The 52572-nt window shown below is 59.6% G+C and carries 65 protein-coding genes and 7 pseudogenes (1 of these 72 only partly in view); 39 read left to right on the top strand and 33 right to left on the bottom strand.

The window, feature by feature from the left end; genetic code table 11:
• The 5 genes and pseudogenes from V8P77_RS31485 to V8P77_RS31465 all read right to left on the bottom strand — a co-directional run.
• Positions 1 to 11, bottom strand: partial view of an SPW repeat protein gene (locus V8P77_RS31485; protein ID WP_025397991.1) — the beginning only. It extends 355 nt beyond the left edge of the window; the window shows 11 of its 366 coding nt (coding positions 1-11); the start codon lies at positions 9 to 11; its stop codon lies beyond the left edge, outside the window.
• 28 nt (positions 12 to 39) lie between these two features.
• Complete coding sequence (locus V8P77_RS31480) at positions 40 to 294, bottom strand: DNA-directed RNA polymerase subunit omega (protein ID WP_335916228.1); 255 nt, start codon at positions 292 to 294, stop codon at positions 40 to 42.
• Positions 295 to 393: 99 nt separating this feature from the next.
• A pseudogene (locus V8P77_RS31475) lies at positions 394 to 894 on the bottom strand (ETC complex I subunit); the annotation flags it as partial.
• Between the two features lie 67 nt (positions 895 to 961).
• Entirely contained in the window at positions 962 to 1471 is a 510-nt protein-coding gene (locus V8P77_RS31470) for an Hsp20/alpha crystallin family protein (protein ID WP_131714471.1), read from the bottom strand.
• Between the two features lie 82 nt (positions 1472 to 1553).
• Positions 1554 to 2027, bottom strand: coding sequence for an Hsp20 family protein (locus tag V8P77_RS31465; RefSeq protein WP_335916162.1), 474 nt, complete (start codon positions 2025 to 2027; stop codon positions 1554 to 1556).
• 1386 nt (positions 2028 to 3413) lie between these two features.
• Here V8P77_RS31465 and V8P77_RS31460 point away from each other — a divergent pair.
• The gene (locus V8P77_RS31460; protein WP_335916161.1) at positions 3414 to 3794 is read left to right on the top strand and encodes a hypothetical protein; all 381 of its coding nucleotides are present in this window, start codon (positions 3414 to 3416) and stop codon (positions 3792 to 3794) included.
• Positions 3795 to 4290: 496 nt separating this feature from the next.
• Positions 4291 to 4941, top strand: a complete 651-nt coding sequence (locus V8P77_RS31455) for a pyridoxamine 5'-phosphate oxidase family protein (protein WP_335916159.1) — start codon at positions 4291 to 4293, stop codon at positions 4939 to 4941.
• A gap of 153 nt (positions 4942 to 5094) precedes the next feature.
• Here V8P77_RS31455 and V8P77_RS31450 read toward each other — a convergent pair whose 3' ends face one another.
• On the bottom strand, positions 5095 to 5283 hold the full coding sequence (locus V8P77_RS31450; RefSeq protein ID WP_017959409.1) for a hypothetical protein: 189 nt from the start codon (positions 5281 to 5283) through the stop codon (positions 5095 to 5097).
• 393 nt (positions 5284 to 5676) lie between these two features.
• Between V8P77_RS31450 and aac(3) the strand changes: the two genes are divergently transcribed.
• Positions 5677 to 6492: an aminoglycoside 3-N-acetyltransferase gene (gene aac(3) / locus V8P77_RS31445; RefSeq protein ID WP_335916158.1), complete on the top strand. Its 816-nt coding sequence runs from the start codon at positions 5677 to 5679 to the stop codon at positions 6490 to 6492.
• Positions 6493 to 6527: 35 nt separating this feature from the next.
• Here aac(3) and V8P77_RS34855 read toward each other — a convergent pair.
• From V8P77_RS34855 to V8P77_RS31435, 3 genes and pseudogenes are all read right to left on the bottom strand, one after another.
• Positions 6528 to 6703: pseudogene (locus V8P77_RS34855) on the bottom strand (kinase); the annotation flags it as partial.
• The gene (locus V8P77_RS31440) at positions 6704 to 7273 is read right to left on the bottom strand and encodes a pyridoxamine 5'-phosphate oxidase family protein (protein WP_335916157.1); all 570 of its coding nucleotides are present in this window, start codon (positions 7271 to 7273) and stop codon (positions 6704 to 6706) included. It abuts the pseudogene before it with no gap.
• Positions 7274 to 7361: 88 nt separating this feature from the next.
• Entirely contained in the window at positions 7362 to 8066 is a 705-nt protein-coding gene (locus V8P77_RS31435; protein WP_335916155.1) for an SDR family oxidoreductase, read from the bottom strand.
• Between the two features lie 116 nt (positions 8067 to 8182).
• Here V8P77_RS31435 and gcvA point away from each other — a divergent pair, with 116 nt between their 5' ends.
• Together gcvA and V8P77_RS31425 are read left to right on the top strand one after the other, a co-directional pair.
• Entirely contained in the window at positions 8183 to 9070 is an 888-nt protein-coding gene (gene gcvA / locus V8P77_RS31430; RefSeq protein WP_335916153.1) for a transcriptional regulator GcvA, read from the top strand.
• Between the two features lie 296 nt (positions 9071 to 9366).
• Positions 9367 to 11073, top strand: a complete 1707-nt coding sequence (locus V8P77_RS31425) for an adenylate/guanylate cyclase domain-containing protein (RefSeq protein WP_335916152.1) — start codon at positions 9367 to 9369, stop codon at positions 11071 to 11073.
• 604 nt (positions 11074 to 11677) lie between these two features.
• Here V8P77_RS31425 and V8P77_RS31420 read toward each other — a convergent pair.
• A complete protein-coding gene (locus V8P77_RS31420; RefSeq protein ID WP_335916151.1) occupies positions 11678 to 12661 on the bottom strand; it encodes a phosphotransferase enzyme family protein in 984 nt (327 codons plus the stop codon).
• Between the two features lie 139 nt (positions 12662 to 12800).
• On the opposite strand from V8P77_RS31420, the gene V8P77_RS31415 reads away from it, so the two are divergent.
• The gene (locus V8P77_RS31415; RefSeq protein ID WP_335916150.1) at positions 12801 to 13250 is read left to right on the top strand and encodes a hypothetical protein; all 450 of its coding nucleotides are present in this window, start codon (positions 12801 to 12803) and stop codon (positions 13248 to 13250) included.
• Positions 13251 to 13381: 131 nt separating this feature from the next.
• On the opposite strand, the gene V8P77_RS31410 is transcribed toward V8P77_RS31415, so the two are convergent.
• Positions 13382 to 13888: a DUF2199 domain-containing protein gene (locus tag V8P77_RS31410; RefSeq protein WP_335916149.1), complete on the bottom strand. Its 507-nt coding sequence runs from the start codon at positions 13886 to 13888 to the stop codon at positions 13382 to 13384.
• 669 nt (positions 13889 to 14557) lie between these two features.
• Here V8P77_RS31410 and V8P77_RS31405 point away from each other — a divergent pair.
• The 3 genes from V8P77_RS31405 to V8P77_RS31395 all read left to right on the top strand — a co-directional run bounded on the left by V8P77_RS31405 (position 14558) and on the right by V8P77_RS31395 (position 17113).
• Positions 14558 to 15358 carry a sulfite exporter TauE/SafE family protein gene (locus V8P77_RS31405; RefSeq protein ID WP_335916148.1) on the top strand — a complete coding sequence of 267 codons (801 nt, stop codon included), beginning with the start codon at positions 14558 to 14560 and terminating at the stop codon, positions 15356 to 15358.
• A 97-nt stretch (positions 15359 to 15455) separates the two neighbouring features.
• Positions 15456 to 16199: an SDR family NAD(P)-dependent oxidoreductase gene (locus V8P77_RS31400; protein WP_335916147.1), complete on the top strand. Its 744-nt coding sequence runs from the start codon at positions 15456 to 15458 to the stop codon at positions 16197 to 16199.
• A complete protein-coding gene (locus V8P77_RS31395) occupies positions 16196 to 17113 on the top strand; it encodes an RNA polymerase sigma factor (RefSeq protein WP_335916146.1) in 918 nt (305 codons plus the stop codon). Before V8P77_RS31400 ends, V8P77_RS31395 begins: the two co-directional genes overlap by 4 nt.
• A 218-nt stretch (positions 17114 to 17331) precedes the next feature.
• On the opposite strand, the gene V8P77_RS31390 is transcribed toward V8P77_RS31395, so the two are convergent.
• The gene (locus V8P77_RS31390) at positions 17332 to 17862 is read right to left on the bottom strand and encodes a BA14K family protein (RefSeq protein WP_335916145.1); all 531 of its coding nucleotides are present in this window, start codon (positions 17860 to 17862) and stop codon (positions 17332 to 17334) included.
• 650 nt (positions 17863 to 18512) lie between these two features.
• Here V8P77_RS31390 and V8P77_RS31385 point away from each other — a divergent pair.
• Positions 18513 to 19103, top strand: coding sequence for a hypothetical protein (locus V8P77_RS31385; RefSeq protein WP_335916143.1), 591 nt, complete (start codon positions 18513 to 18515; stop codon positions 19101 to 19103).
• A gap of 48 nt (positions 19104 to 19151) precedes the next feature.
• Here V8P77_RS31385 and V8P77_RS31380 read toward each other — a convergent pair whose 3' ends face one another.
• Positions 19152 to 20042 carry a LysR family transcriptional regulator gene (locus V8P77_RS31380; RefSeq protein ID WP_335916141.1) on the bottom strand — a complete coding sequence of 297 codons (891 nt, stop codon included), beginning with the start codon at positions 20040 to 20042 and terminating at the stop codon, positions 19152 to 19154.
• 104 nt (positions 20043 to 20146) lie between these two features.
• Between V8P77_RS31380 and V8P77_RS31375 the strand changes: the two genes are divergently transcribed.
• Together V8P77_RS31375 and V8P77_RS31370 are read left to right on the top strand one after the other, a co-directional pair.
• A complete protein-coding gene (locus V8P77_RS31375; protein ID WP_335916140.1) occupies positions 20147 to 21016 on the top strand; it encodes an SDR family oxidoreductase in 870 nt (289 codons plus the stop codon).
• Between the two features lie 39 nt (positions 21017 to 21055).
• On the top strand, positions 21056 to 21529 hold the full coding sequence (locus V8P77_RS31370; RefSeq protein WP_335916138.1) for an SRPBCC family protein: 474 nt from the start codon (positions 21056 to 21058) through the stop codon (positions 21527 to 21529).
• Positions 21530 to 21705: 176 nt separating this feature from the next.
• Here V8P77_RS31370 and V8P77_RS31365 read toward each other — a convergent pair whose 3' ends face one another.
• The gene (locus V8P77_RS31365) at positions 21706 to 22398 is read right to left on the bottom strand and encodes a type 1 glutamine amidotransferase domain-containing protein (RefSeq protein ID WP_335916137.1); all 693 of its coding nucleotides are present in this window, start codon (positions 22396 to 22398) and stop codon (positions 21706 to 21708) included.
• 121 nt (positions 22399 to 22519) lie between these two features.
• Here V8P77_RS31365 and V8P77_RS31360 point away from each other — a divergent pair, with 121 nt between their 5' ends.
• Together V8P77_RS31360 and V8P77_RS31355 are read left to right on the top strand one after the other, a co-directional pair.
• Positions 22520 to 23452 carry a LysR family transcriptional regulator gene (locus V8P77_RS31360; protein ID WP_335916136.1) on the top strand — a complete coding sequence of 311 codons (933 nt, stop codon included), beginning with the start codon at positions 22520 to 22522 and terminating at the stop codon, positions 23450 to 23452.
• Positions 23453 to 23529: 77 nt separating this feature from the next.
• Positions 23530 to 23889, top strand: coding sequence for a VOC family protein (locus V8P77_RS31355; RefSeq protein ID WP_025393619.1), 360 nt, complete (start codon positions 23530 to 23532; stop codon positions 23887 to 23889).
• A gap of 85 nt (positions 23890 to 23974) precedes the next feature.
• Here V8P77_RS31355 and V8P77_RS31350 read toward each other — a convergent pair whose 3' ends face one another.
• Complete coding sequence (locus V8P77_RS31350) at positions 23975 to 24349, bottom strand: VOC family protein (RefSeq protein WP_221965332.1); 375 nt, start codon at positions 24347 to 24349, stop codon at positions 23975 to 23977.
• 242 nt (positions 24350 to 24591) lie between these two features.
• Between V8P77_RS31350 and V8P77_RS31345 the strand changes: the two genes are divergently transcribed.
• Entirely contained in the window at positions 24592 to 24942 is a 351-nt protein-coding gene (locus tag V8P77_RS31345) for a EutQ-related cupin domain-containing protein (protein ID WP_335916130.1), read from the top strand.
• Positions 24943 to 25070: 128 nt separating this feature from the next.
• Here the strand turns inward: V8P77_RS31345 and V8P77_RS31340 are convergent, their stop codons facing one another.
• From V8P77_RS31340 to V8P77_RS31325, 4 genes are all read right to left on the bottom strand, one after another.
• The gene (locus V8P77_RS31340) at positions 25071 to 25691 is read right to left on the bottom strand and encodes a glutathione S-transferase family protein (RefSeq protein ID WP_335916128.1); all 621 of its coding nucleotides are present in this window, start codon (positions 25689 to 25691) and stop codon (positions 25071 to 25073) included.
• Positions 25684 to 26169, bottom strand: coding sequence for an SRPBCC family protein (locus tag V8P77_RS31335; RefSeq protein WP_335916126.1), 486 nt, complete (start codon positions 26167 to 26169; stop codon positions 25684 to 25686). The genes V8P77_RS31340 and V8P77_RS31335 overlap by 8 nt, the downstream gene beginning before the upstream one ends.
• Positions 26162 to 26494, bottom strand: coding sequence for an ArsR/SmtB family transcription factor (locus tag V8P77_RS31330; protein WP_335916124.1), 333 nt, complete (start codon positions 26492 to 26494; stop codon positions 26162 to 26164). Before V8P77_RS31330 ends, V8P77_RS31335 begins: the two co-directional genes overlap by 8 nt.
• A 342-nt stretch (positions 26495 to 26836) precedes the next feature.
• The gene (locus V8P77_RS31325; protein ID WP_335916122.1) at positions 26837 to 27244 is read right to left on the bottom strand and encodes a winged helix-turn-helix transcriptional regulator; all 408 of its coding nucleotides are present in this window, start codon (positions 27242 to 27244) and stop codon (positions 26837 to 26839) included.
• A gap of 115 nt (positions 27245 to 27359) precedes the next feature.
• On the opposite strand from V8P77_RS31325, the gene V8P77_RS31320 reads away from it, so the two are divergent.
• A complete protein-coding gene (locus tag V8P77_RS31320; RefSeq protein WP_335916121.1) occupies positions 27360 to 28208 on the top strand; it encodes an SDR family oxidoreductase in 849 nt (282 codons plus the stop codon).
• Between the two features lie 13 nt (positions 28209 to 28221).
• Positions 28222 to 28605: a DoxX family protein gene (locus V8P77_RS31315; protein ID WP_373694624.1), complete on the top strand. Its 384-nt coding sequence runs from the start codon at positions 28222 to 28224 to the stop codon at positions 28603 to 28605.
• Positions 28606 to 28652: 47 nt separating this feature from the next.
• Here the strand turns inward: V8P77_RS31315 and V8P77_RS31310 are convergent, their stop codons facing one another.
• Complete coding sequence (locus V8P77_RS31310) at positions 28653 to 29891, bottom strand: flavin-containing monooxygenase (protein WP_335916117.1); 1239 nt, start codon at positions 29889 to 29891, stop codon at positions 28653 to 28655.
• Positions 29892 to 30071: 180 nt separating this feature from the next.
• Here V8P77_RS31310 and V8P77_RS31305 point away from each other — a divergent pair.
• The 4 genes and pseudogenes from V8P77_RS31305 to V8P77_RS31290 form a co-directional block, all read left to right on the top strand.
• Positions 30072 to 30152, top strand: a pseudogene (locus V8P77_RS31305) (dihydrofolate reductase family protein); the annotation flags it as partial.
• A 67-nt stretch (positions 30153 to 30219) separates the two neighbouring features.
• Positions 30220 to 30582 (top strand): ArsR/SmtB family transcription factor, encoded by a 363-nt coding sequence (locus tag V8P77_RS31300; RefSeq protein WP_335916116.1) that lies wholly within the window; start codon positions 30220 to 30222, stop codon positions 30580 to 30582.
• Positions 30563 to 31058 (top strand): annotated as a pseudogene (locus V8P77_RS31295) (SRPBCC family protein). Before V8P77_RS31300 ends, V8P77_RS31295 begins: the two are co-directional and overlap by 20 nt.
• Positions 31059 to 31225: 167 nt before the next feature.
• Entirely contained in the window at positions 31226 to 31708 is a 483-nt protein-coding gene (locus tag V8P77_RS31290) for a DUF695 domain-containing protein (protein ID WP_335916114.1), read from the top strand.
• A gap of 138 nt (positions 31709 to 31846) precedes the next feature.
• Here the strand turns inward: V8P77_RS31290 and V8P77_RS31285 are convergent, their stop codons facing one another.
• A complete protein-coding gene (locus tag V8P77_RS31285) occupies positions 31847 to 33778 on the bottom strand; it encodes an adenylate/guanylate cyclase domain-containing protein (protein WP_335916113.1) in 1932 nt (643 codons plus the stop codon).
• A 445-nt stretch (positions 33779 to 34223) separates the two neighbouring features.
• Between V8P77_RS31285 and V8P77_RS31280 the strand changes: the two genes are divergently transcribed.
• Positions 34224 to 34694 carry a hypothetical protein gene (locus V8P77_RS31280; RefSeq protein ID WP_170268341.1) on the top strand — a complete coding sequence of 157 codons (471 nt, stop codon included), beginning with the start codon at positions 34224 to 34226 and terminating at the stop codon, positions 34692 to 34694.
• A gap of 132 nt (positions 34695 to 34826) precedes the next feature.
• Here V8P77_RS31280 and V8P77_RS31275 read toward each other — a convergent pair whose 3' ends face one another.
• The 3 genes from V8P77_RS31275 to V8P77_RS31265 form a co-directional block, all read right to left on the bottom strand.
• A complete protein-coding gene (locus tag V8P77_RS31275; RefSeq protein WP_335916111.1) occupies positions 34827 to 35405 on the bottom strand; it encodes a DUF308 domain-containing protein in 579 nt (192 codons plus the stop codon).
• Between the two features lie 215 nt (positions 35406 to 35620).
• Positions 35621 to 36250, bottom strand: coding sequence for a hypothetical protein (locus V8P77_RS31270; RefSeq protein ID WP_168258113.1), 630 nt, complete (start codon positions 36248 to 36250; stop codon positions 35621 to 35623).
• Between the two features lie 71 nt (positions 36251 to 36321).
• Positions 36322 to 36912 carry a TetR/AcrR family transcriptional regulator gene (locus V8P77_RS31265; RefSeq protein ID WP_168255397.1) on the bottom strand — a complete coding sequence of 197 codons (591 nt, stop codon included), beginning with the start codon at positions 36910 to 36912 and terminating at the stop codon, positions 36322 to 36324.
• Between the two features lie 198 nt (positions 36913 to 37110).
• On the opposite strand from V8P77_RS31265, the gene V8P77_RS31260 reads away from it, so the two are divergent.
• The 4 genes from V8P77_RS31260 (at position 37111) to V8P77_RS31245 (ending at position 39900) form a co-directional block, all read left to right on the top strand.
• Positions 37111 to 37827, top strand: a complete 717-nt coding sequence (locus V8P77_RS31260) for an SOS response-associated peptidase (protein WP_168258114.1) — start codon at positions 37111 to 37113, stop codon at positions 37825 to 37827.
• 75 nt (positions 37828 to 37902) lie between these two features.
• Positions 37903 to 38223, top strand: coding sequence for a hypothetical protein (locus tag V8P77_RS31255; protein WP_335916108.1), 321 nt, complete (start codon positions 37903 to 37905; stop codon positions 38221 to 38223).
• The gene (locus V8P77_RS31250) at positions 38220 to 38462 is read left to right on the top strand and encodes a hypothetical protein (RefSeq protein ID WP_335916107.1); all 243 of its coding nucleotides are present in this window, start codon (positions 38220 to 38222) and stop codon (positions 38460 to 38462) included. Before V8P77_RS31255 ends, V8P77_RS31250 begins: the two co-directional genes overlap by 4 nt.
• Positions 38463 to 38802: 340 nt before the next feature.
• On the top strand, positions 38803 to 39900 hold the full coding sequence (locus V8P77_RS31245) for a P63C domain-containing protein (protein WP_335916106.1): 1098 nt from the start codon (positions 38803 to 38805) through the stop codon (positions 39898 to 39900).
• Positions 39901 to 39912: 12 nt separating this feature from the next.
• Here V8P77_RS31245 and V8P77_RS31240 read toward each other — a convergent pair.
• A pseudogene (locus V8P77_RS31240) lies at positions 39913 to 40035 on the bottom strand (terminase small subunit-like protein); the annotation flags it as partial.
• A 2-nt stretch (positions 40036 to 40037) separates the two neighbouring features.
• Here V8P77_RS31240 and V8P77_RS31235 point away from each other — a divergent pair.
• A pseudogene (locus V8P77_RS31235) lies at positions 40038 to 40178 on the top strand (AraC family transcriptional regulator); the annotation flags it as partial.
• Positions 40179 to 40186: 8 nt separating this feature from the next.
• On the opposite strand, the gene V8P77_RS31230 reads toward V8P77_RS31235, so the two are convergent.
• Positions 40187 to 40789, bottom strand: a complete 603-nt coding sequence (locus V8P77_RS31230; protein WP_335916105.1) for a TetR/AcrR family transcriptional regulator — start codon at positions 40787 to 40789, stop codon at positions 40187 to 40189.
• Between the two features lie 51 nt (positions 40790 to 40840).
• On the opposite strand from V8P77_RS31230, the gene V8P77_RS31225 reads away from it, so the two are divergent.
• The 3 genes from V8P77_RS31225 (at position 40841) to V8P77_RS31215 (ending at position 42259) form a co-directional block, all read left to right on the top strand.
• Positions 40841 to 41290, top strand: a complete 450-nt coding sequence (locus V8P77_RS31225; RefSeq protein WP_335916104.1) for a VOC family protein — start codon at positions 40841 to 40843, stop codon at positions 41288 to 41290.
• Positions 41287 to 41670: a nuclear transport factor 2 family protein gene (locus tag V8P77_RS31220; RefSeq protein ID WP_335916102.1), complete on the top strand. Its 384-nt coding sequence runs from the start codon at positions 41287 to 41289 to the stop codon at positions 41668 to 41670. The genes V8P77_RS31225 and V8P77_RS31220 overlap by 4 nt, the downstream gene beginning before the upstream one ends.
• A gap of 115 nt (positions 41671 to 41785) precedes the next feature.
• Positions 41786 to 42259, top strand: a complete 474-nt coding sequence (locus tag V8P77_RS31215; RefSeq protein ID WP_335916101.1) for a nucleoside deaminase — start codon at positions 41786 to 41788, stop codon at positions 42257 to 42259.
• Between the two features lie 82 nt (positions 42260 to 42341).
• On the opposite strand, the gene V8P77_RS31210 is transcribed toward V8P77_RS31215, so the two are convergent.
• The 3 genes from V8P77_RS31210 to V8P77_RS31195 all read right to left on the bottom strand — a co-directional run bounded on the left by V8P77_RS31210 (position 42342) and on the right by V8P77_RS31195 (position 45238).
• On the bottom strand, positions 42342 to 43676 hold the full coding sequence (locus V8P77_RS31210) for a TadE/TadG family type IV pilus assembly protein (RefSeq protein ID WP_335916099.1): 1335 nt from the start codon (positions 43674 to 43676) through the stop codon (positions 42342 to 42344).
• Between the two features lie 382 nt (positions 43677 to 44058).
• Entirely contained in the window at positions 44059 to 44850 is a 792-nt protein-coding gene (locus tag V8P77_RS31200) for an aldolase (RefSeq protein ID WP_335916097.1), read from the bottom strand.
• A gap of 175 nt (positions 44851 to 45025) precedes the next feature.
• Positions 45026 to 45238 (bottom strand): hypothetical protein, encoded by a 213-nt coding sequence (locus V8P77_RS31195; RefSeq protein WP_335916095.1) that lies wholly within the window; start codon positions 45236 to 45238, stop codon positions 45026 to 45028.
• Between the two features lie 251 nt (positions 45239 to 45489).
• Between V8P77_RS31195 and V8P77_RS31190 the strand changes: the two genes are divergently transcribed.
• From V8P77_RS31190 to V8P77_RS34925, 7 genes and pseudogenes are all read left to right on the top strand, one after another.
• Positions 45490 to 45852 (top strand): hypothetical protein, encoded by a 363-nt coding sequence (locus tag V8P77_RS31190; RefSeq protein WP_335916094.1) that lies wholly within the window; start codon positions 45490 to 45492, stop codon positions 45850 to 45852.
• 44 nt (positions 45853 to 45896) lie between these two features.
• On the top strand, positions 45897 to 46115 hold the full coding sequence (locus V8P77_RS31185) for a hypothetical protein (RefSeq protein ID WP_335916093.1): 219 nt from the start codon (positions 45897 to 45899) through the stop codon (positions 46113 to 46115).
• A complete protein-coding gene (locus tag V8P77_RS31180) occupies positions 46102 to 46344 on the top strand; it encodes a hypothetical protein (protein WP_335916092.1) in 243 nt (80 codons plus the stop codon). The genes V8P77_RS31185 and V8P77_RS31180 overlap by 14 nt, the downstream gene beginning before the upstream one ends.
• Before the next feature lie 94 nt (positions 46345 to 46438).
• Complete coding sequence (locus V8P77_RS31175; RefSeq protein ID WP_335916091.1) at positions 46439 to 46777, top strand: hypothetical protein; 339 nt, start codon at positions 46439 to 46441, stop codon at positions 46775 to 46777.
• Positions 46778 to 47110: 333 nt separating this feature from the next.
• Complete coding sequence (locus V8P77_RS31170; RefSeq protein ID WP_025393649.1) at positions 47111 to 47488, top strand: DUF983 domain-containing protein; 378 nt, start codon at positions 47111 to 47113, stop codon at positions 47486 to 47488.
• Positions 47489 to 47804: 316 nt separating this feature from the next.
• Positions 47805 to 48197: a hypothetical protein gene (locus V8P77_RS31165; RefSeq protein WP_335916090.1), complete on the top strand. Its 393-nt coding sequence runs from the start codon at positions 47805 to 47807 to the stop codon at positions 48195 to 48197.
• Positions 48198 to 48269: 72 nt separating this feature from the next.
• Positions 48270 to 48368: pseudogene (locus V8P77_RS34925) on the top strand (ethanolamine utilization protein); the annotation flags it as partial.
• A gap of 17 nt (positions 48369 to 48385) precedes the next feature.
• Here V8P77_RS34925 and V8P77_RS31155 read toward each other — a convergent pair.
• Genes V8P77_RS31155 through V8P77_RS31145 form a run of 3 tightly spaced genes read right to left on the bottom strand, consistent with a single transcriptional unit; the run spans position 48386 to position 49636 of the window.
• Entirely contained in the window at positions 48386 to 48802 is a 417-nt protein-coding gene (locus V8P77_RS31155; protein ID WP_025393651.1) for a GFA family protein, read from the bottom strand.
• A 43-nt stretch (positions 48803 to 48845) separates the two neighbouring features.
• Positions 48846 to 49310, bottom strand: coding sequence for an SRPBCC family protein (locus V8P77_RS31150; RefSeq protein WP_335916087.1), 465 nt, complete (start codon positions 49308 to 49310; stop codon positions 48846 to 48848).
• A complete protein-coding gene (locus V8P77_RS31145; protein ID WP_335916086.1) occupies positions 49307 to 49636 on the bottom strand; it encodes an ArsR/SmtB family transcription factor in 330 nt (109 codons plus the stop codon). The genes V8P77_RS31150 and V8P77_RS31145 overlap by 4 nt, the downstream gene beginning before the upstream one ends.
• 214 nt (positions 49637 to 49850) lie before the next feature.
• Here V8P77_RS31145 and V8P77_RS31140 point away from each other — a divergent pair, with 214 nt between their 5' ends.
• Positions 49851 to 50375, top strand: a complete 525-nt coding sequence (locus V8P77_RS31140) for a hypothetical protein (protein WP_335916085.1) — start codon at positions 49851 to 49853, stop codon at positions 50373 to 50375.
• Between the two features lie 34 nt (positions 50376 to 50409).
• Positions 50410 to 50865: a hypothetical protein gene (locus V8P77_RS31135; protein ID WP_335916227.1), complete on the top strand. Its 456-nt coding sequence runs from the start codon at positions 50410 to 50412 to the stop codon at positions 50863 to 50865.
• 104 nt (positions 50866 to 50969) lie between these two features.
• On the opposite strand, the gene V8P77_RS31130 is transcribed toward V8P77_RS31135, so the two are convergent.
• The gene (locus V8P77_RS31130; RefSeq protein ID WP_335916084.1) at positions 50970 to 51815 is read right to left on the bottom strand and encodes a dienelactone hydrolase family protein; all 846 of its coding nucleotides are present in this window, start codon (positions 51813 to 51815) and stop codon (positions 50970 to 50972) included.
• Positions 51816 to 52572: the final 757 nt, after the last annotated feature.

Below are 52572 nucleotides of genomic sequence, written 5' to 3'. Positions count from 1 at the left end.
GATTTCATCATTGTCGTTTCTCCTTACTTGTTTGCATCATCATTGAACCGCCTCCGGTGGCGTGGAGACGGGTGCGGCAGCGGCGTCTTGCCGTTGCCGCGAAGGTGTGGCCGGATCGGCGGCGTGAAGTCGCTTTGTCCCTGACGGTCCGCCCAGAAAGGGTGCGAGCTCGCTGCTGCTGAACGAGCCTCCTGCAATCTCCCGCAGCGCGAGTTCGCTGATGCAGGCATCTGAAGGATCCAGCCTCGGCTCCGCCCCTCGATAGAGGGCGCGGCTTCGTGCGGCAGCAGCCATAGTCAGCGCGAACCTGTTGGGCAGGATCTTCTCGCAATCGAAGACGATAGATGGGTTCATGGCTCCACCTCACGCGGCATCTCGGTTGATCGTTGGGGAATCATAGACGTGGGTCTGCAACCCGGCGTCTCCTGACATGCCGAGGCCGAGCCGTAGCAATGTCGAATCGGAGAAGGCATGAGGTCGTCGGTACGTTCGCCGGCCGGTTCTCTGCTTTGCCGCCGCCGCCTTACTCACCCGACGCTGCACCCTGTAGGTCAGCCCCTGCCGTTCCGCATAGCGGATTGCTGATTCAAGGGTTGGAAATTCCAGCTCAACCTGTGTGAGCGTGTCGGTACTGCCCGTATAGCCCATCAAAGGCTCGATGAACGGTGCGCTACGGCGCTCGAAGACGAGCCGCCAGCCTTTCGTTCGCGGGGTGCCTGACGTCATCGCCGAGCGCGATGGCCTGAAGATTCGGGCGACAGCATCCTCCGGAAATGCCGAGCGGCCGAATGACAGCGGCTTCCGCTGGTTGTCATTCGCCGGCCAGCTACCCGAAACAGCCGTGTCTGGTTTGTGCGTCTCTCTGTTGTGCGTCTCTCTGTTAACTTCCATCATCATATCCCTCCCTATCGGCGAAGGATGCCGGCGGCCGCCACAAGGCCGGCCGCCGGTGGTCGGTTGGTTAGCTCTTGATGGCGATCCGCTTGACTTGCGACTGCGCCTGTTCGCTCTTCGGCAAGGTCACCGTCAACACGCCGTTTTTGAAGCGGGCGTCGATATTGTCTTCCTTGACTTCCGCACCGAGCGGAATGCGACGCTCGAAGCGGCCGTAGTAGCGTTCGGAGAACTGGCGATCCTTGTCCTCGGTCTCGGAGTGCTTTTCGCCTTTCAGCGTCAGCACGCCGTCATTGAGCAGGACTTCGATGTCCTTTTCCTCAAGTCCCGGCACCTCGGCCGTCACCGTGATCTCCTTTTCGTTGTCGGAGATCTCGACGTTCGGCCATCCGCCACCAAAGCCACTGCGGCCAGTCAACGACGGAAAGTTGGAACCGAAGCCGCGGAATGCGTCGTCGAACAATCGGTTCACCTCGCGATGCAGGGACAGGAACGGATCACGATCGTCATCACGCAAAAGGCTGGGAGCCTTATGGCCGTTGTTCCCGCTCCAGGGAATGAGATCACGAACACTCATGTCTTTTCTCCTTTCTCTTGGTTCGCAGCGAAGCGCGCATATCGGCGCCGGGCGTGCCCGGCACCGATGTGCCTTTCGAGGCTTAAGCTGCTTGCGTCTCAGCTTCGATCTGCTTGGTCTCGAACTTTGGAAGCGCCTGGCCAGATCCGATCTCGATCTGGCGCGGCTTCATTTCTTCGGGGATCTCGCGCTTCAGATCGATGATCAGCAGTCCGTCGACGAGTTCAGCGCTTTCGACCTTGACGTGGTCGGCAAGTTCGAAGCGGCGCTGGAAGCTTCGCTGAGCGACGCTGCGATGAAGATACTGCACGTCGTCATCGCTATCCGCCTTCCTGCCCGCGACCACGAGCAGGTTCTGCTCCTGCGTCATCGACAGTTCGTCCTGGGAGAATCCCGCCACCGCCATTTCGATGCGGTATTCATCCTCGCCCGTCTTGAGGATGTCGTAAGGCGGCCAGTTATCGACGGTGTCGATCCCGGCTTGAAGCGCACTTAACATTCGGTCAAAGCCGATGCTTGACCGGAACAGGGGAGAGAAATCGAGGTTTGTCCTCATAGCCATATCCTCCTTTGAAGCAACATGGATACAAGGAGACGCCAAGAGCGACCCGGCGTCTCCTGGACTTTGCCGGTCCCAATTGGGCTACCAGCATAGATCATTTAATTCAGGCGGTTACCGGTTCAAGAGGGGTCGGGGCATCAAGAATGAAAAATTAGTTTGGCAGGCTATTCGGCCGGCGTGAAATCGGCAACGGGCGGGCGGCGTAAGGGCGCTGGACATTGCCAGCCGGGCGTCCAACCAGGCTGTCAAAAAGAGCCCCGCGTTTGAACCTGCGGGGCTAGTGAGCGTACATGGAAAGCGGATCATCGAAGGCTAAACCTTCAGATCCGGCCCCGAAACGCGTTGAAGCCGAAAAAGTTCCGGCACCGCCGGTGAAGGCCGAGCATTGCCTGGTGATGGACGTCGTGGCTGTCCGGCTTCTGGCTTGTGAGAACTCCGGCCCGGCTTTCAGTGGCGACGGCAAAACGCGCGATCAGCGAAGTTCATCGTCACGTGTTTCCGAGGTCGTCCAGCCGTGCGCGCCTCGCCCGAATGAGCGAGACGCCGACGGTGACGGATTTCTTCCCGTGATGTCCTAAAAAAATGCCCCGCCGAGGCGGGGCAAGTTCAGGGGTCTACGAGGAACACCATTGCGTTCCTTTCGATATAACAAAATGGGCCGGCCGGGCTCCCGGTGGGCTTTTGTACCGATCTTTCCAGAGCTTAAACGTGCGGAGATAAGAAAAACCCCGCGAAGATGGGAGGCTTCAGGATCTTTTGGCCCAACGTCAGATCCGACGCAACGGGCTGAAGTGGGATGGCTATCGCCTAAAGGGATTGGAACATGCTCCGGGCGGTCCGGCTGTCAAACCCTCGCCGAGGTCTATTCCTCGGCGGAATGGGCCGGTTGCGTTTTGCGGATCAAAAAAAGGTGCCCCGCCGAAACGGGGCAATCTGGAAAGGACGGATCGTACAGGAAGGAAGGGATGGCGGACGGCCCCGGGATTGGGGCCACCTGTACGATCCTGATGTCAAAACAACGATTGGTCGAAAAAGTTCCTGTGCGCTTCCGCACCAATGCTTGGAATAATCTGTACTTGCGCAACGATTGCTGAGTTCAGAGAAGAAAAACCCCGCTGGAGCGGGGATCAGGAAAGGGGGTGTTTTCTGGGCTAGCGAATTATTTGCGCTGCAAAAACTATTTCGAACATAAATCATAAGTTTTCAATAAAACAATAATCTATGGAATAACTTTTCCCCAGATATCTGCTGAAAACTATCAAAGCATCGTTCGACTTCGCTTTTTCGGCAAGGCGAGTTGTAGCTAATTACAAGAGATGACTTGTAGATCATATGTGTCGGATAGAAACTGTGCTTTGCGGAAACGGGAGGGATTGGCAAATGCATAGAATTATACTGATTGTACTATCTGTAATGTTTCTCGGAACGCAAGCTATTGCTGCTACCGCGATGATAGGAAAGGAGCTTCAGGCTCTGTTTTCAAACGGCAAAGTGATTGCGCTGGGCGGCCCAAAAGAGGGCTACAGCGGGGAGCTTTCTGTACTCAAGGACGGCACCGCACATGGTCAGGTCAAACTCGATTCCGGAGATGTAATCTCAATTGACGGCGTATGGCACATTTCTGGCAACACGTTCTGCCGTACCTGGAAGGGCGGGAGGGACGCGGGCAAGGCGGTATGTGAGACCTGGATTAAAACAGGCCCGAAGTCGGTCAGCATGTTGAACGGAAATGAGAATATTGGCGGAAACTCTTGGAGATAGCATCGAGACCGTGATCGATTTGCAAACCGGGCACAGACGCTGCAAGCACCGGTGATGCAGCTGAGCTGTCGTCCTCTTCCAACTGGAGAATCTGCAGCATCAATCAAGAGGGCCGCCGACCTGTTAAGCCGGGGCGGCCGCCCGGCTTAACAGGAGACAGCGGTTTTCGGGGTGAAAACCAGCCGAGCGACCGGTTTTCAAACCCGCCTGAGGGTTCGTGGTTCCGCCTCTCACCCGAAAGGACTACACCTTCACAAAGCACGAAGCGTCGGCCCTGGGCGCCGGGATCGCCGATAGGACGACAGGGCCAAGCATCCTGATCTCTATGATACTGCTGTCGACATCCGGATCGGCGGAATTGATCCCGCACATCAACTCATGTATACCTTTATGAGGTACGTACATCATATCTACGGCTTGCGAGCCGGGACGGAGAGTTGCGAGGCCAGGGTCGCAGGCCTGGAGTTCGCAACGAGAGGGATTTCGGGAGGGGATCATGACGGGTTTACAACTCAATCCAGATTTTGCGATTGCGGATGAACAGTCGCTTCGGGCGCTGTTCGAGCCGACCCATGCTCTGGCAATCGTGAAGTGTCAGAATTCGCTTGGCGAGCATGCGCAGGAATTCATCCGGCGCTCGCCGTTCTTCTGCATCGGCACGCAGAGTTCGGAGGGAAAGGCCGACGTCAGTCCTCGCGGCGACCCTCCGGGGTTCGTCAAGGTTCTTGACGAGCGCACCCTGGCGATCCCGGATCGACCCGGCAACAATCGTCTGGATACCTTAAGCAACATCATCGCCAACCCGAATGTCGGACTATTGTTTCTTATCCCCGGTTTCGACGACACATTGCGCGTCAACGGGCGGGCAAGTCTGACCAATGATCCTCAACTGCTGACGAGCATGAGCGTTGCCGATCGTCTCCCGAAACTCGCGATCATCGTCAACGTCAGCGAAGTTTTCATGCATTGCGCCAAGGCGTTCAGACGGTCCCGCTTGTGGAGCCCGGACCATTTCCAGGACCGCAAGGAGATGCCCTCGCTGATAAAGATCATTCTGGATGAGACGACAGGGGCGCCGAAGGACGGGGATGAAATGCGAAAGATGGACGAAGACCTGGAACAAGCCTACCGAAAGACACTTTACTAGCTGCCCGGCGGCGGCAGAAGCGGGCGATGGCACGCTCCAAACAGGCTGGCGACTCATTGCGGATGGGCGCCATGTCTCCACTGCCTCAACTCGCTTGAACTTCGGAACGGCGCTACCCGCCCATTCCGACGCATTGTGCCTTTCGCAGAAGTCTCAGATCGCGGTCTGCATGAGATAAGGAGATTTTTCGACGGGAACCCGCGCGACGATCTTCATCACCAGCGTGGGAGCGACATCAGGAACAGAGCTCACTCGTCCGTCTTTGTAGAGCACCCGCAAGACGCAGGTCTCGCTATCATATTCAAGTTCGGCGATTGTCTTTGAATGGACCAGAAATTGCATCTTCAGCTGCCTCCTGCACTGCAGCATGACCAAATGAAAACGACCGACCGCCGCCCACCCTCGAGGGACAATGCTTGATCGGCATGAAGCCTCTTTGCCACTTCGGCGGCCAGCGCTATCCGAAACGCGATCCAGAAGACAATGCGTCCCGCCAAATCGTGCCGGCGAAGTCGTGAAGAAATCTAGTAAAATCCACCCTCGAAATCGCGTGAAATCAGCGTGACACACGCCCCGCGACTATATTTGACACGGGACCACCAGAATAAGATGTGCGTAGCGCCTGCCGCAACGAGGCCGAACGCAGTTGCACCGCGATTCGTCGGCTGAAGGTGAGTATCAGAGCAGGGTCGTCGCTCACTTGACTCCCGCACGCGACCCTATGATCGTCTGCCGATGATCGTTCCGCGCATTCACACTCGCCTCTCGCTCGCCAGCGATCTCGACAGTCTCGGCATTCGCGCCGGCGACATTGTCATGGTCCACGCCGCGATGAAGCGGGTGGGGCGGCTGCTCAACGGGCCTGATGTACTGATCGAAGCGCTTCGCGATGCCGTGGGGCCTGCCGGCACCATCGTCGCCTATACCGACTGGAACGGTGCCTATGATGCGCTGCTCGATGAAAATGGCCGCGTCCCGCCGGAATGGCGTGCCCATATCGCGCCGTTCGATCCGGCTGTTTCCCGCGCTGCCCGCGATAATGGCGTACTCGCCGAATTCATTCGAACGACACCGGGGGCAAGACGCAGCGGCAATCCGGGCGCCTCGGTCGCGGCAATCGGCGCGCGCGCGGATTGGCTCACCGCCGATCACCCGCTCGATTACGGCTATGGAGAGACATCGCCGCTCGGCAGGTTGGTGGCGGCAGGCGGCAAGGTTCTGATGGCCGGAGCCCCGCTCGACACCATGACCCTGCTCCACCATGCGGAACACCTGGCGCGAATTCCGAACAAGCGCCTGCGCCGCTACGAGGCGCCCTTTGCCACATCGGCCGGCGTGGTGTGGCGGATGTTGGAAGAGTTCGACACAAGCGACCCGGTCGTGCCGGGCCTTGACGACGATTATTTCGGCGTGATCGTGCGGGCGTTTCTGGCAAGCGGGCAGGGTGCGCAGGGCCTGGTCGGAGACGCAGGATCGGTCCTGGTCGACGCGGCCGCGATCTGCAGCTTCGCTGTCGCATGGCTGGAGCATCATGCTCGGCCTGAAGGCTGAGCGGCTAAGCCGCGCGTCGCGCGTCAAAGGGTGCTTCAGAACAGGCGGTCGACACATCGCTCGGTCTCCCACGCCTTGAGGAAATTCGCCTGCCTTGCAATCCAGCCGACAGTCTCGCTTCCCCAACTCCTGGGTCCGGCTGGCATACTGGCCGATCAGCCGGATTGGCGGACGATGCGAACCGATGGGCGGCTTCGACGTCGTCTGGCGTTCAGGGATTGACCCAGCGGGAGGAGGTCAGCGCGCCCAGCTTGTCGTAGGCAAAGACTGCGCGTCGGTTGTCGGCGTGGCGCAACTGGAACCAGTCCAGCATCTCGGCCCGGAAGATCAGCACCCCGAAGACGGCCTGTCCATCGGCGTCTGCGGCCGTACTCTCGCTTGCCGGCCGCTCGCTGATGTCGTCGCCCGGCGGCCCGCCCATATAGGTGCTGCGCGTCGATCGCGGCAGCTGGCTCCAGGCCTCGGCCGCGCGTTCGCTTGCCGGCCCATTGAGTTCGGCCGATCCCTGAAGGCGAAGCTGCACTTTGGGCTGCGGCCCAAAGCCGAGGATGGTGACCAAAGGATTGGCCGATATTTCCTGCCATTTCGGGCTTCTGATATCCGTATGGATTTCCAGGACGCGTCGCGCCACATCCACGCGCCGCAGCACCACCATGCGGGCTTGCGGCCGGCCGTAGGCATCGACAGAACACAGGTTCAGGTAGCGGAAGGCCGACTGCGGATCGGCGGCAGCACCTTCGAGCTCGGCCCAGGCCGATGCATCGACCTCGGCGAGGGTCACTCTGTCGCCTCCGCCTTCTTCATCTCGCCGGCCTTGACGTTCCAGCTGCTAGACATCGCTGTTCTCCTCGGCGTTGAGAGCGATCCTGTCAGACGGACCGGGTAAGGCCGCCGTCGATCCTGAGACTCTGGCCGGTGATATAGCCCGCCCCTCCGGAAACCAGGAAGGAAATCGTCGCGGCCACTTCGGCGCTGGTGCCGTAGCGCTTCATCGGCACGCTGTCGCGGCGCTCCTCCGTCGCCGGCAGGCTGTCGATCCAGCCTGGCAGCACGTTGTTGATGCGGATGCCGTCGCCCGCATAGGTATCGGCGTAAATCTTGGTGTAGGCGGCAAGCCCGGCGCGGAAGACGGCCGAGGTCGGGAACATCGCCGACGGTTCGGACACCCAGGCAGTGGAGATATTGACGATTGCGCCCGACTTCTGCGCCTGCATGATCGGCGTGACCAGCCGAACCGAACGGATGACGTTCATCAGATAGACGTCGAGGCCGGTATGCCACTGTTCGTCGGTGACCTCGATGATCGGCGCACGGGGGCCGTGGCCGGCGCTGTTGACAAGGACGTCGATGCGGCCCCATTTCTCCATCGTGGCGTCGACCAGGCGCTTGAGGTCGTCGTTGGACTGGTTCGAGCCGGTGACGCCGATACCGCCCAGTTCGGCGGCAAGCGCCTCGCCCTTGCCTGATGAAGACAGGATGGCGACCTTGAATCCATCGGCCGCCAGCCGCTTCGCGGCTTCCGCACCCATGCCACTGCCGCCAGCCGTAATGATCGCTACCTTTTCTACTGTCATCGTCGCTATCCCTGTTCGATTTGCGCCCATTGCCGGGCGTTGATCCTTGGAATACCATGGGCTCCAAGCGAGAGCGAACCAGTTTTCGTGAAATGTCCCAGTAGAAAAACTATCGAATGGCCATGCTGATCGGCAATCTTCCATCCCTCAACGGCCTCAAGGCCTTCGACGTGGCGGCGCGTCACCTGAACTTCCGGCTTGCGGCCGAAGAGCTCGGCGTCACCCAGGGAGCCGTCGCCCAGCACGTGCGCGGGCTTGAGGCGGAGCTCGGGGTGACATTGTTCGAGCGCCTGCCGAAGTCATTGGCGCTGACGGGCGAGGGGAGAAGCTACGTCGCCGATGTCAGGCGCGCCTTCGAACTGCTCGCAAACGCGACGGCGAACCTGAAGCCTCAGCCGGTCAAACTGGTGGTCAGCACCACACCGACCTTCGCCTCGAGATGGCTGATCCCGCGTCTTCCTGATTTCACCTCGAGACATCCCGATCTCGATCTCCACATCCTGGCGACGGACCGCATTTCCAGCTTCCAGGCAGACGGCGTCGATCTCGCCGTCCGCTATGGCAGCCCTCCCTTCGGTCCCGGCCTTGCCGCCGAACTGCTGTTCGAGCAGCAGATCATTGCCATCTGCAATCCAAGCCTCGTCGCCGAGGGAGCCGAGCCTGAGAACGCAGAAGAACTCTCGCACTACACGCTCCTTCACGATGCCCATAATTCCTGGCCCGAATATATCGATCGCTTCCTCGGCGGCGGCGATCCCACGCTATTTCGGGGCATCAGCTTCTCACAGACATCGCACGCGATCGAAGCCGCCATCGCCGGACAGGGCATCGCCGTGGCGACCCGCGCTTTCGTCTCGACCGACATCGAGGCGGGCAGGCTTAGGCAGGTCTTCGACGGCGCCCTCAGAGCGCGGGCGCACTTCTATCTGGTGAAGCCGCGATATCGGAAGTCCGAAGCGGTCGAAAAGCTTCAGAACTGGCTGCGGTCAAAGGTGCAGAGCTGATGGTCGGACAGCCATCGCTCAAGGAATGAACCAGCTGCGGCAGGTTTGCGCCCAGGAGCAGTCGTTAGGGCACTTCCGCCGGGGCCCCCGCTCGCCGGCCATCACCAGACGTTCAAGAACCGTCCGCTTTCCGTGGATACTGATTTCCGTGTCGTCCACCTCGACGCCGTCGGTCACAAAGAAGGATGACGGCTCGATGGAGGTGGAGATCGCCTGGACATTACCTCTTTACCACTTGTTGACTCACCCGCGGTTGAACAATAACCTGCTAATTCGGTCGTTAGGCTTGTCCTCACATGACGGATCAATCTTTTCAGCGTCGCCTTGCCGCCATCGTCGTTGCCGATGTGGTGGGATACTCACGCCTGATGGAGGCTGATGAGGTCGCAACGCTGGCGAACCTCAGGGAACTCCGTTCTGGCGTTGTCGAGCCGGCTGTCATGCGCCACAAGGGTCGCATCTTCAAGGTCATGGGCGACGGATTCCTAATCGAATTCGGTAGCGCGGTGGACGCGGTCGCAGCAGCGTTGGAAATGCAACGGGCCACCACCGCTGTTGAGGCTTCCGGAGACCGGCGCCTGCTTTTGCGTGTAGGCGTCAATCTGGGAGATGTCATTGACGACGGTTCAGACGTCCTCGGCGACGACGTCAATGTCGCGGCGCGCCTCCAGACGCAGGCCGCACCGGGAGGTATCTGCATTTCAGCCAATGTTCACGGCGAGATCGTCGGCAAGATTAGCGACCGGTTCTTTGATGCAGGCGAACGCTACCTGAAGAACCTGACTCGCCCGGTCCACGTGTGGCATTGGCCGGATGCGCTGCAGAGCATATTGCCGCTGCCCGAATGTCCCTCGATCGCTGTATTGCCGTTCACGAATATGAGTGGGGATGAAGCGGACGCGCCTTTCGTCGACGGCTTGACCGAAGACCTGATCACCGACCTTTCCCGTACGGCTGGCCTGTTCGTCATCGCGCGCAATTCCGTGTACGTCTACAAGGGCAAGCCGGTCGACGTACGGCTGGTCGCCCAGGAACTCGGCGTCCGCTATGTCCTCGAGGGGAGCGCCAGACGCGCAATGGGCCGTGTCCGCATCAATGCCCAATTGGTCGACACGCTTGCCGGCCAGCACTTGTGGGCCGACCGGTTTGACAGGACGGTGGAAGATGTTTTCGAATTACAGGATGAAGTTAACGCCAAGATTCTTGAAGCCCTCGTCGGCCGGCTGACCATCCCGACGCCGCGCAATCGGCCGAAGAACTTTGAGGCGTACGATCTGTGTGTGCGCGCCCGCCTCCTGACGGAAGAGTCGCCGCAAACTGAGCGTGAGGCCTATATGCTGCTCCAACGCGCGGTTGAGCTCGAGCCATCATATGCCGAGGCGCTCGGTCTGCTCGCCTATAACCGTTGGCTTGCCTGGACTCATTTCGGCGAGCCCGAAGATCCTAACCGTCGGCTGGCGGCGACGTTCGCGCAGAAGGCGGTCGACCTGGATCCCAACGATGCCGGCTGCCGTTACGTTCTGGGGACCATTTTGGCTTATGAGCGGCGATGGGAGGAATCGGAGGCCGCCTTCGCCAAGGCCCTGGAGCTGGACCCCAACCACGCCGACACCTGGGCCGCCATGTCGGACATGTCCGTGCTGGACGGCAGGGTTGCCGACGGACTGGCGCAGATCGAAAAAGCTCTGCGGCTCAATCCCTACCCAACCTGCTGGTATCTTTGTCATCTTGGGCAGGCGCAATACGCCGCGCGCGACTATGAGGCGGCAGCCGCTACGCTTCGCAGGAAAGACACGTATCGTACCAACTCACGCAAATTCCTGGCTGCTACGCTTGCGCAGTTGGGCCACCGTGAGGAGGCGCGGCGAGAGGCAGAATTGTTCCTGATCGCCCACCCTCATTTCACGATCGGCCATTGGCTCAGCTCCCAGCCGCTGCGCGATGCATCTGTACGAGACCACTTTGTCGACGGCTTTCGAAAGGCCGGCCTGCCGGAGATGTGACAGCGGGTGAGAACAATCGCGACGCGTTCGAGAACTTTATCGACGGATATGCGCTGCGCGAGAGCGCCGGTCCGGTTCGCAGTGCCAAGCTTTCAGACGCTAAACAAAACGCGTCAATCAGCCCGAGTCCTGCATGACTTTTTCGTTGGACCGCCTTGCATCATAGTGGCGATGAGCCCGTAGCCCAGAATGAAGACAGGATGCTTTGCGAAACATTTAGGCAGCTTCGCGGAGACATGAAGGCGACGACGCTTACTTCCACAATCGGCGGCGCAAAGATGCCGTTACATTGAAACTAGACGATGTCTGCTTTCCAGCAGGTGCAAGGTATGCTTCAACGGCCGAGGGCGCAAAGCAGCCTTATCCTTCGATAACGAAAGAAGTCCGCTTGGGCCAACAGGGGTCGGTGGCCCCTAAGCGCTGATGTCTCCGACAAGTTCCCATGTATCGACCTTCTCGGGCGTCCCATTATCTGCACCAGGCCAAGCGGGCGAAGGTCGAAGCGATCGCCGACTGCGCCGGCGCACCGCCCGCTGTGGGGCACCGTCTTCGTCTACCTCTGGGGCTGCTACTCCGATGCTCCGACTGCCGAGCAGGCCTGAATTCAAAACAGGCGATCGACGCATCGCTCGGACTCCCACCTCCTGAGGAAATTCGCTTCCCGGGCAATCCAGCCAACAGTTTCGCTTCCCCATTCCTGGGCCCGGCTTGCATACTCGCCCATCAGCCAGATGTGGCGGACGATCACACAGCGATGGGCGGCTTCGAAGTCATCAGGCGTGATCGGCCGGACGGCCCGATAGGCATCGACGAAGGCGTCCCACATGGCGGTCGATCTCCGGCCGAAGGATGTTTGCGCCCACAAAAACACCGACAAGTCGTAGGCGAGGTATCCCGGACCGCCGTCATCGAAGTCGAAAAAGACGGCTTCGCCGGCGTCGTTGATCCGTGCATTGAAGCCGTGACAGTCGCCATGGCAATAAGTCGACGTCAAATCGCCGAAGGCTTCGATCGTCTTTGCGGTCCGCGCCGCGATGTCTTCAAGATCGCTGCGGACCTCGGCGTCTTCCACGACGCCACTGTCGCATGTGCGGGCAAGCGGCCGATGCAGCAAATGTTCGAGGTCGAGCCGATAGAGCACTCCTTCCGGCTGGAATGCCTCCGCCGCGTTGTGCAGCAAAGCAAGGGTCTTGCCGTTGGCCCGGGCATCGCCGGCATCCGCCGCATCCGGCTTGCGGCCCCCGATCTCCCGGAAGAGCACGGCCTGACGCACGCCCTCCGGCGCATCTCCCTCAAGGAACAATGCGCCCTCGCATGTCGGGATGGGTGCGGCGACGGGAACGCCCGATTGCGCAAGATGCGCCAGGAACGCCGTTTCGGTCTTGACGTCGGCCGGGCCACGGGCGCGGCGGTGGGAAAGCCGGAACACATACCGCTCGCCGTTGCTTGCAATGGCAAGATACACATCATTCAGGCCGCGTTGCAGCATCCGGCAGGAAACCGGCCCGGCAAGCGGATAATGCTGATTGATGAACTGTTCGATAGCCGCAACCTGCGGGGTCGAATAGAGCGGGTCGAAGTCGAGCATGGGCACTGTACCATCGGGCTTTGCTGGCAGGCTGCTTCCGCGGTGAAAGATCATGAAGGCGGTGGCGGTCGCAGGCACGTGCGATTGCAATAGGCTGCTGATTGGATAAGCTGAATGACGCTATTGATAAAACCAAGAGATGAAAAACAAAATGCAGGCTTCGCGATTTTTGAAAGAAAACTCTATTTCGATTTCTGTGCTTTCCATCATTTTCGGTCTGTCTGGATGTGTCACCACTCAAAACGGTGTCGCTATTTCTGCGGATCACAGTCGGGCTCTGAGTGGAGAGCGGACAAAGATGGGCCAGTCCTACAATTTGAATGAAGACTGCACGGCTGCAACAATAGCCAATATAAAATTGGTCCAAGCCCCGGCGCATGGCTCGGTTGAATTCGTCAAAGAGAATATTTATTCAAATTACAGGGATGGCATCCGCAATAAATGCAATTCCAGGAAATCTCTCGGCGTGTCGGAATACTATACTTCCAACAGCGGTTATTTTGGACGAGATATGTATAAGGTGAGGGTGTCCTACGGGGAGGGAACCATCAAGGACGTCACCGTCAACATTAATGTGATCAAGAATTAGGTCGTGGTGCCGCCGGGTGAAGGGTGTCCGGGCCATTCGATGTCTCCGTATTTATCGGGCGGGACGAGCCGGAATGGCCCTTCTCAGATCAAACCGCGAAGGTGAAACCTGTCAGCACACTAGCTTTGCCCTTAATTCCTTCTCGCTTCGATTGATTTCAGAACTTCATGGTAGCGCGCACTGTTCATGCCGCCGCGCTGTTCCGAAGCTAGGCACCCAAGGTCCTCTTGGCGCAGAGTGAACACGGGACGTTCAGTTTGAGTTTGAAATTGAATTTTGAGCGGTAGGCCCGCCGAGCTGGCGTAAGCTGGAAGTTCATTTGCCAGCGTTCCCTCGAGCGGCGGTTCGTTGGTACCATCCGTATCGTAGAAATCGAGATAGCGCTTGAAAACGGACAAATCGACCTCAGCCCAAACGCCCCAGCCAAATGAACCCTGAGCCTCCAGGAATGGCACGAGTAACAGGCCGCGAATAAAGAAACGCCCCCCGTAGTCGCAGAGGTCGTCGGTAAACTGAGCCGCCTCCGCACGCGCCTCCGCCGGGACAGCCCAGACTACATCTGGAAGCGTATAGGCCCAATCTGTTGGAAGACCCTCATGCGTATCTCCACATATCGAGCAGACGAAATGACTTTGCAATATTGATAATCCAGATCAGTGTTTCGACAGCCTACGATGGATAGTCTAATTCCGCCGCGGAGTGATGCAAGCTTGTAAAACTCGAAGAATCTGATTGCGGCCCTTTACCCACGCCCGACGCATCACCGCCATTTCTGGATGGACACTAAGACTACTGTAAATGGCGCACCCACCATAATGAGACTTCGTGTCGCCCTTTTCCGTAATCGAAATAATCCACCGGCAGACCAGCCGCGAGCTTAGCATCCGACATCGCCTTTCGTTCCGCCATGCATGCGTTATCAAGCATTGAAGCAACTTTTTCCGGATCTTTGTTTGAAAGATACGATTTTGTGGTCCGCGCCAAGCACTTGCCCAATGCACTCCCGGCTGACCCGACGCGGCGTAGCTCTGGGGTGTTATAGGGTGAAGTTGTAGTGCACGACGCGAGAGCCGTGACGGCACCTTAAATCGCAATGTTATCCCCGCTCAGATTGAAGTTTTATTGAGTCTCAGCATTTACCATCGCTACCACTGAAGCCCATGTTTCAACACCCGCAATCGAAGATCACAATAGTCGTCCACTTTCGGCCCTAAGCCGACGTTGCAATCCAGCCTTATCTTGGTGAATTCGATTGTGTCAGTTTGGGATAGCGATATCTTCAACGGACTGTATCGATGTCTGAGGGTTTGCCCGCCTCGCCACCCAAGTCTCAAAATCTCCCCGTGGCCTTTGCAGGCGGGGGAATTATCGGTGCCCTCGGCGGGTTGATTGGGCTTGGAGGAGCGGAATTCCGGTTGCCTCTCCTGATCGGATTGTTCAATTTTGCGGCTCTTGAGGCTGTCATCCTCAACAAGGCCATGAGCCTGGTCGTTGTTGCCACCGCGCTGCCGTTCCGTGCTGCGACAGTGCCTTTCAGCACGATCGCCGAGAACTGGCCGATCGTCGTCAACCTGCTCGCTGGAAGTCTGCTCGGCGCATGGTTTGGCGCGGGATGGGCAACCCGCCTGAAGTCGGAAACCCTCTGCAAGGTGATTGCCGCCATGCTGGTCGCGATCGCCGTCGTCCTGGTCGTTGGCCACGACGCGACAGCCGGCCAGGCGCTTCTAACGGGCGTGGCCCAGATGATCGCAGGCGTGGTGGCGGGTTTCATCATCGGGATTGTGGCATCCCTGCTCGGCGTGGCGGGCGGAGAGCTATTGATCCCGACGCTGGTGCTGCTTTTCGGAGCGGATATCAAACTGGCCGGAAGCCTCTCCCTCGCCGTAAGCCTGCCCACCATGCTGGTCGGGTTCACCCGCTACAGCCGCGATCAGAGTTTTTCGGTCCTTGGCCGCAACAAGACCTTCCTGCTGGTCATGGCGGGGGGCTCGATCGTCGGCACCTTTGTCGGCGGCCTCTTGCTTGGCATAGTGCCAAACGCCTTCCTCCTGCCGGCCCTGGCCGCAATCCTGCTGATCTCAGCGATAAAGGTTTGGCGGCACCGCTAATTCAACGACACGCGCGAAATAATGACTCTTTTCAGCTCGCTCGAACGTCCTTGTCGTGGCTGCCTTTGCGCGGTTTGGATCGAATGAGGAAAACAACATGGATTTGGATGGAAAACGGATCGTTGTCGTCGGTGGTAGCCGCGGGTTGGGCTTCGGAATGGCCGAGGCGTTTGTAGCGCGCGCAGCTAAAGTGACCGTCGTTGCTCGCGACGCAACGACTTTGCAAGCGCTGGGAGAGCAACTCGCCGTCACGACTGTGTCTGCTGACGCGACCAGTGCCGAGGCCGCAAAGAGGATCATGTCGGAGACACGACCCGATGTCGTCATCATGAACGCCGGCGCGGAACCGCCCATGGAACGGATCGATCGTGTTGGCTGGGAGGCGTTCACGACCAACTGGAACGTCGATGTGAAGGCCGCCCTGCATTGGGTCCAGGCCGCTCTGACCTTGCCGATGGCGCCGGGCGGGCTGGTCGTTCTCGTTTCCAGCGGAGCCGCGGTGCAAGGCTCGCCGTTGTCGGGAGGCTATGCAGGAGCAAAACGGGCGCAGTGGTTCATCGCAAAATATGCTGAGGGCTTGTCGACCCAGCTCGGCCTCGGCCTGCGTTTCCGGGTCATTGTTCCCCGGCAGATGTTTGCAGGAACCGGCGTGGGCAACGCCGGAATCTCCGCCTATGCTGCGGCGGCGGGCCGGACATTCGCCGAACAGGCCGCTACCTGGCCGGACATGACACCGCGTGGCTTTGGCGATACGGTAGCCGAGCTGATCGGCAACACGGCGCTGGAAGAGGCCATGATCTACGCCGTGCGTGGAGATACAGGCGTGACGGTCATCGAATGATGGATGAAGCAGCCCTTGAAGCAGAAGCGAAGAACACACTCTACGCGGCGCTGGCCAAGGAGGCGGATGCAGTTCGCCCGGAACTGCATCGCTATGCCGCCCGATTGGTCGGCTCGGTGATTGACGGCGAGGACGTGATACAGGACGCGTTGGTCAATGCGTTCGCGATGGTCGGCTCGATCTCGTCCGGGACGCCGCTACGCCCCTGGCTGTTTCGCATTGTTCACAATCGCGCCATCGATGCGCTGCGCCAGCGAAGTACCCGCCGGTCGGAGCCGCTGGAGACGGCCTTTGATCTGGCTGATGTCACTGCTGTTGATCCAGAGGATGCACTGATAAGGCAGGACACGGTGCGGATCGCCTTGGCTCACTTCGCCAAATTGCCGGTGCCGCAGCGTAGCGCGGTGATCCTCAAGGATGTGCTCGGAGAGCCGATCGCAGACATCGCCGCGCTACTGGGCCTGAGTATCGATGCTGTCAAAGCCCATCTCTCGCGTGGTCGGGCAGGATTGCGATCCATCTCCGAGTCGGAGTCCGAAGTTCCGCGACCCCCAAGTGCCGAGGTTCTGAATTTCGCAGCGCTCTTCAACGCGAGGGATTGGACGGCCCTGCGCAGCCTGCTTGCCGAGGATGTTCGGCTTCGTCAGGCACGACGGCCGCAGGTCTCCGGTGCGGCGAACGTTGGCCGATTCTTTTCCTATTATGCGGACTATCCGCGGGTTTGGATCGAACCGGCTTTTCTGGAGGGCAGGGAAATATTGCTGGTCTCGGCTGCGCCGTCCGCTGCTCCTGCTTACTTCATGCTGCTTGAATGGAGGGACCGAGAGATAACACTGATCCGCGACCATCGATATGCGACCTACGTCATGGAGGATGCGGCTGTGACGCGGGCCGCATCGCAACGCGGCTATTAGGCCTGTCGCTCTCACGGCTCGTGTCGGCGCCCGGAGTCGCGTCAAAGCAATGGATGGCCGCTTTCCGTCCGACGCAACAACTGCCTCTATGAGCGACAAGGGGCGCATGCCTGATGTGGCAATGGCTTCGCCTGACCGGAACCGCGGGTATCGCCTTCAGTCCGGAAAATCGCGCCACGCTTCAAACGGCGAGCACCCAGGCATGCGCGCCGCAATCATCAATAGGGCGAGATGCACGCCCGTCGCGGACCGTAATAGGGCTGGAACGTGTTGTCGTAGGCCCTGTAGGACCGGTAGCGGGCATAGCACCAGCGCGTATGTCCGTTGCCGCCACTATAGACCGGGCGGTAATAGCGCGGCGCGTAGTAGCGCGGACGGTAAATGGTCGACCCGTAGTAGCGCGGCGGGCCGTAATAGGGCGATCCGTAGTAGCCCTGGTCATAGTAGCCCCGACCGTAGTAGCTGGGGCCATAATACCTCGGGCCATAATACCGCGGCTGCGCCAGCATTCCGCCGATGATCGCGCCTGTCGCGAGCCCGCCGAGTGCCCAGGCCCAATCGTCGTTACGATTGCGGTATCCACGCCCTCGATAGCCGCCTCGGTATCCACCGCGATAATTTCTGTACTGGACCGGCTGCGCCTCCGGGGCTTCGATCTTCGGCACGGCAATGGTGGGAAACGCCATGGCCTGCGGGACGCTCGTCAGCGCCGTCACCAGCGACAGGATAACGATTGCTAACCTTTTCATTGGCTCATCTTTCCTTCGTAAGCGCTGCGCGACGCATGCGGCGCGCAAGGACGTTTCCGCCCTCTCGATGCACTGGTTAATTTTACCCTAAAATCGGCCTCGATTCGAGGAATTTCGCAGGAAGGCTTTTCTTCGACGGCGGGGGGGTCGCGGCGAAAGCACGCGTCCACCCTCCGTCATGTCATATGAGCCGCGTATTGGGCATGACGCGCAATGACATGATCGGGTTTATCGTCCGGGATGCGTGGGTTGCAGACCGTAGCTCTTGAACATTATTCCAGGTCATAAACCGCCGCGTTATCCTGCACATCAATGAATATGGGCAGTCGCCAAGGGCTTGGATGCGAGCTATAGCACCGCGACGTCCCTTCCGATGTTCGAAATCGCAAAAGAAAAATCTGGTCAAAGAAATATGACTGCATCCTCGGTGCCGACACCTTCGAGACCATTGCTGGTACTCTGCTTAATCCTGCTCTGCGGCTGGTGCTCTTTGATGGCAGGGATTTTTCTATGGTCAGTCCACCCGATCGCGTACTATAGTTGGGACCTCACCACTGTCCTTATGTGTTTGTTGTGGTTTTCGGGTCCGCTTATGGCTTTTGCCATTTCGGCCGGTTGCACTTATTCTGGGTCGACCGGCTTCTCGCTTAATGAAGCGAGCCGTTGCTGTGCACTTCGGGGTGAGTCTGGTTGCTGGTGCAGTGGGGTTGGTGACACATCAGTTTAATCCCGCCATCGGACTGTTTATGGTGCTCGCTGCGCTGGTTGATTTGCCGATCCTTGCGCTCGCGCCAGGCCGGATCGATAGCCAGAGGGCGGTCAAACTGCTACACATGGTGGTGGTCTCGTCGGTTGCTGGACCTATTGCGGCCCTATTTCTTTGGTCCGCCCTCAACATCAAGATTGTGGAGTGGCGTGCAATCGCGGTCGCCGGTTCGCATCCCTATTGCGTGCAGGTGCCCGAGGATTATCTCGGGCGGTACAAGGCAGTCACCCAACGGGCTGAATTAGCGGGTTTGACGATGCAGACACCGTTTACAAACGGCGGTGGGTCCAGCGACTACCAGTTCGCGTTTCACGCAGTGCTCGTGGTCAGGAAGGGTGGTGGGGACCAGTTCTACAATTGGTCCTACTTCGCCCAGAGCTTCGTCCCCGTTTCCGACCGTGCGAGAAAGGGACTCGCTCTTTTTCGCGCTGATTGTGAGCCAATCGTTGCTTTTTTCGACGAGCTTGATCGTTAGCGGTTGTCATGGAATGGTAGAAAACGCCCGGCTGGCAAAGCGCCGTCATCACCTACCAATATAGGCGGCCAGTTCCTCCGGCGTGCCATTGGGGAAGGCCTGTTTCAGAAAGTCGAGGAACGCCGAGACGCGCGCGCTGAGCAGCCGCCGGGAGGGGTAGAGCGTCCAGAGAGTGACCTCGGGGCCGTCGATCTCCCCCCAATTGACCAGAGTGCCGTCCGCCAGGTCGTGGCTCACCAGCGAAATGGGAAGACGTCCTGCACCGACGCCGGCGCGCACCGCATCGCGGATCGTGATGAGCGTCGACAAGGTGAGCACGGGTTCGATCCTGATCGTCGACCGGCCACCTGATGTCTTCACCTGCCATGTTTGCGCTTCGCTTACGCCGCGCGCGACGCCGGGCGCGGCGCGTCCGCCGGTCGGGCGGGGAAGGTCGGGGCTTGCCACCACCACCAGCCGGTCGCGCAGAAACGGCCGTCCGATCAGGCTTTCGTCGGGATCGGGATTGACCCGGATGACCAGATCGTAGCCTTCCTCGATCATATCGACGGACCGGTCCTCGCTCGTCACCTCAAGTCGCACCTCCGGATATTTGAGGGCAAAGCCGGCTGCGATCCGGCCCATGGCGGTCTGGGAAAAATGCAAAGGGGCGCTGATCCGCAATCTGCCCTTGGGTTTTTGACCGCCCGAGGCAATCGCCGCAGCCGTCTCGTCCAGTTCGGCAAGCAGCGCGCCGGTTCGCTCGAACAGCGCCCGTCCTTCCTCGGTGAGCTTCAGGTTGCGCGCACCCCGTTCAAACAGCCGCAGATCGAGGCTGCTTTCCAGCTCGGCGACGCGCCTGGACAATGTCGCCTTCGGCCGGCCGGTTGCCCTGGCCGCTTTGCCGAAGCCACCATGGCGGGCAACGAGATTGAAATCGGCAAGCGCAAGAAGATCCATGAGTGTTCCACCAGTGAGACGGTGCGTCTAAAATCGCTGCCTTTCGGGCTGCCAGTGAACCACACATATTCGAGGTGTCAAGCAACCCAACACGGAGAAAGACCATGACCATTCTCGTTACCGGCGCCACAGGCAATGTTGGCCGCCAAGTCGTCGAACACCTCGTCAAGCGCGGCGCCGATGTCCGTGCTCTTGTCCGCGACCCGTCGAAAGCCGAACTCCCGGCTGGCGTCAGCGTCGCCCAAGGCGACTTCCTCGACGTCGAGTCCCTGCGCAACGCCATGTCGGGCGTATCGACGCTGTTCCTGCTCAACGCCGTGGTGCCGGACGAATTCACCCAGGCTCTGGTCGCGCTGAATGTCGCCCGATCGGCTGGCATCGAGCGGATCGTCTATCTCTCGGTGATCCACGCCGACGTCTATGTGAACGTGCCGCATTTCGCCGGCAAGTTCGGGGTCGAGCGGATGATCGAGCAGATGAGTTTCAAGGCGACCATCCTGCGCCCTGCCTACTTCATCCAGAACGATCTGATGGTCAAAGACGTCATCACCGGCTACGGCGCCTACCCGATGCCGATCGGCGCCAAGGGTCTCGCCATGATCGACGTCCGTGATATCGCCGAGATCGCCGCCCTTGAGCTGCTGCGCCGCGAACAGGCTGCAGAGCCGCTGGCGCTCGACCGGATCAACCTCGTCGGTCCGGAGACACTCACCGGAAGCGATATCGCCGCCATCTGGTCGGACGCGCTCGCCCGCCCGATCGCCTATGGCGGTGACAATACCGAGGGCTTCGAGCATAATCTCAGGCAGTTCATGCCTGCCTGGATGGCCTACGACATGCGGCTGATGGGCGAGCGTTTCCTGACCGACGGAATGCTGCCCGAGACGGGCGACCTCGAACGTCTGACAAAGCTGCTCGGACGCCCGCTACGCTCCTATCGCGCCTTCGCTTCCGAAACTGTTGCTTCCGCCTGAGGCAAGCGCAACAGCGATCTGACCAAAAGGAGTATCATCATGATCTATTCGACCGCCACAGTTCCGGTGAACCCGGAAGGCGAAACCCCGTTGACGCGCGCCGAGGCCTGGCAGGGTCTGGAACGCAAGGCACGCGACGCCCGGCTCTTTCTTCCCGCTGGTCTCTGCACCCGCTGCGAGGTCGTGGAGGAAAGTCCGACCCACTTCGTGCGCGAGGCGACGATTGCCGGGCTGGATCTGCGCGAGATCATCACCCTGGAGCCGCAAGGCAAGGTCACCTTCTTCCAGGCGGCGGGCCCACGCGAGGGAGCGATCATCAATGAGCTCTTCGAGGACCAGGAAGGTCAGCTGCAGCTGCGCTTCTACTGCTATCTCGGGCTGCGCGGCAAACAGCCGAACGGTCCGGAAGAGCAGGCCGAGCAGGCACAGTTCGACAGCGAAAACGGCTACAAGGCCGCCTTGCTGTCGACACTGAAGCGAACCCGCGAACTGCTGGCAGAGGGAAAGCTCTAGCATCAAGAGAATCACAAACGACAGAGCGGCTGGTCATGGGTTTATCCCCTGACCAGCCGCCGTGTGTCAGATACTGGAGACCCTGAAGGGAAGAGTTTGAAACGCTTCTGCGAGGCTGAGCCAAGGCGTCCGGTTTTTCCCACCGGCGCCTTCGGCTTCATCGCCGAGCTTGTTGATCAGGCGGCCTTTCCCGCGGTCACGGCGGCGAGCAGGATGCCGGCGGTCTCCACCGAGGAACCGGGATTCTGCCCGGTGATGAGCAGGCCGTCCTGGACGGCATAGGACGACCAGTCGTCGCCGCTGGAATAGATGCCGCCATTCTGCTTCAACATGTCCTCGACCAGGAACGGCACCACTTCGGTCAGGCCGACGCCGTCTTCCTCGGAATTCTTGAAACCGGTGACTTGTCTGCCCTGAACCAGCGGCGTGCCGTCGGCGGCCTTGACGTGGCGCAGCACACCCGGTGCGTGGCAGACAAAGGCGACGGGCTTGCCGGCTTGATAGAGCGATTGGATGAGGGCAATCGAATTCCTGTCTTCCGCCAGATCCCAGAGCGGGCCATGGCCGCCCGGGTAAAACACGGCGTCGTATTCGTCATGGGAGACCGAAGCGAGCTTTACCGTCGCAGCGAGCACGGACTGCGCATCAGGATCGGCATGGAAGCGGCGGGTCTGGTCGGTCTGGAAGCCGGGTTCGTCGCTCTTCGGGTCGAGAGGCGGCTGTCCGCCCTTGGGCGATGCGACGGTGATGTCGGCGCCGGCTTCGAGGAAGGCATAATAGGGGGCCGCAAACTCTTCGAGCCAGAAGCCGGTCTTCCGGCCGGTGTCGCCCAGTTCGTCGTGCGAGGTGAGAACCATGAGGATTTTCATCTGGAGAGCCTTTCGAGACAGATGTGATCGGTTGCTTTCGATGAGGGGATCATGCCTCGGTGGCTTTCATTCTGGAAATTTATTTCTTTGATTTCAGTTATGTCTTCGGCAATATATCTGGATGAAGTACGACCTCAACCTCCTGCCTGTCTTTGTGGCGCTCATGGAAGAGCGCAATGTCACGCGCGCAGCCGAACAACTGGGCATGACGCAGCCGGCCGTCTCAAATGCCTTGAACCGCCTTCGCGAGACGCTGCGCGATCCGCTCTTCATCCGCGAGCGCTACGGTATGAAACCGACTGAAATGGCGGAGGCACTTGCTCCGGTGATCCGCATCGCATTGGCGAGCCTCGATGACGCCATTCTCGGCCAGCAGGCGTTCGATCCGGCGCGGGCGACACGACAGTTCACAATCGCCCCCAATAGCTACGTCGAGTTCGTTCTGATGCCGGTGATCGTGGCGCGGCTGCGGGAATGCGCGCCCGGGATCAGGCTGCGCCTGACGCCCTTCGGCAATGATTTGGCCGAGACCGGCGCGATATCAGGGGCGACGGAAATGGTGCTCGGAAGGATCGTAGAGCCGCCGGACAACATGGTCGTGCAGCATCTCATGGATGATGGGCTGGCCTGTGTCGTCCGCAGAGATCATCCCGAGATCACCGAAAGCATCTCCGAGGAACAGTATCAGCGGATGCGGCATGTCAACGTGCTTCCGCCCGGCCGGATGCGCGTCGGCCTGTTCCAGATGCTGCAGCAGGCCGGTCTCAGGCGCGACGTCTCGGTCTCCGTCACCCATTTCCTGGCGGTCCCGGAAATGGTGGCCGTCACCGACTATTGCGCGACACTGCCCCGGCTAATCTGCCATCGCCTTGCCCGCGACCCGCGCCTTAAAATCCTTCCCGCACCAGTCGATCTCGGCAGCTTCCCGGTCGAGCTGGCATGGCATGTCCGCTACCGAAACGACCCCGCCCACCGGTGGCTGAGGTCTTTGATATCAGAGGTAGCAAAAGAAGTCTCCGACGCTGCGGTGGCAGAAGCGATGGCTGGAAATTGAGAGCGCGTGTTTGCCCTCGGCGGTTGCACGCGTGCCCGATCGATTGCATTGTTGTGTTTCAAGATGAGGAGAATTCTATGCCGAAGGCCGTGGGAATCGGCGGTGTGTTTTTCAGGGCGGCGAACCCGGCCGGCCTGGCTGAATGGTATCAAAAGCATCTCGGTATAGACGACCTGCACAAGTCGGTATGGCAGCAGGAGGCCGGGATGACGATATTCGGGCCTTTCTCGAAGGACACCGACTATTTCGGTCGAGCGGAACAACAATGGATGGTCAATTTCCGCGTGGACGATCTCGACGGGCTGATCGCCAACCTGACGTCAAGCGGGATCGCGGTTGAAACACGGGACGAGTGGAACTCGGAGGTAGGCCGCTTTGCCCGGATTCATGATCCCGAAGGTAACCCAGTCGAGCTGTGGGAGCCGGCGCAGGGTTGAGGGCCGAATGGGTCGCTCCTGCATGTGAGCGAACGAAATTCTGCCCTCTGACCACGCTGTCCAGTAGGCGCAGCTGAAGGCTAACTCACTTCGTCGGCTGCGACCGCACGCTCAGTTTATTTCCGTCAGGATCGCGAAGATATGCGACGAATGACCCGTTCGGACGTTCGCTTGGCGGGCTCTCGATCGCTGTACCACCATGCGCAGTGCCGGCGGCATGCCACGCCAGAACATGGTCGGGGCTCGCGGCGGCGATACCGATAGTCCCACCGTTGGCTACGGTCGCCGGCTTGCCATCAATCGGTTTCGTGATCATCAGCCGACCACCCTCGTGGGCATAAATCAGCCTGCCTCTTGCATCCATCTCGCCGGGCTTGCCTCCCAATGCAGCGAACGTGGCGTCGTAGAAGTTTCTGGCCCGCTCCAGGTCGTTGCTTCCAATCATCACGTGGGTGAACATGCTTCATCTCCAGTAAGGTAGCCAATAGATCGGTTGCAAAGCGCCCGATTGAAGCGGCCCTGTTTTCCGTAGTTTCGCGACACCGCAAAATAGGATTTTTTGCGCGGGCCGCAATGTCCGCTGTGGCGCTTCTATGCCATGGCCGCATGCGGCGGAGCGCAATTGCGTGCCCGAGAATTCTATCATCCGTCTTGGCGCATCAATTCTCCGCCCTAGCTCTGCCCACGGCATGGAGGAAGACGATGAAGATGCAGAAATTCGCAATTACCGATGCGATCCTCGAGCGTTCCCCCGGACAGGAGGCAGACATCTCCGTCGGCAATCTGGTCGACGAGCGGCACGGAGGGCCGATCACCATCGGCTATGGGCGTTACGCGCCCGGCCAGAGCCTGACCGAGACGATTGTTGTTGACGACGTCATGATCGTTCTGGAAGGGCGGCTGTCGGTCTCGACGGACGGGGGAACGGTCACCGCCGGGCCGGGCGAAATCGTCTACATGCCCAAAGGTGAAACGGTGACGATCCGCTCGCATGAGGAGGGCGCGCTCACCGCCTATGTCACCTATCCGCATTGGCGCCCGGCGCACGCCTGAAGCGGAGCGCTTTTTCTCATTGCCTGTCGCGGCGTTTTTGCTGTGATATCAGCTGGCCGATCTCGATAAATTCACGTGCCGTTGCCAACGTTTCACCCCCCGCAAAAGGATGCTCCGCCCGTGCCCTCCTAGGCTGGGAAAGGGTTTCGCCACGCATCCAGTTCTTCAAGCCGGTCGTACCACGCTTGGATATGCCGAAACTCGGCGAGTGGAATCCCGGCGGCGGTTGCATAAGGAAGTGCAGCGGCCAATGCGAAGTCTGCCACAGTCAGTGTCTCCCCGACGGCGGCGTTGTTCTTGGCCAGATGATCGTCGAGCACGCGAGCATGGAGCCGAAAACTCGTCTTCGCATTTTCGATCACGGCGACGTCAGGCTCCCCGCCGAACAACGGCTTGATCAAGGTTTCAAACCACAGCGTTGCCCCGTGCAAGGTGAAGTGATTGGCATCCCAACTCAACCAGCGCAGCACGTCGATCTGGCGGTGGTCATGCGGCCAGAAATCCGATGCGACGCTGTCAGACAGCCTGCACATGATGGCGTTCGCTTTCCATAAAGTTCCGGCATCATCCTGCAGCACCGGGACTTTCCCGTTCGGGTTCAGCGCCAGGAATTCTGCGGTGCGCTGTTCTCCGTTTGCCAGGTCAACCCTGACGAACTCGACGTCGGCTTTCAGATAACGAGCGGCGGCGCAGGCCTTCCGGGGATTGAGCGTCTCGCAATAATAGAGCTTCATCGCCGCCTTACGCATGATCCGGCCCTTCGGATTCAGTCCCGAGAAACAAGCTCAATCGCTCGAAACTTTGCGCCCAGCCGTCTTCATGGCCCTCAAGGGACGATGCGCTATCAAATCCACTCTGCCGAAACGTCATTTCCGTGCCTCCGCCGCTTTCCCTGAATGTGATGGTGACAACTGTTTCCGGGCTATTTTCGCCGGTTGCGAGCTCCCAGGCATGTGTGAAGACAAGCCTGTGCGGCGGCTCGACCTCCAGATATTGTCCGCCGACCCAATGCTCTTCTCCATCTGGTGCGATCAGACAGGCGCGGTGTCTACCGCCGGGCCAGGCTTCAAGCCGATCGCCGACCGCCTTGAAACCGTGAGGACCGCACCATTGCGCCAACGCTTTTGGGTCGGTCCATGCTCTGAAAACCAGATCGCATGGGGCATCAAACCTTCGGACAAGAACCAGGTCGCGGGTATTGTTGGTGTCGGTCTCTGGATTAGTCATTTTCGTATCCTTGTACCTTGGACAGATAGTCATCGAGACGATCAAAGCTTTGATCCCAGAAGCGTCTGTAATCGGCGATCCAATCAGCAACCGTCTTCAACGCGGCCGGCTCGAGGACGCGCGGACGCGAAGTCGCTTCACGGCCGGAGCGGATCAACCCGGCCTGTTCCAGGACCTTGAGATGCTTCGATATGGCAGGCTGAGACAACTCGAAGGGATCAGCGAGTTCGGCCACCGTCGCCTTGCCGTTCGCAAGCCGCCCAAGAATTGCCCGCCTCGTGGGATCGGCGAGTGCGGAGAAAATCGCATCGAGCTTGTCGTCCATATATCACCATCTAGCTATATAGCCGTATGGATATATTGTGAGCAACGTAATGTCAAAGGTAATTTCACGGGCGAAATCACGGGACAAAACCAGTGTTGATGCGCACCGATCATGTCGGGATACGTCGCTGTTCCTGCTGCAGACCCACCCCGCGCTCCGTCCTCCTCGGGCTTGACCCGAGGATCCACTCTGGCCTCCTCAATCAGCAGCGGGCATGGATCCCAGGCTCAGGCCTGAGATGACGGAGGATGGCGCCAGCAACCACATGATAGTGCTTGGCTCACGCCTGTCGGTCAAAATGGGCTGCAAAGTGAAAACAGTTTCGACACGTGACGCGGCGAATTACTTCGCCGGCCCGCCATGTTCCTTGTCGTAGGCAAGCCGGGCCTGTTCCATGGCCGGGCGGTTCTCGAAGGCCCAGTCCGCAAGCAGCGTCAGCGGCGCGATCAATGACCGTCCGAGGTCGGTGAGTTCGTACTCCACCTTCGGCGGGATCGTCGGATAGGCGGTGCGAGTCAGCAATCCCTCGCGCTCGAGGCCGCGCAGGGTAAGCGTCAGCATCCGGTGCGAGACGCCGCCGATCTTGCGCATCATGGCGTTGAAGCGCATCGGGCCGTCCGACAGGGCGCCGACCGCCATGATCGTCCATTTGTCGCCGATCCGGTCGAGGATGTGGCCCATGGCGCGGCAAAGTTCGTGATCGTCGGCGCCCTCAGACTCCGGGAGCTCTTTCTGAGCGATAAGGTCCATTCTCATCCTCGGCAGGAACAAATCTGTTCGTGGCGCACCGAAATGTGCATTCTTGCTGAGATAGCCGATATCGATCATATCGTCACGTACATTTTGTTCGTAGAGAGGATATGACATGCAGATTGGTGTAAGCGGCGCCGGCGGAAAGCTCGGCAAGGCGGTGGTTTCAGAGCTTCTGGCGCGGGGCGAGGGACATGGGATCGTCGGCATTTCCAGGTCGCCGGAAAAGCTCGAAGGCGGCTTTGACAAGCGCGAGGGCGATTACGACAGGCCGGAAGGTCTGGTTCAGGCCTATCAGGGGCTCGACCGGCTGCTGATCATTCCGAGCGCCGACCTGCGGCCCGGCGTCCGCGGCGTGCAGACGAAGGCGGCGATCGACGCCGCGCTCAAGGCAGGCGTCGGCCAGATCTTCCTGGTGTCGGCGGCCGGCACGCGCGAGGCAGCCGTTCCCGCTCTCTACGAATCCTATTGGACGGCGGAGCAGGCGCTGATCGGGAGCGCTTCGCGCTGGACTATCCTGCGCATGAACTACTATGCCGAATCCATGCAGGAGGAGATCATGATGTCGAGCGAGCGCGGCGTTCTCGTCGGCCTCGGCGCCGAACGGGTCGCCTACGCCTCGCGTGATGATATGGCGGCCGCGCTGGCCGGCGCGCTGGTTAGCGACGGCCATTCCGGCGCGATCTACGATATGACGGGGCCGGAGGTCTTGACCGGTGAGCAGCGCGCCGCGATCGCCTCCGATGTTCTCGGCCGCCCCTTCAGCTTTGCGGTCATCGAGGAAGAACAGCTTCGCGCCGCCATGTCGCTCGCCGGCCTTCCCGATGTCGTGGTCGCCGCCATGGTCGATATCAAAAAGACCTTCGCCGCCGGCTATTTCGATGTGGTCACCGGTGACATCGAGCGCCTTTCCGGGCGCAAACCCCGATCGTTCCGCGATGTCCTCGCGGCGACACCGGTCTGAGGGGAGAATGCTTATGCGCAAATACGCCTATTGGATCAGCACCGGCCTGATCTCTCTGCTCTACCTCGCCTCGGCGACCTTTTACATCACCCAGGGCGACACCGTTCGTCAGCTTTTGGGCGCGCTGGGCTATCCGGCCTATCTGGTGCCGCTCCTCATCACCGTGAAGCTGCTCGGCGTCGCGGCCATCCTGTCGCGGGTGAATGTTCCGCTCAGCGACCTTGCCTATTCCGGCATGTTCTTCCACCTGCTGCTGGCGCTGTCGGCCCATCTTGCCGCCGCCGACTATGCCGGCGCACCGCCCGCCGTGGTGGGGCTGGTCGCGCTCGCCGTTTCCTTCCTCACCCAGAACGCGGCACGGGCGAGGGCCTCGCCCTACGCGCTGCCGCGGGCCTGAACGGCAGGCTCAAGGGCCGGGGCGACGGACGGTCCCGGCGAGTGCCGTCAGGCGTCCAAACGACGCCGGATATCGTCGGCCAACAGGGCTGCCTCCTCCTCGATTGCCAATATTGTGCCCGAGCGTCGCGAGATCGCGAAAGGCAGGCCGGCAAAATAGACGCCAGGGACGCTCGCGAACCCGTTCTCGTGCAATGGCTGGCCTTGTGCATCGAGCACATCAGGAACACGCACCCACCCGAAATCCCCTCTGAACCCAGTGCACCAGATCACCGTCGTGATGCCCCGCGCGGCAAGATCAATTGATCGGATTGGTGGATTCGGCAGAAGCGCACCAATAACCTCCGCCGGGTCCGCCTCAGCGCTTGGGGCATCGATCCCGTTGCGGGCGATATACTCGTCAATCAGGCTGCGAACCATAGCGGAGCCCTCGTCTGCATGGCGAACATGCTCTCCTGCATCGTCGCTGAACGAGAGGCAGCCGTCGTTAACGCCCGTGAGCCGGCCCAGCAGGACAACGCCTTGCGCACTGAGGGACTGCAGGCTGATCGTATGGAGCGCCCCTTGCAGCGGTCTTCCAGGGATCGGCCCCTGTTGAAGGATTTCTCGGCGCGTTACATCCATCCGTCCGCTCAGAACCAGCCAGACACTGATGTGACGACCTCGGTACATTCGGGGCAGCCGGCCGACCCGGCCCGTTGCCAGAAACACAGTTCGCCCCGCCTGGACCAGATCCTCGGCGATCTGGCCGCCCGACTGGGCGCTGCCGACCACCAATACGGCTCCGCTGTCGAGACCGGATGCATGGCGGTAGGCTGATGCATCAATCTGTTGGACTTCGGGTGGCAACAAAGCAGAGAAAGGCGGGCGCACCGGGCAATTCTGAGTGCTGCTCGCAATCACCACATTCCTCGCCCAAAGGGGGCCGCCCGGGATGTTCAGCCGGTACAGGCCATCGCTCGCAACAAGGTCGGTCACCGGCGTACCGGTTTCCACCGGGAGACCATGCCGGCCGGCATAGTCCTCCAACAGCGCGACAAACTCGCCGCTTGTCATTGCACCGTCGGGATCGGAGCCGACATAGGTATCCCCGGGCATGATGGTCTGGATGTTGGGTGTGTTTATCCGAAAGGAGTCCCAGCGCTGGGTCCGCCAGGTCTCGCCGATGCGACCTCGCTCCAACACTCTATGACGCAGGCCGCGTTGCGTCAGCGCATGACTGACACCCAGCCCCGCCCAGCCCGCGCCGACGACGACGGCATCAAGAATATCCGTTCCGTTCGTCATGACGTACCCCTCTGATTGTCACCCTATTGTACTTTGTGTAATCAGTAAATGGTCCGGTTTATACTATGGAGTTGCTCTCACGCATGGCAGAGCCGAAGACGACAGCACTTGGCGAGGCGATGACCAAGATGTCGCCTCTCGTGCTTGCTCCCTCGTCTCCCCGGCAGGTTCGGGAAAGCGCTGCGCGGCTTGGGGGCCGGCTGCACCGTCAAGGCGGAAACGTCACCGAGCGGCACCATCCACCTCACTTCCCAACGCTAGCCACTAGCTTGAAGCCGATCTCGGTCCCCTTGCGTGACGCCGATCTGCGTGCTAAACACTGAACTATATGGTTCAGTTTTCGACAGCTCGCCTTGATGCCTCCTTTGCCGCTCTCTCGGACGCGACGCGACGCGGCGTTCTGGAGCAGCTCGGCAGTGCCGATGCTTCGATCACGGAGCTTGCTGGGACGTTCCACATGACCCTCACGGGCATGAAGAAGCACATCGGCGTCCTGGAGCAGGCGGGGCTGGTGACGACGGAGAAGGTCGGGCGTGTGCGGACCTGCAGGCTGGGCTCACGCGGGCTCGAGGAAGAGGCGGCCTGGATCGAGGCGCGCCGCCAGATCTGGAACGCACGCTTCGACGCGCTTGATGACGTCATCGAGGCACTAAAACGGAAGGAGAAAGTCGATGGGGGACAGAGCGAGTAACGGCCGCACGGTGGTCGAACGGAGATCCGAGCTTGAACTCGTGGTGACGCGTACCTTCAACGGCCCGGTTCGCCTCGTGTTCGACGCGTGGACCAAGTCACGAATTGTTCAAGCTGTGGTGGGCGCCGAAGTCGATGGGCGTACCCCTTCTTTCCTGCGAGATGGATGTTCGCACCGGGGGCAGCTATCGCATCACGTTCGGACACGATGCCTCGGACGCCATGGCCTTCTTCGGCAAGTATCTCGAAGTGTCGCCGCCTTCGCGCCTCGTCTGGACCAATGACGAAGGCGGGGAGGAGGGCGCCGTCACCACGGTGACCTTCGAGGAAGAGGACGGCAGGACGCGGCTGGTCCTGCAGGAACTCTATCCCTCGAAGGAAGCGCTAGACCAGTCTTTCGTCGGCATGGAAGACGCGCTGCCCGAGCAGTTCGAGCAGTTGGATGAACTTCTCATCACGCTCGGCGCGAGCGTGTGACAGCCCAACTGAATCGGCCATGCCTCAGACAGGGACGAAACAGGGAATTGGTGTGAAGCTGCCGAGTGCGTTTGTCCGCAGTCGGCCCATATCGGACATATATTCTTGCTAAATTTTTGCTCCCAAATAAAACAAACAGCTCGCCTTGTTCGTCTCGGGAATTGCGCATGAGTCGCCTCACGAAGTTTTTTGCCGCAATCATCGCGTGGGTCGTGCCAATGACTGCGAACGCCGAAGACACCTACTTCACGGCTACCGGTCAAGAAGATGGGAAGGCGCTAATTTTTCGGAGCCTGAAGGCTGTGCCCGCTGGGGTGCATGAGGCCGATCTACCGAACCGGGTGATTATTCTTTGGCGCTATGAATCTGATTTGAATGGAATGCCAGATGCGGATGCCAACAGTGCGCAAATCGCATTGGAAGATGCTCTCATGCCTTTAGACGTGAACGAGATCGGCCGCCAAGTTCTCGTGGTTACCGGAAACAACCGCAAAGAGTGGCACTGGTATGTCAAGGATTTCGATAGCTGGATCGCTCAGCTTAACCAAAGGCTGGCAACGAGCGCTACCTACCCCATCAATATTTCGCACACCTACGAGCCACTATGGTCTTCATACAAAGATTTCTTGGCAGAGGTGAACGGCTTATAGCCTGAAAATGAGAACCATGTTCGTTGAACCCGATGTCCGCTTCTGGTGCAAAGCTGTCGTTGGCCCCAACTGCTCGACGACCGCAACCTGATGCCGCCGCCGACCTGCGCGGACTGGCAGGCGTCCACTTCTCCTCCTTCATTCCTGTGCCCTCGGGCTTTCCCCAACCAACTCCCATAAATCGACCTTCTCGGCTCGCCCCTTGACCTGCACGAGGCCCAGCGGGCGAAGTGTGAAGCAATCGGCGACAGCATCGTGGATGGCGGCGCTGACCAGGATCGACGTATTGAATTCCTTGTTCAATCCTTCCAGCCGCGAGGCGACATTGATCGTATCGCCCATGGCCGTGTACTGCTGCCTGGAAATCGCGCCGAAGCTGCCGACGACCGCCGGGCCGGTGTGCAATCCAAATCGGGTGATGAGCGCGGGACGGCCATTCTGGCGGTTGGCTTCATTCAACTCGTCGATCGCCGCTCTCATGGCAAGCGCGCATCGGCAGCCGTTTTCGGCATGTCTGACATCTGGAACAGGGGCGTTCCACATGACGAAAATGGAATCGCCGAGATATTGCACGACAGTGCCGCCATTGCGTTCGGCAATGGTGTTCAACAGTTCGAAATAGGCTGACAGCGTATCGACCACATCCTCTGGCGAATGCTGCTCGGATATGGTGGTGAAGTCTCTGATGTCGGTGAAGAGCACGGTCACATCCTGCCGCTGCGCCTTGACGGCGGTTCTGCCCTTGGGATCGATGATCCGTCTGACGACTTCACGCGGAACATAGAGGGCAAACTGGCTGATGGCATGGCGGCTTGCCGCCAGCGCGCTCGCCAGCGTGTTGATCTCCGATATGAAGGAATGGGAGGCACCTTTCTCGCCGACATCGAGATCGCCGATCCTGCGCGCCTCATCGGCCAGCCGATAAAGGGAGCGGCTGACCATGCGGGACAGCATCACCGAGGCGGCGACACCCGCGATCAGGAAGGCGGCCGCAATCAGGAGATTGTGCATCAGCAGCCGATTGGCCTCCGCCACCAGATCTTCCAGGGGCACGACGATTGCGGCGACGCTTCCCTTGAACAGACCGGACACACCGACGGGGGCGATCTGCAGGATCTGGCGTTCGCCATCGAGATCGATCCGCACCACGCCGCCGCTTGCAAAGGCCGGATCCCGCCTGAGCCTCGCCACCGTTTCGAGGCTCGTGTCGTAACTGTCTTTCGTCGTATCGACGGCAACGGCGCCATCGGCATTTTTCGACCATACGTCGAGAAGCCTGTTCATGATTGCCGGGTCGGAATGGGCGATCAGATCATCGGCGTCATCGATGATGTAGGCGCGCGCCCGCGGCGAAATCTCCTGCGCGTCCAGCAGCCGGCTGACAGTCATCAGGTGGATGTTGATGCCGACGACAACCTGATCGTCGTCTCTCATCGGTGCTGCGATCGTCAGCGTTGGAAGCTGCAGCGTTCCCGCAACATACGGTCCGACGGATACTTCCTCGCTGTGCTGGATGACGAATTGGTACCAGGGGCGTTGCCGCGGATCGAATGATGCATAGTCGACGTCACGCTCGGCGATCGGGCTTGCCTGGCGGTCGAGGAAGCGAAACGTCGATATGACGTCCGGGCCCTGTCTGCGTGCTATCGTGCGGATCGCGAAAGCCGTGCCATCGGGTGCTGCGAGGATCCGGCGGACATCCTGCCTTTGCGTGTTGATGAGCTGCAGATACGAGCCGTCAGGATAGCCGGTGTAGACGCTTGTCGCGTTGGGGACGTTTCTGAGAACCTCCAGAAAGAATTGCTGTTTCGCCGTGATATCCTGGGGCGGCGGGGAGGTGAGCTGCGGCAGGGTCGATGCCAGTGCCACCGCCTCGGTGCCGCCCTGCAGCGTATTGCGGTAGCCCTCGATCAGCCGCAGGCTCATCTCGCGCATCTGCTGCACGCCCGCACTGACGGCAGCATCGCTTCCTTGCCTAAACGCCAGCCAGATGATCGGCGTCGACGTGCAAAGCAGCGATGCGACGACCAGGACGCCGAGATGCAGTCTTAGGGGTTTGGACCAGTGCACGAGATTTCCCTCGAAATGCGGACACGTCTCAGCACACGAAGCATAGCCAACGATGGCAGCTAACTGCTTTTTGAAAACTTACACAAGGCGGTGTTAGCGGCCACACCGCCTCTGCACGTCTCGGCAAAACGAGATCGGCGACTGCGCAGGTATGGAACTCGCTTTTGGAGACCGCATCTCGATCATCAGGGGGCATGGATCCAGGCTCAAGGCAACTGCTGTCCGGTTGGCGCCAATGGCTGCCCCTCACCCTAACCCTCTCCCCGTAAAAACGGGGCGAGGGGACGTGGCAAACGCAACGTCGAGGTTGGGGGAAGCCGGTGCGGCATGTCCCTTCGCCCCGTTTACGGGGAGAAGGTGCCGGCAGGCAGATGAGGGGCTGGTCCGTTTCAGCCTCACGCAATCAACGCGAAATAGACATGCCTATGCATAAGGAAAGACACCGATGCCGAGAGTGATCCTGAACCCGCATGTGCAACTGTGCTTCACAGCAATTCTTGCTTTATTGGCTATTGGTCTAAGGCCAGCAGCCGGAACGCCGAAATGCCCTCCTCAGAATGAGCTGCTGGCGAAAGCGAAGATCGTGGTGGAGGCGCAGGTGAAATCGCTGTCGATCGGCGAATCCGGTTTCTTCCTGGCGGAAGGCGTACCGACGCGCATGATACGGGTGGATCTGGCGATCAAGAAAGTTATCAAAGGCAAATACCCCGGAAAGGAGGCAATCGTGTACGGAGCCCCGCTTCCTCCAGGGCCGTTAAGCGAGCTGACCATGATGGCGTTGATTGTCGGGCTCGGTGGCGACGACACCTTCGAATGGGAGCTTTATCGCCAAGAAATAACTGATGGTGTGGCGTTCTTTTCGATGAATGCCTGCAGCTATTACAAATTCCCAGTTTATAACGTTGGTCCCGACTGATCGATGGCTTCACATCGCAATCGACGCACGACGCGCCTCACCCACCATTCGTGAAATGACAGGCGACAAGTGGTCCTGGCGGGGGCCGACGCCGCCCGCCACGGCCTTGGAGATCTCGCTCTCCCGCTCGGCTCAGGCCCGCTTCCGCCGCATCTGCGTGACGCGTCGCCAGACGGCCGAGACCAGGAAATAGAAGGCGCCGAGGCCGGCATAGCCGGCGATGTTGGCGATGGACGGTGCTTCCGGCATTTGCGCCTGGGCGATGAAGAAGGCGCCTGCCACCGCGGATTGGCCGCCGCTGAGGATCATCGCCCACTGGCCGCCATCGGTCTTCCATCGCCGGACAGCGGTTCCAAGCTGCAGCAGGCCGGAAAAGATCGCCCAGAAGCCGAAGACGCCGAGGACCCAGTTCATGCTCATCGTCAGGGCGACGACCACGGCCGCTGTCGTCACCGCGCTGACGGCGACGTTGATCGCCTGGCTGCGGTTGTTTGGCAGGCCGCCGTTCCGAGCTGCATCGATGAGGTTGGCGGCGGCATCCCAGGCCGGGTAGAGGATCAGCAAACCCGCCGCGACGGCAAGCGACTGGAGCCCGGCCGTCAAGGCGGCGGCGACCCAGATGGCGGAAAAGGCTGCGCGGGTGAAGTAATAGCGCGTCAGCCACTCTTCCCTGTCGCCAGACGCGATGGTGGTTTGATCGGTGGTCATCATGATTTCTTTCCTGAATGTGATTGTGTTGGTCTGATAGGGGCGGCTCACCGTCATGAGCGGTGTCGTCCGTCATCGAGACTGGTTTTCAGCACCGCCGGCCTGCTGCCGCGACGACGTTCTCCGTCGTTCGAGTCCATCGGCTGCGGTCAGGCGACATTCCCTGGTAAATCGCCGGTCGAACCGGGGGGCGGCCCGGCCGACCGGCGACGACGTGGTCACATGGGCGGGACCACGCCATTTTTCCCGACAAGCACCTGATGGGCGAGGGGCCCCGAGGCAGCCTTTTCGGCGGGGATGAAGACGACGGCGCCGGGAACGAGATCGTCATTTGTGGCCGGAGCTATGGTCACGACGGGCGTGCCGTCCGGAATGGCGATCTTCTTTTCCTTGCCGTGATAGGAGACGGTGACGGTGCGGCCGTCGACGCCTTTGACGGCATCGGCCACGGTCGCGTTGGTCATGCTGCTGTTGGGCTTGAGGTCCCAACCGTAGCTGCCTTCACCGGCACCTTTCATCGCCGGCGGGAAGATCAGCACTTCAAGCGCGCCATCGCCGCCGCCTGCGCTGGGCAGCGATGCGATGCCGACGAAGTCGCCAGGCTTGATGTCGGTAACCGCGGCATTTGCGACGCTCGCCAGTTGCCAGCCGTCGGCAAGCGTCACATCGACGGTCTCTCCTTCGCGGGTCTTCACCGTGAGAACAGAGCCGCTATAGGTGACGATGCTGCCCCTGACATGAATCTGCTCGGGCTTCTGGTCTTCGGCCTGGACAGGCGCCACTGGAAGTGCCGCCGTCGCGATGGCGCTGAGCCCCAACACGAGGGCGGGGAGGATGGTCTTGATCATGTCGTTCTTCCTACTAGTTGGTAGTTTCGCTGAACGTGGTTATCGCTCCGGGCTATATTCCGCCCGGAACTTTATCGAGCGGCGGTCGGAGTGAGCCGCTGCAAGGTGGGGGCCAGAATGGTGGCGAAGACCTCCGGGGTCCCGTAAGCCCGGGCCGAGAGCATGGCGCCATGGACGGAGGCCATGAAGGCTTCAGCCTCGACGCGCGGTTCGCTCGACAGTTTCAAACTGCCGTCTTTAGCGCCGCGTTCCATCACCGAGGTCAGCCATGCCGAAGCAAAGCGGAAGAAAGCCTTGACCTCGGCTGCGACCTCCGGCGGCAACGCCGGCAGTTCGCTCGCCAGCAGGGCGCAGACGCAAAAAGGCCTGCTTGCATCCTCGATGCACTGGGCCCAGTGGCCCGCATAGGTTTGGAGGAGCGCCAGCGGATCCCGCACCTGCTGCTCCAGGCCCGCGATACCCGCCTCGGCATCTTCGCGATATCGCATGACAAGCGTGCGCACCAGATCGGTCTTGCTGGGAAAGTGATGATGGATGCTGGCCTTGCGGATCCCGACGACGGCAGCAATATCGGCATAGCTGAAGCCGTTATAGCCTCCGTTCATGATCAGGGTTCGGGCGGAGGCCAGGATCTCGTCGGACGTCGTCAAAAGATTGCTCATAGTCGTCATCTACCTTCCAGTAGGAAGGCTGTCAACCGGAAACAGATTTTTTGCCGTCACCGGTCGTCGAGACGGTGACAGGCTTCACTTTGACTTTGGTGAAAATGATGGCGGCATCGGTTGTAGCGACCAGCCTTGACTCGCCTCGAACCACCAGAACATAATCAGAACACCTAATATGTGGGGATGGAGTTCTGGATGTGCGGCCGCGTCTATATCAAGACCTCGCTTGAGGAACTGGTGCGCAATTTCGCCTTCGCAGAGCGAGGCGCGATCGATGCGCTCGGAAACCGATTCCCACTCTACAACGGCGCGCCGACGCTGGATTATCCCATCATTATTCGCGATATGGTCCGCGAGCCTGACATCATGGGGCCGATCTTCGCCTCGGCGCGCTGGGGTCTAATGCCGGCATGGATGAAGCCGGGTGGGCGGCCGCCACCGATCAATGCGCGCTGCGAGGGCATCAGTACCAACGGCCTGTTCCGCTCGGCCTACAGATCGCGCCGTTGCCTGGTGCCGATCAACGGCTTCTTCGAGTGGAAGGATATCTTCGGCACGGGCAAGAACAAGCAGCCCTATGCGATCGCCATGGCCGACGGCTCGCCCTTTGCGCTCGCCGGCATCTGGGAGACGCGGCGCGACAATGACATAGAGATCCGGAGCTTCGCAATTATCACCTGCGAGCCGAATGAGATGATGGCGCAGATCCATGATCGGATGCCGGTCATCCTGCATCGTGAGGATTATGAACGCTGGCTATCGCCGGAACCCGATCCAAACGACCTGATGAAGCCATTCCCGGCCGAGCTGATGACCATGTGGCCGATCGGCCGCAAAGTGGGTTCGCCCAAGAATGACACGGCTGACATTATCGATCCGATCGACCCCGATCCGGAGCCGACGCTGATCTGAATTCACCGGCTCGGGCGGGAGCCATCCATCAACCATGCGGTCAAAGAGATACCTCGCGAGAGGACAGGACGACGCATGCCAGAACAAATCACCTGGAAATCGTGGGAACATGTCAGCGGCCGAGAAATCAAATACAAATGGCGGCACGCCTGGAAGGAGAAACCCGGTGACGACTACGTCGCTTTTGACGGCGATACCCAGATCGGAAGGATATTTCGGCCACAGGCAGGCGGAGGGATCGACAATCGCTGGTTCTGGATTGTGGCGACAGACGGCAGCCATCGATTGGATTGGCCGTCGGCTGGATACGAGGACAGTGCCTATGTCGCCTCAAGGCGGCTGGAGATGATCTATGAGAGCATCAGGAGCGGGAAACGCAGGACGGAGCATCCATGAGCATCGAAGGCCATTCGACTGCGCCGGGCGCCAATGTGATCGTTGAGCATTATTGCGAGCACCGGCATGCTGACGGCACGCGCTGCAAGGAATGGGGAGGCTGGGGCCACAGCCCATCTCCGGCCGTGCCAACGCGCTGGTGGTGCTTTGAGCATTTCCCGCATAAGTCATACGAACAGGAACAGGCACTCAGGCGGAAGCTGGAGGCCGCGGAGCGCGAGAAGGAAATGTCGCAGTAATTGCAGGCTTGATTATCTGCGCATCGTTGACTGCCATCGACGGCGACACCGTAAAATGCGAGTGGAAGTCCGTCACCGTCTCGACCGACGGCTGATGGCAGAAGCTCTGCTTTCTGCTTCAACGATTGGGCAAAACACAAACGCACCGGCCGCTGGTCAACATCTATCGAAAGAACGGGAAGAGATCGGCAAAAAGCTCCTGAAAGAAGGCTTCGCCCGCAACTGGAGACCGAAGTAGCGGAACAATTGGTATGGCTGAATGCTTCCCGGCTACCAATTTTTTTTGGTAGAATTGTGATTCAAATTTTGGTAGAAGCGTCTCAGCCATGAGGAGCACCACATGAATCGAGCAGAAGCAATCGCATCTCGCTTTGGTAGTCAGTCTGCGCTTGCCGAAGCGCTCGCTATTCGACAGAGCACGGTCCAGTATTGGTGTTCAAAGGGTGCTATCCCGATCAAATGGCACCAAAAGATAATTGAGGCCGGGGTATCGATTGGCTTGCATATTCAACTCGCAGAGCTGGGCTCTCAAAAACACAAGCTGGTCCTCCCAGCCATCGCTGACGAAGAAGAAACCTACGATGGGGAAATCCTTCCTCCATTGCCAGACTCTCCGTTCGCAAAGTGGAGGGGTCAGATCGACCTCGGAGGAGACGTGCTGGATTGTTATGTGCTGGATACAGGACAACGGGTGATTGCGCTGCGCTCGGCCATTCGCTCTTTCGCAGGAGTGGAATCTGGTAACCTGGGCAACTACATCGGGGTAGCTGGATTAAAACCTTTTATCAACAGTGACTTAATCCTGGGCGAACTTATCGAATTTTCCATCCCTGGAACTCAGTTTAGGGGCAGCGGGATGACAACCGAGCATTTTGAATTAATTTGCAGGGGATATGTCCAAGCTCTCTACAAAGGTGCCCCTCTCACAGACCGGCAGCGCGAGATTGCGATCAAGTGCGCGGTAATTACATCAGGTCTAACCCGCACTGGCCTTGACGCGCTGATCGATGAGGCTACTGGCTATCAATACGAGCGCGCTGAAGACGCTCTTCAAGTAAAGCTTAGAGCCTTCATTGCGGAGGAGCTAAGAGCCTGGGAGAAGACCTTTCCTGATGAATTGTGGGAAGAGTTCGGTCGCCTTACCAACTGGCAGGGCTCGTTAAAAAGCCGTCCGAAATATTGGGGAAAGCTCGTCATCGAACTGGTCTATGACACACTCGACCCAGACGTGGCAAAGTACCTCAGAGAGAACCGGCCGCCGCCAAACATCCGCTGGCATCAAAATCTAACTGAAAATCTTGGTGTGCGTCAGCTTGTCTCTAGATGCTTCGAAATTGTCGGGTTGGCCAAATCTTGCAGAACAATGACAGAGTTGCGCAAAAAGGTGGCTCACCACTACGGAAAGCAATCAATGCTCTTCAACGTTTATGACAACTGATCACTCGTTCAATTGATCTGGAGTCAGTGCGCCGTACTTCGTCGGCCGTAGCTTTTCGGTGATCCACTCGCGAGTTACGATGTGAAGTGAAGAGCGGCCGATTGCCTCTCCATTCTCCTGCCAGCCGGTCACTTCCCTCCGAGGTCGCGGCTTCGGTCGGCTACGCAAGCCCGGCGCAGTTCAGCCGCGATTTCAAACGGCATTTCGGGCGCACGGCATCGCAAGAGATCAAGTGGGTCCAGCGCCACCTTGGCGAATCGGGTGACGATCACGGCTAAAGCATGTCTCACGCGCCCGACGGTGCGACGGCCCGCAACGCGGTCCTGACGATCGCATCGCCGAACTCCGGCGAGACCGGGCGATGGCCGACCAGCAGCCGGAAGAAGACCGGTCCGTAGATCATGTCGAGCAGCGCCTCCATATCAAGCGGCGGAACGATCTCTCTCCGAGCCAGAGCCTCCTCCAGGATGACACGACCCGCGTTGCGGCTCGACAGGATCACCTGATTGCGGAAGGCCTTGGTGAATTCGCTTTCCGGGTCGGCGGCCGCAAGTGCCATGGTGATCTGCCGCCCGCGCGTGCTTGCAAAGGCAGTCACCAGTCCGCTCATCTGCGCGCCGAGAGCCGCCTGCGCCGTGCCCCCTCCAAATTCCGCTTCCGGTAGCCGGTTGACCAGAAGAGCGGCCATCGCCAGTTCCTGCGCGTTGGCCCAGGAGCGGTAGATCGTCGGCTTGCCGACACCGGACCGCGCCGCCACGGCTTCGATCGTCATGCGGCCAAAACCTTCGGCCATCAGGATTTCGTGGGCGGCCTCCAAGGCACGCCTCTGCGCGGCAGCGCTTGGCGGCCGCCCTCGTTTCTTCGGTGTTGCGTTATTCTCTTGACTCATATCTTTACGATACGTAACGTTAATATAAGACCCAGTCAAGGAGGATCACCCATGCCGAGTTTTGCCCGAAAAGTGAGCGCCTACTTCATCGTCAAGGATGCGGCACGGGCCATCGACTTCTACAAGGAGGCTTTCGGCGCCACGGAAGTCTTCCGCATGACCGATCCTTCGGACGGGCGGATCGGCCATGCCGAACTGCGTTTCGGAGAGACGCTGATGATGCTGGCAGACGAATATCCGGACTTCGGCGCCCTGTCTCCCGATACCGTCGGAGGCTCGCCGGTGACCTTCCATATGGACACGATGTCGACCGACGCAGCACTGGCGCAGGCGCTGTCGGCCGGGGCGACGATGTTGCGCCCGGCGACCGACCAGAGTTTTGGCGAGCGGGTGGCGCAGGTGCTTGATCCCTTCGGTCATCGCTGGATGTTGTCGCAAACCATCGAGCAGGTCACGCCTGAGGAGATGCAACGCCGCTGGAACGGGGATATGTCGGCGTGAGCGCCGCAGCCCTTGAAGCGCTCGAGGAGGCTGAGCGCGCCTTCAACGCGGCGATGGTTTCCAACGATCCCACCCGGATCAGCGCCTGCATCACGCAGGACTGGGTGCTGGTGACGCCTGAGCGTGGCCCAATCCCTGCACAGGTTATTCTTTCGGCGATCGGATCCGGTGTCTTGAGCCATGACACGATGACCAAGACGACGCATCACGTCCATCTGCTCGGCAATGTCGCCACGGTTACCGGCCGCGGGCAGAACACGGGCATGTTCCGTGGCGAACCGATATCAGCCGACGAATGGATCACCGACGTCTATCACCGGGAGGGTGAAAGGTGGCGGTGCGTACTGACCCACCTCACCCCTGTCAGGAGCGGGGCCTGAAGCGCGTCGCGATGTTTCAGATTCGCTCCTCGCGCTTTAGGTCCTTGCCCCACAACCCCTTGGAAATCACTTCGATTCAAGACAAGATCTCCCGCTCTAGCTGGGGGAGACTCCGATGGAAAACCACGAGCCGTTTTTGCGCGAGGCGATTGCGCTTTCGAAATCCGCGATGGAACACGGCGACGAGCCGTTTGGCTCGGTGCTGGTGAAGGACGGCGAAGTCATCCTGCGCGCCGAAAACAGCGTCTTCACCGGCCACGATATGACCAACCACGCCGAGATGAACCTGGTGAAACTGGCCGCACAACATTACGACACTGCTTTTCTCGCCGACTGCACGCTCTATACCAGCACGGAGCCCTGCGCGATGTGCGCCGGGGCGATTTACTGGTCGGGCATCGGGGGCATGGTGTTTGCATGCTCCGAAACACGGCTTGGCGAGATCGCCGGGATCGGGTTGAACGTGCCGAGCCGGGCGGTGTTGCAAACCGGCGCGCGCAACGTCACTGTGGTTGGCCCGACCAACCTCGAAGACGAAGCCGCCAAAGTTCATCAGGATTTCTGGCCGAAGCATCTGGGCAAGGCCTAGAGCGCGGTGCGTCCTTTCGGACGCATAAAGAACGCTCCAACACTTTCAATCCTCGCATCGGCTCACATCGATAGTCCCGGGCCTAGCTGGTTATCCGAGGTGCGCTGACGATCTTCAGGAACAGGGCCTCCATGGCCTCTTCAATACCTTCGGTGGGACTGACCGCGAAATAGAAGCCGGGAGTTGCGCATTCTTCCATTTTCGCGGCGATCTTGGTCTCGAAAGGCTTTACCCAGTCATTATAAAAGCCATTGTCGGGCAAGGGCAGATAGGTCGTATAAAGGACGGCGACTTTGATGCCGCGATCCTTGAGCTTCTTGCAATAGCTCGTGTCGATCGGTTCGATGCATCGTCCGCCGTTTGCTCCTTTCGGGCTGGTGCAGCCGGTCGGCTTATAGCTATCGCCGACACCGTCAGCGACGAAAAATACGATCTTCTGGCGATCGGCATTGCTGGTGCCCTTGCCGATGGCACCCTTGATTTCGCTTTCAATACCTTTCAACGCTTCGTCAAAACTCGTCTGCTGGTCGTTGTAGTAGTTCTGAAAAGGAATGCTCATAAGATTTATCATGTCCGTCGCGACTGCTACGGCGCCAAGATCATAGTCGAGGTCGGAGACCTTAAAGAGCTTCGCGGCTTTGGCGTCCTGGGCCGTCTTGCCGAACGTATAGGCGGCGACCCGGAATTGGCTTGCCATGGACTGCGTGTCTTTTGCCTTGGCCATCAAGGCTTTGACGGCCGCTGCGACCACGTCGATACGAATGGTCACGCCGTTTTTGCGAGCGACATTGTAGTAGCTTTTCTTATCCTCGACGCCCTTTTCAGAAACGATGTGGCATGCGAATGCGCAGTTTTTATCTTTGCCGCCATCGTGGCCGTTTGCTGTCGCATTTTTCATGGCGGTGATGTCAGCAGCGGTGGCCCCAACGCCCATCGATGGCGTGTTATCCAACAGCATGAAGAAATCCATGTAGGACGGCGTCTCATACCGGGCTGTTGCCGTCCCGGAAACGGTGATCTGATGAAATCCCATCACCTGCATGAATGTCGTGGGCATCGTCGCGCTAAAGGATACGGTGGAGCTGAGAACACCGCCCTGTTTCTGAACGCTGATGTCGACGTTAACGGGCACGTCCTGTTTTTTTGACGTCTGTGAAAAGAAGATCTTCTGGGCTTCGGATTTTCCGAGCGTCAGCGCCCCATCGCCGGACATCGTGTTTGCTTGCTTTGCTGCTTCCGAAGCCGGAGTAATGGATCCGACCGCCGCCGCGTCCGCAGCGGCATAGAGTTCGGTGCGAAGCGACAGGGCGCTGCCAAAATCAATGGCTGTACCCGCCGCACCGAACAGCGGGACGACGAGCAGCGCCGTCATGATTCCGAAGTTACCGGATCGGTCAACAATGAAACGATGCAACATCAAAGGCTGCCTTCCCGGTATCCGTGTTGGTGGTCGCCCCACCAGGAAATTGCCACAAGGACAATCTCTAACAGCGGAACTTAAACCAAAGGAAAATACGTATGGCTGCATTTTCACTAAATCGCTGAAGAGTTCGCGGTCGCAATGATGAGCGCCATCGAAGCCCGCAAAGCAGTCATCTGCATGCTCACCGTTGAGAGACGAGCGCTCTGCGTCGGGAGGGCCGATCACCATCGGTTATGGACGCTGCGCACCCGGCCAAAGCCTCACCGAGACGATTGATTTCGACGATGTCATGATCGTTCTGGAAGCCGGCTTTCGGTCTCGACGGACTCACCTATCCCCATTGGCGGCCGGCGCACGACTAAGCCGCGGCCGGGGCTCAGCGCTTGTATTCCGGCTCGCTGCGATCGAGCGTGCGCTTCACCGATTCCAGATGGAGCCGGGCCGATTCCGGGTCTCCTTCGCGCATTTGCCGGTAGGCCGCTTCGGCGATCTCAGGCGCGACGGCAAGGACTTGGCGTCCGGTCGACAGGGCGAGCGTCTGCACTTCGCAGGCGCGCTCGAGGTAATAGAGGTCGTCCCAGGCTTCGGCGATATTGGGTGCGCAGACCATCACGCCGTGGTGCTTCATGAAGACGATGTCGGCATCGCCGATCGCAGCCGCGATCCGATCGCCCTCGCGCGCATCGAGCGCCAGGCCGTTATAGTTGCGGTCAACGGCCGTGCGTCCATAGAATTTCAAGGCGGTCTGCCCGGCAAAGATCAGGGGATCGCCCTCCGTCATCGAAAGGGCGGTGGCATAAGGCATATGGGTGTGAAATGCCGCCTTGGCGCGGGGAATGTTCTTGTGAATCCTGGCGTGGATGTAAAAAGCGGTGGCCTCAGGCTGCCCGGCGCCCGACACCACGTTGCCGTGAAAGTCGCAGATCAACAACATCGACGCCGTCAGTTCGGCGAAAGCGTAGCCATAAGGGTTGACGATGAACAGGTCGTCATAACCGGGAACGACGGCCGAGAAGTGGTTGCAGATCCCTTCCTCCATGCCGAGCCTTGCCGCCATCCGGAAGCAGGCCGCAAGATCGACGCGGGCCTGCCAGATGTCGTCCGCATCAAGTTTCGGCTGGTTGGGGCCGCCGGCGGGCGATGGAGCTGTATTGAGGGAGTGCGCCATGGGATCGTTTCAAATTGGTGCCGAAGGAGAAGGTGGATGCCTTCTGGATTACGCCCGGATCAGCCTCGCATCAAGCCGGCTGGAGACAAACATGGTTCGCTTCATTTGCATATTTTGGGTGAGTACGCTGGCAGATCGTCGATCATCCGGGCCGGGTAATCGCTGCTGTTTACTCCTATGCCCTCCGGCCGCGGTAGGTCGGCGGCGGAGGGAGCGCCTCGTGGGCCTGCGCCAGTGTCTCGAGCCAGGCCGCTAAACCGGCCGGGATCTCTTCGTTTCCGGCCTCCAGGGCTTCAATCCAAGACAGCTCGCATTGCAGCGCCGAGGCAATATTGATTGGCGTCCAGCGGATATGCAGCAGGCACTCGGAGAAACGTTCTGAAGTCATGATGAACTCGCCAATTATCGTGGCCGCGAGTGTGCCACAGAAGAGGCTCGGAACCAAACCCTGACGGAGCGGTCAGAATGGAGTCTGGTGGCTTCTCCAATGGCTGGGAGAATCAGATCGTCGGCCAGCTGTCTACCGCAACGATCCGGCGAGGTCGACAAGGTGCATAAACGGCAATTCGATCGCCAGTGAATTCGATCAGGAACTTGAGGGGCCCCATGAAGGTTTCTCCCGCTCGAAAGGAGCCCATCATGGCAAAACTGAAGATTCCGAAAAAGGTCGGCGCATACAAGATCCCGAAGGCAATTCGCAAGAACCCCATTCTGCAGGGCATGCTGGCCAACAAGGTGGGACGCGATGTCCTCGCTAAGGCCTTGGTTGCTGGTGCGGGTGCGGCAGCGGCTGTTCTTGTCGAGGACCGCAAGGACGTCGCGGACACCGCAAAGACCACGGGGCGCAAGGGCGCCAAGGCACTGGGCCTGGTTGGAGAGGCCTTCCATCGTGCATCCGACGCTGCAGTCGACGTCGTGCGCGATGCGGCCGGCGACATGTTGCCGAAGAAATTCAAGAAACAGGCAGACGAAAACCCTCGGAAGGGCGCCGTCGTGCACTAGCCACGGCGCCGCCCAGGAAGAAGAACCGGCGGCTGGAAACACTGATGCGCAATCGTGCCGGGGGCGGGGTGCTGGAGCAGGCCAAAGCGGCCGCCACAGCGAAAATGATCGGAAAGCTCCTTCGCAAGCACCCGCTCATCGCCGCAGAACTGGGCGCCTCAGGGGCCGCCAGAGGGCTTGCTGTGGGAATTGACGAAGTTCGTCATCTGGTCTTCGGTGGTGATGCCACCAAAGAGAGAAGGAGCAGCGATGAAGGAGAGTGATCTTAAAGAACTGGGCGAGGCGATCCTCAAGGAGACGCGGTCCGACATCACACCCAAACAACTCATCAAAGCAGTGCGAAAAGCGCATCCGGAGGCGACGAAGAAGGAGATCGTCCGGGCTGCATTCTATGCGCTGATCGCCAATGCCGATCGGGAACCGGAAAAGGCGACGGCACTGCAGGATTTCGCGATCACCCAGCGCATGAACGATGACGAGCTGCAGGACTGACGGGCCTCGTGGGCATGGAATTTCATTCTTCTGTCACGCAACCTTCTGCCGATGACGGACTTAAGCGAAAGGTCCATCAGCAAAGGAAGACGCTATGTCAGATGATCGCAAGAGCGCCCCGCCGGCAAAGCAGGCGGTTTTGACCCCAGAGACGAATGTCATCGACCGCGCAGCGGCGGCAACTTTGGTAGAAGACCTGCGCCGCGATGTCGGACCCTCGACGGAAGCCCATGAAACCGCAGATCAATCCGCAAAGGCGCTGAACTGGCACCTGGATCCCGCAGATGTTGCGAATGCGGCTTTCTCGGCGGCGAGCCTGTCGTTGATCCTGTGGAGCCAGTCTCTGTCGATTGCGCGGACGTTCTGGTCGCTGCCGATGACGATGTGGCAGGCCGGGCTCGCCACGCCATCGACCGACAAGAACATCGGTTAGCATGATGCCGAAAAGTATGAGCGGTTTTCTCCTGTTCTAGGCAGAAGGCAGGTGCTTTGGGTGCGAGCGGAGGCCGCGAAGCACATCCCCTCAGCCTTGGCTGACGGACATGGCGGATGGCCTCCGCCAGAGGCACCCTCTTCGATGCGATGATCGAAAGCTATCGTGCCGCTGGATTGCTTCCAACCTGAAACGAACCTTTTCGAGCCGTTGCCGGATGGCCGCCACCGCGCCTGCGCCGCTATGGTAAGAATGATGGATGCGTCGTAGGGAACATTGGTCGCGTTTGGCGGTTCGGCAGAATAAGTTGCCATCATCGCGAGCAGGTATCTCATGACGACCGAGTGGCCCCCATTGCCGCCCATCCGTACCGGCATACGCGGGCTCTGCCCGCGCTGTGGCCGCGGGCATTTGTTCGATGGCTTCCTGACGCTGCGCAAGAGGTGCGAAGTCTGCGATCTGGACTATTCTTTCGCCGATCCTGCCGATGGCCCGGCATTTTTTGTCATCTGCTTTGGGTGTATTCCGAGCGTCCTGCTCGCGGTCTGGCTCGAAGTTAGGTTTCAACCGCCATGGTGGGTGCACATGCTGGTGACACTTCCCTTCATGCTGCTCACCTGCATCCCGCCTTTACGCCCTCTCAAGGGCTGGTTGGTGGCAAGCCAATATTATCACAAGGCCGAGGAGGGAAAGCTTTCCCGCCCGTCTTAGGGGCAGCCGTCATCGTCCATCCCTTGACTCTCGAAGGCGAGCCGATGATCGTCGGCTTGTGATCGTTCTGCGCTTTCACACCCGCCTCTCGCTTGCCCGAAATCCCGACAGTCTCGGCATATCGGCCGGCGACATTGTGATGGTCCCTGCCGCGATGAAGGCGGTGGGGCGGCTGCTCACCGATCCCGATGTGCCGATTGATGCGGCGCGATGCTGTCGCCAATAGCATCCGTCTTGACTCACTCCGCAATGAGAACATAATAAGAACATCGGCGCTGCGGCCGCCATCTGAAAACCGAAGATGTGGAGAGTGGACATGCGCCAGCAGTCGAGCGGCGAAGCCGCCGAAGAGTGGGATCCGAGTGAGGTGATATGGCCGCCGGAGAAGGAGATCGATGTCTCCGAGGCGCATGCAAGTCTGGTCAAGGCCGTGGCGGGAAGTCGCGGCGTAAGATATTTCACGGCCTTTATCATCGACGTCACCAACGATGGTTATCTCGGCGATGTCCAGATGGCGATCGATGATGTCGCCGGCGAGGCCTGCGGCATCCTTTTGCGGTCGTATGTCACCGGCAGTGACGCCGCAACGGGCCAGCCGATCCTTGCCGAGGAAGCCACGCGGCCATTCAAGTTTTCCTGCGGCGGGGGCGTGGCGAAGGCGATAGCGGTGTTTTGCGACAAACTCAAAATGGCCGGCGTTTTTCCTTGAGTGCTTCCCTTGAGCCCGAACGACATGATCGGGGCAGGCACCGCCTTCCCGAGAATTCGTGATCCGTCGAGAGCAGGGGCGGGCGAGATTGTCTACATGCCGAAAGGTGAAACGGTGACCATCCGCTCGCAGGAGGCTCGCGGTGGTCTGACCGTCGATTGCACAATCTGACACGCCGTTGCCGCGCCTCACATCGGCGGCATTCCCTCGAATTTTTGCGCAGCCGGATCGGTCTGATCCCAGGCAAGCCCGCGCGCGGTGTAGGTCACCATCTGCGGCTGATACCGGCCGGGCTCGTCGAGGCTAGCGGCGTGGATGGTGAAAAAGTCAGGCATGTAGGAGAAGGTCATGTAGACCGGCGCGCCGCAGGCGGGGCAGAAGCCGCGGGTCTTGACGTTGCCGTTGTCGGCGACCATCTGCCAATGCGTCGCCTGGCCTTCCAGCTTCACCGCCTGCCGGCTCGGGAAGGTCAGATAGGATCCGTGCCCGGTGCCGCTGCTCGCCTGGCAGTCGCGGCACTGGCAGTCATTCATCGCAATCGGCTCAGCCGAGATTTCATAGTGGATCGCACCGCAGGCGCATCCGCCGGTGTAAGGCTTGCTCATGTCTCTCTCCTGATAAAACGCCGTATTGGCGACGGCGGTCGCCTCAGTTCTTCTCGTCGGCTATGGCGCCGATATTCTTCACGACCTTCTTCCAGCCTTCGCCCATCTTCTCGAAGGCGGTCTCGTTTTTCGGCAGCACGAAGCCGGAATGGATGAGGCGCAGCCGCGTGCCGTTTTCGGCCTTGGACAGGATGAAGGTGACGACGGTGTCGAGCGGCGAGCCGTAGCCAACATTCCCCTCATGTCCGCCCTTCCAGGCATAGGTGAGACGCTCATTCGGCGTCACCTCCAGCACCTGGCAGTGAATGGTGCCGTCCCAGGCGCCGGCGGGCGTCGTCTGGTAGGTGAAGTGTTTGCCTTCGATGGGCTCGAATCCGGTAGGAATCATCAGCCAGCGGCCCATCAGATCGGCTGTGGTCAGCGTTTTCCAGAGCGTCTCCGGCCGATGCGGGAAAACCTCGTCGACCACGATCTCCTGCGTGTCATGCTTCAATGCGGCGTCAGTCATGGATCGATTTCCTTCAGCAATGTTCTGAGATTGGCAAAGCGGTCGCGCCAGAAGGTGCCGTAATGGCTCATCCAGTCGACAAGCGGCTCCAGGCCTTCCGGCTCGGCGCGGTAATAGACCTTTCGGCCTTCGGGACGTTCGGCGACAAGGCCCGCCTGTTTCAGGGCCTTGAGATGCTGCGAAATCGCGCCCTGCGTGACGCTGCTTGCCCGCGTCAGTTCGACGACGGTGATCTCGTCGGCGTCGACGATCTGCTCGAACACGGCCCGCCGTGTGGGATCGGCAAGGGCGCGCATGACGGCAGTGATGGAGGCGGCTTCTATCATGGGGAAATCAATAGCGCAGGCTAATTGATGAGTCAATGCTAATTGTTCAGAAGGCGGATGCGCGTTGGACGAAGCGCACCGCTAGAGCCTGACATAGCCCGAAAGCCGCGCACATTTTTTCAGTATCATGCTCTGGGGCCGCTGCCTTGTTTTCTTGGGCATCTGAACTACGGTGCCGATGGGGTTTTGATGGTGTTGATTTGGGGGTAGTTGAATGCGTTTCTTTGCAGCTTTGATGATTGCGATTTTATTGAGTGGGGAGGGGGTGGCTGCATGCCCTCTCAACGACACCTTGAAACTTTGCGTGTTGAATGGTCGAAGCCTGGCTGCCCTGCACAGCGGTATTGATCGAGGCGATTGGACCGTTGAAGCGCCTCCTTCTCCCGTCAACCCGACCTCCGAGCCTCGAACCGGCAGCGAGCAATATGCGATGCCGAGCGGACTGCGGTTCGCCATGTATTATCAGGAATACCGAAACCTCTTTTCTGCTACCTGTACGCTCGATTATTTTGGTGTCTTGGCAGCGGATCGTTCGGAGGATCTGCGTTGTTCGAGCGCTGAGATCGAAGCCTTCGAAGGTGGCCTCGTGGCAGCGTCGTTGGGTTCAGTAACGAAAGACCGCAAGCAAAGCGGCACGGCCTATTTGATCGAGGGCCAGACTACGTGGGTGACAGTCGTCGTCGTTGGTAAAGACCTGTTGAATGTTTGGGTCGAGACGTCAGTCCTCAAGAAACCGTAGAATAAGCTGCGCTGCAGAAGGCGTAGAAGTGACCATGAAAAACCGTGGCAAGCCGCGCTCGGGAAAACGCACCGCCGACGCTCCAGCGGTCGACGCGTTCACACGCAGCGCGCTTGCATCGGATCTGACGTGGCTGCCGGATATGACGTCTTTTGGAAAGCCACCGCTTACCGCTGAAGCCTATGTAGAGGCCTATCTCGCAGATCCCGGCGAGTGGTATTGGTCGACACTTTTGCTTCACGATCCGAGCGAGATCGTCTTGAAACGGGTGCTCGCTATTATCGATCAAGCCCAATTGCCCGGCCACGAAAAGGCGCTCGGTCAATTGGGCGCCGGTCCGCTCGAAGACATGATGTCGGAGGAGTTGCTGGATCGTCTGCAACATTGGCTGCCCTTCACGCCGGCCATGCGTTTTGCGCTCAGTCTGGTTCGAATGGCTGTCGAATCTCCTGTCTTGCAACAGCGACTGAAGGCGATGCTCTTGCGCTAGTGCCTCCGCGGGCAGCGGGCAGTATCCCAGCCTCAAGGCTGGGACGACGGAGGTTGGGGGTGCGTTTCCGCCAAATTGCCGGCGACAGGCTGCGAGATCGGGCCTTAATTCGAGAGGTACTTTTGAAGGAATGTGCGAACGCTGCGGATGGACTTTCCTGCGGCGTCCGGATTGTATTTTTCGATGTGACCCAACACCTTCCTTCCCACCTTGAACTCCGGGGCATCGAAATCGTGGTAGGTACCCTTGTAGATATTGAGCTCGATGGGCGGGCTATCGTCACTCAGATTGGCAAGCCTCTTCCGGCATCGGTCGGCCGGGCTCCAATTGTCTCGCTCGCCAGTCAAGATCAGGATCGGCACCGTCGCATCGCCCTGAGTTGCCGCACAGCGGGGATAGTAGGCAACCGCCGCCTGGAATTTGCGGTCCATCAGCTGTTCGTTGCCTTCGATTTTGGTTCCCTCCAGCGTCGCCGTGCCGCCGGTCGAAAAGCCCATCAGGGCAACGCGGCTGGCATCGACGAAGCTTTGTTTCGATAAGAAATTCAAAGCGCCATAGGCGTCGAAGACGCGATCGGGGAGATGGCTTTGACACGTGTCCTTGATGTTGCGGGTGGTGAAGCTATCGACAGCGAGCACGACGTAGCCCCATGATACCAGTCGTTTCGGCCAAAGCTCTTTGACACTCAAACGCATGCCCTCGCATCCATGCAGGACGACGACCGCCGGGAAGGGGCCATCACCCTGGGGGCGGGATAGATATCCCAGCAGGGGCGTGCCTTGCGGTTGAGAAAGAATTTCTCCCTGTTCCCTGGCCTTGCTTATTCGAAATGGGCTGAGCTTGACGGGCGCGCTTTCGAAGTGAACCACTTCGTCGGCACCAGCCGGGTTTTCAGCGAACGTGACGCTGAGAAAAGCGACGAGGCAAAGAAAAAGTCTCGTGGTTTTCACTGAACTTCTCCACCGTTTAATCAACAGCCGGCGTATTGTACGCCGGACCTGAAGGCTCGAAAAGCGGCGAGGGGTTTTGCCGCCGATTGGCTCGGGTTGGGTCGATTTCCAGCCGCATGATCTGCGATCAAAAGCCCTTGATCACCCCCCGGCAGATCATTTATGACTACCGTAAATCCAAGCTGCGAAATTTGAATCTAGAGGTGATGTCGGCCAAGTCGGCGGCGCCTATGCTGTGCGGATCAAGTCGATAATTGCGACCAGTGTCCCTGAGCCACTACCACGGATTTGCCACTGAGTTTACCCCTTGCTCCGTCATCCTCGGGCTTGTCCCAAGGATCTACCTTGGCCTCCATTGGCGGCGGGCATGGATCCTCGGCACAAGGCCGAGGATGACGGAGGGTGGGGAGCGCGGCTTGCCAAAATTGCCGGAGAGCGGATGGCATTCTGGCGCCGACTTGGTCGGGCAGGCTCGATTTCGAACTGACGTGAGACTCACGATTGGCTGTTGATCACCCCCCGGCAAATCAGTTAGGACTACCGTAAATCCAAGCTGCGAAATTTGAATCAAGAGGGAATGTCGACCAAGTCGGCGGCGCCTATGCTGTGCGGATCAAGTCGATAATTGCGACCAGTGTCCCTGAGCCACTACCACGGATTTGCCACTGAGCTTACCCCTTGCTCCGTCATCCTCGGGCTTGTCCCGAGGATCTACCTTGGCCTCCATTGGCGGCGGGCATGGATCCTCGGCACAAGG

This window comes from Rhizobium aouanii (assembly GCF_037002925.1).
Classification (GTDB): domain Bacteria; phylum Pseudomonadota; class Alphaproteobacteria; order Rhizobiales; family Rhizobiaceae; genus Rhizobium; species Rhizobium aouanii.
Note: the sequence above shows the minus strand (reverse complement) of the source record. Positions and strands in the feature narration are given on the sequence as shown.

Excerpts from the sequence above, each read along its gene's own strand:
- V8P77_RS31290 (WP_335916114.1), top strand. The coding sequence starts at position 31,226 with ATGAGTCGCCTCACGAAGTTTTTTGCCGCAATCATCGCGTGGGTCGTG.
- V8P77_RS31210 (WP_335916099.1), bottom strand. The coding sequence starts at position 43,676 with ATGTTGCATCGTTTCATTGTTGACCGATCCGGTAACTTCGGAATCATG.
- V8P77_RS31315 (WP_373694624.1), top strand. The coding sequence starts at position 28,222 with ATGCGCAAATACGCCTATTGGATCAGCACCGGCCTGATCTCTCTGCTC.
- V8P77_RS31385 (WP_335916143.1), top strand. The coding sequence starts at position 18,513 with ATGAAGCGAGCCGTTGCTGTGCACTTCGGGGTGAGTCTGGTTGCTGGT.
- V8P77_RS31185 (WP_335916093.1), top strand. The coding sequence starts at position 45,897 with ATGCGCAATCGTGCCGGGGGCGGGGTGCTGGAGCAGGCCAAAGCGGCC.
- V8P77_RS31180 (WP_335916092.1), top strand. The coding sequence starts at position 46,102 with ATGAAGGAGAGTGATCTTAAAGAACTGGGCGAGGCGATCCTCAAGGAG.
- V8P77_RS31465 (WP_335916162.1), bottom strand. The coding sequence starts at position 2,027 with ATGAGGACAAACCTCGATTTCTCTCCCCTGTTCCGGTCAAGCATCGGC.
- V8P77_RS31215 (WP_335916101.1), top strand. The coding sequence starts at position 41,786 with ATGGAAAACCACGAGCCGTTTTTGCGCGAGGCGATTGCGCTTTCGAAA.
- V8P77_RS31420 (WP_335916151.1), bottom strand. The coding sequence starts at position 12,661 with ATGCTCGACTTCGACCCGCTCTATTCGACCCCGCAGGTTGCGGCTATC.
- V8P77_RS31250 (WP_335916107.1), top strand. The coding sequence starts at position 38,220 with ATGAGCATCGAAGGCCATTCGACTGCGCCGGGCGCCAATGTGATCGTT.
- V8P77_RS31480 (WP_335916228.1), bottom strand. The coding sequence starts at position 294 with ATGGCTGCTGCCGCACGAAGCCGCGCCCTCTATCGAGGGGCGGAGCCG.
- V8P77_RS31310 (WP_335916117.1), bottom strand. The coding sequence starts at position 29,891 with ATGACGAACGGAACGGATATTCTTGATGCCGTCGTCGTCGGCGCGGGC.
- V8P77_RS31390 (WP_335916145.1), bottom strand. The coding sequence starts at position 17,862 with ATGAAAAGGTTAGCAATCGTTATCCTGTCGCTGGTGACGGCGCTGACG.
- V8P77_RS31300 (WP_335916116.1), top strand. The coding sequence starts at position 30,220 with ATGGTTCAGTTTTCGACAGCTCGCCTTGATGCCTCCTTTGCCGCTCTC.
- V8P77_RS31450 (WP_017959409.1), bottom strand. The coding sequence starts at position 5,283 with ATGCAATTTCTGGTCCATTCAAAGACAATCGCCGAACTTGAATATGAT.
- V8P77_RS31360 (WP_335916136.1), top strand. The coding sequence starts at position 22,520 with ATGAAGTACGACCTCAACCTCCTGCCTGTCTTTGTGGCGCTCATGGAA.
- V8P77_RS31375 (WP_335916140.1), top strand. The coding sequence starts at position 20,147 with ATGACCATTCTCGTTACCGGCGCCACAGGCAATGTTGGCCGCCAAGTC.
- V8P77_RS31460 (WP_335916161.1), top strand. The coding sequence starts at position 3,414 with ATGCATAGAATTATACTGATTGTACTATCTGTAATGTTTCTCGGAACG.
- V8P77_RS31170 (WP_025393649.1), top strand. The coding sequence starts at position 47,111 with ATGACGACCGAGTGGCCCCCATTGCCGCCCATCCGTACCGGCATACGC.
- V8P77_RS31355 (WP_025393619.1), top strand. The coding sequence starts at position 23,530 with ATGCCGAAGGCCGTGGGAATCGGCGGTGTGTTTTTCAGGGCGGCGAAC.
- V8P77_RS31330 (WP_335916124.1), bottom strand. The coding sequence starts at position 26,494 with ATGGACGACAAGCTCGATGCGATTTTCTCCGCACTCGCCGATCCCACG.
- V8P77_RS31470 (WP_131714471.1), bottom strand. The coding sequence starts at position 1,471 with ATGAGTGTTCGTGATCTCATTCCCTGGAGCGGGAACAACGGCCATAAG.
- V8P77_RS31155 (WP_025393651.1), bottom strand. The coding sequence starts at position 48,802 with ATGAGCAAGCCTTACACCGGCGGATGCGCCTGCGGTGCGATCCACTAT.
- V8P77_RS31320 (WP_335916121.1), top strand. The coding sequence starts at position 27,360 with ATGCAGATTGGTGTAAGCGGCGCCGGCGGAAAGCTCGGCAAGGCGGTG.
- V8P77_RS31340 (WP_335916128.1), bottom strand. The coding sequence starts at position 25,691 with ATGCGTAAGGCGGCGATGAAGCTCTATTATTGCGAGACGCTCAATCCC.
- V8P77_RS31140 (WP_335916085.1), top strand. The coding sequence starts at position 49,851 with ATGCGTTTCTTTGCAGCTTTGATGATTGCGATTTTATTGAGTGGGGAG.
- V8P77_RS31270 (WP_168258113.1), bottom strand. The coding sequence starts at position 36,250 with ATGATCAAGACCATCCTCCCCGCCCTCGTGTTGGGGCTCAGCGCCATC.
- V8P77_RS31415 (WP_335916150.1), top strand. The coding sequence starts at position 12,801 with ATGAAAAACAAAATGCAGGCTTCGCGATTTTTGAAAGAAAACTCTATT.
- V8P77_RS31325 (WP_335916122.1), bottom strand. The coding sequence starts at position 27,244 with ATGGACCTTATCGCTCAGAAAGAGCTCCCGGAGTCTGAGGGCGCCGAC.
- V8P77_RS31350 (WP_221965332.1), bottom strand. The coding sequence starts at position 24,349 with ATGTTCACCCACGTGATGATTGGAAGCAACGACCTGGAGCGGGCCAGA.
- V8P77_RS31195 (WP_335916095.1), bottom strand. The coding sequence starts at position 45,238 with ATGACTTCAGAACGTTTCTCCGAGTGCCTGCTGCATATCCGCTGGACG.
- V8P77_RS31370 (WP_335916138.1), top strand. The coding sequence starts at position 21,056 with ATGATCTATTCGACCGCCACAGTTCCGGTGAACCCGGAAGGCGAAACC.
- V8P77_RS31365 (WP_335916137.1), bottom strand. The coding sequence starts at position 22,398 with ATGAAAATCCTCATGGTTCTCACCTCGCACGACGAACTGGGCGACACC.
- V8P77_RS31150 (WP_335916087.1), bottom strand. The coding sequence starts at position 49,310 with ATGACTGACGCCGCATTGAAGCATGACACGCAGGAGATCGTGGTCGAC.
- V8P77_RS31245 (WP_335916106.1), top strand. The coding sequence starts at position 38,803 with ATGAATCGAGCAGAAGCAATCGCATCTCGCTTTGGTAGTCAGTCTGCG.
- V8P77_RS31260 (WP_168258114.1), top strand. The coding sequence starts at position 37,111 with ATGTGCGGCCGCGTCTATATCAAGACCTCGCTTGAGGAACTGGTGCGC.
- V8P77_RS31145 (WP_335916086.1), bottom strand. The coding sequence starts at position 49,636 with ATGATAGAAGCCGCCTCCATCACTGCCGTCATGCGCGCCCTTGCCGAT.
- V8P77_RS31135 (WP_335916227.1), top strand. The coding sequence starts at position 50,410 with ATGAAAAACCGTGGCAAGCCGCGCTCGGGAAAACGCACCGCCGACGCT.
- V8P77_RS31165 (WP_335916090.1), top strand. The coding sequence starts at position 47,805 with ATGCGCCAGCAGTCGAGCGGCGAAGCCGCCGAAGAGTGGGATCCGAGT.
- V8P77_RS31175 (WP_335916091.1), top strand. The coding sequence starts at position 46,439 with ATGTCAGATGATCGCAAGAGCGCCCCGCCGGCAAAGCAGGCGGTTTTG.
- V8P77_RS31335 (WP_335916126.1), bottom strand. The coding sequence starts at position 26,169 with ATGACTAATCCAGAGACCGACACCAACAATACCCGCGACCTGGTTCTT.
- V8P77_RS31425 (WP_335916152.1), top strand. The coding sequence starts at position 9,367 with ATGACGGATCAATCTTTTCAGCGTCGCCTTGCCGCCATCGTCGTTGCC.
- V8P77_RS31200 (WP_335916097.1), bottom strand. The coding sequence starts at position 44,850 with ATGGCGCACTCCCTCAATACAGCTCCATCGCCCGCCGGCGGCCCCAAC.
- V8P77_RS31400 (WP_335916147.1), top strand. The coding sequence starts at position 15,456 with ATGGATTTGGATGGAAAACGGATCGTTGTCGTCGGTGGTAGCCGCGGG.
- V8P77_RS31225 (WP_335916104.1), top strand. The coding sequence starts at position 40,841 with ATGCCGAGTTTTGCCCGAAAAGTGAGCGCCTACTTCATCGTCAAGGAT.
- V8P77_RS31345 (WP_335916130.1), top strand. The coding sequence starts at position 24,592 with ATGAAGATGCAGAAATTCGCAATTACCGATGCGATCCTCGAGCGTTCC.
- V8P77_RS31190 (WP_335916094.1), top strand. The coding sequence starts at position 45,490 with ATGGCAAAACTGAAGATTCCGAAAAAGGTCGGCGCATACAAGATCCCG.
- V8P77_RS31265 (WP_168255397.1), bottom strand. The coding sequence starts at position 36,912 with ATGAGCAATCTTTTGACGACGTCCGACGAGATCCTGGCCTCCGCCCGA.
- V8P77_RS31435 (WP_335916155.1), bottom strand. The coding sequence starts at position 8,066 with ATGACAGTAGAAAAGGTAGCGATCATTACGGCTGGCGGCAGTGGCATG.
- V8P77_RS31230 (WP_335916105.1), bottom strand. The coding sequence starts at position 40,789 with ATGAGTCAAGAGAATAACGCAACACCGAAGAAACGAGGGCGGCCGCCA.
- V8P77_RS31255 (WP_335916108.1), top strand. The coding sequence starts at position 37,903 with ATGCCAGAACAAATCACCTGGAAATCGTGGGAACATGTCAGCGGCCGA.
- gcvA (WP_335916153.1), top strand. The coding sequence starts at position 8,183 with ATGGCCATGCTGATCGGCAATCTTCCATCCCTCAACGGCCTCAAGGCC.
- V8P77_RS31455 (WP_335916159.1), top strand. The coding sequence starts at position 4,291 with ATGACGGGTTTACAACTCAATCCAGATTTTGCGATTGCGGATGAACAG.
- V8P77_RS31395 (WP_335916146.1), top strand. The coding sequence starts at position 16,196 with ATGATGGATGAAGCAGCCCTTGAAGCAGAAGCGAAGAACACACTCTAC.
- V8P77_RS31380 (WP_335916141.1), bottom strand. The coding sequence starts at position 20,042 with ATGGATCTTCTTGCGCTTGCCGATTTCAATCTCGTTGCCCGCCATGGT.
- V8P77_RS31275 (WP_335916111.1), bottom strand. The coding sequence starts at position 35,405 with ATGATGACCACCGATCAAACCACCATCGCGTCTGGCGACAGGGAAGAG.
- V8P77_RS31280 (WP_170268341.1), top strand. The coding sequence starts at position 34,224 with ATGCCGAGAGTGATCCTGAACCCGCATGTGCAACTGTGCTTCACAGCA.